This window comes from Bacillota bacterium (assembly GCA_013177945.1).
GTDB lineage: Bacteria > Bacillota > DSM-12270 > Thermacetogeniales > Thermacetogeniaceae > Ch130.
In genome coordinates, this window is sequence record JABLXW010000011.1 from 57,380 (window position 1) to 115,050 (window position 57,671).

Genomic DNA, 57,671 nt, shown 5'->3' on the forward strand with positions numbered 1-57,671 from the left:
GCAAAGAATTTTCCTCAACCGTAACTTCCGCGACTGCGAAGGTGTCCGTTGGAGCGGCAAAAAGAGAGGCCCGCTCCAGCGCGTAAAGCAAAGCCTTGCGCTCAACCTCCACTCTCAATTCATCCCGCCCGGGGATCACCCGTTCATAGGCGGGAAACTGGCTTTCAAGGAGCCGGGCGGTAAGGCAGAAACGCGCCGTCTGGAAGCTGACCAGATTCTGCTCCCAGGCGACCCTCAGCTGGTCCTGGTCCTCAAGGAGCCTGTTCAATTCACCGAGCGCCCGCACGGGGATGAACAGCCCCGCACTCAATCCCTGAGTGCAGGGGAGCCGGTAAAGGGCAAGCCGGTAGGTGTCTGTTGCCGCGACGACTAGACTGTCCTCTTTAAACTCAAAGTAAACCCCTGCAAACTGCGGCCTCACGTCCTGGGATGCAGCTGCAAAGAGAACTTTTCTGACAATGTCCTTCCACCTTGCACCTTCAATCACTAATTCTTGCTGGCCGGTGTCCAGCCCTCTGGGCGCCGGCTGGAGAGGGGGGTAGTCGGAAGCGGGCCAGGTCTCCAGAGATGCGCGGCCCTGGGCAAAAGACACCTCCACCTGGCGCGTGATCTCGTTCCATGTTAGAACCAGTTCCCCCTCCGGCAGGCGGCGGATCAGGGTATCAAAGGGGCGCGCAAGAATCACGGTCTGGCCCGGCTCTTCGACCTTCGCCGGCACCGTGATCGTCAGGCTCAATTCCAGATCGGTCCCCTGGAGGACGAGGCGGTCTGCTTCACCGGTGATCAGGAGGCCGTTGAGAACGGGCAGCGCGGGCCGGGAGGGAACAATCCGGCTTAAGCTGGCTGCAGCTGTCATGAGCTGGTTTCGAGAGCAGCAGACCTTCACTAGAGAAAATTCCTCCCTGCTCAGTATATTTATTGATCATCTTGAGTATAATAGCAGGAGGTAGAGTAATAGGGCGCGGGATTTTGTGTATAACCAGTTTTCGGATTTTCAGAATACTGCCTCCTGCTGTTTTCTCTGTGTGGACAACCAGAGGAATACGCTGTGGACAGGATGTTGATTTTTACGGCGTCTGAAGGGCTTTGATCAACTCGTTGATCACAAGTTCCAGGTTGGTGTCCTTTTTTATTTCTTCTTTGATCTTTTCGTGGGCGTGCAGCACCGTTGTGTGGTCGCGCCCCCCGAACTCCTCTCCTATCTTCGGGAGGGAAATGTCGGTCAACTCTCTTGCCAGGTACATTGCGATCTGGCGCGGGAAGGCGACGCTGCGGGTCCTCCGGCGCGCCTTGAAGTCTTCGACACGCAGGTTGAAGTACTGGGCGACGACCTTCTGGATCATCGGCACCGTGACGTGAGGGGGCCGGTTCCCCAGGAGAATATCCTTCAGTGCCTCCGAAGCCAGATCCAGGTTGATCTCCCGCTGATGGAGAGAGGCGTAGGCAATGATCCGGGCCAGGGCCCCTTCCAGCTCCCGGATGTTGGATTTGATGTTCGTTGCGATGAAGAGCAGGACATCGTCAGGAAGAGAGAATTTTTCAAGCTGCGCCTTTTTCCTTAAGATCGCGATTCTCGTTTCCAGATCAGGCGGCTGAATGTCGGCCAGAAGCCCCCACTCAAAGCGGGAGCGAAGGCGATCCTCCAGGGTGGGTATCTCTTTAGGTGCGCGGTCGCTGGAGATGACGATCTGCTTGTTTGCTTCATAAAGGGCATTAAAGGTGTGGAAGAACTCCTCTTGGGTCCGCTCCTTCCCCGCCAGAAACTGGATGTCGTCTATCAGAAGAACGTCGATCGTCCGGTATTTGTTCCGGAATTCCACGGTTTTATCATCGCGTATCGCGTTGATCAATTCGTTTGTAAAGGTTTCTGAGGATACATAAACGACCCGAAAGCTGCTGTTGTTTTTCAGGACGTAGTGGCCGATGGCGTGCATCAGGTGGGTTTTGCCGAGCCCGACTCCGCCGTAAATGAAAAGAGGGTTGTATGCCTTGCTCGGGGCCTCAGCTACGGCAAGGGAGGCCGCATGGGCAAGCCTGTTGCTGTTTCCAACGACAAAGGTGTCGAAGGTGTATTTCGGGTTCAGGTTTGGAGTGGCCTCGCCGTTGCGCCCTGCACCCAGGCCGATGAGGTCTTCTTCCGTCCCTGCGGTCACGAAGCGGAGGGCAACCGGATGGTGCAGCTGCGCTTCCAGCCTGGAGCGAATGAGGGCGCTGTACCGGGTTTCCAGCCAGTTCCGCGTAAATTCGTCCATGGTTGTGATTACTAGGGTTCCGTCGTGGTAGGCGAGAGGCCGGGCCGCTTTTGACCAGGTCGCCAGGGAATGTTCGTCAAGCGCCTCCTCCAGGATCTTTAACACCTGCTGCCAGATGTCCGAGAGTTTCTTCATCGACCACGCCACCTTAATTTATCCACAAAAATTATCCACAGCCTGTTAATAATATGTGGATTCTTTTAAAAAATTTTTTTTGTTAAATATACCAGATCGCGAAAGGCAAAAGCAAGGATAATATTTTGCCGGATTATTTACTTGACAGGGCCCTGGAGTCGTCTATAATGGAAAAAGAAGTGCAGGGAGGTGCTTTCTGTGAAGCGAACATACCAGCCAAAAAGGCGAAGAATGAAAAGGGTGCATGGCTTCTTGAGGCGGATGAGGACTCCCGGCGGCCGCAATGTCCTCAGGCGCCGCCGTTTGAAGGGAAGAAAGCGCCTTACTGCGTAGAACCTTCTTTAACTCCTGGCAAAAGAAGTGGGTATAAAATGCTGCCTGCCGAACGGCGCCTGCGCACTCCCGGGGAGTTTCAGCTGGTCTACCAGACGGGCAAAATCGTGAGGGGAAAGTACCTGACAATCCGTTACCTGAGGCGGAAGGAGGACGGGAAGACAAGGTTCGGATTTGCTCCGGCGCGCGTCGGGAGTGCGGTGCTGAGAAACAGGCTGAAGAGAAGGCTGAGAGAACTCTGCCGGAAGTACCGGGACTGCTTCCGGGATCAGTATGATGTTGTGGTGAACATTCACCGCGCCGCTGCCAGTGCCCCTTATGAGGAGCTGGAGGCGGATTTTTTAAAGATCTTCAGCCGGGCGCGGTTGATCCGGAACGAGCCGTCCTTGTTTTAGCCCCGGGTGCCCCGGCGGCGGGGTAGAGCCTGGATGGATGAGGAGGTCCAGAGGTGAAGCATCTGGTGATTTTTTTCCTCCGGTTGTATCAGGTTTTATGGTCCTCCTGGAATCTCCCCCGGTGCCGCTATGAGCCCACGTGTTCGCATTATGCAATTCAGGCGGTCCGGCGGTACGGAGCAGGACGCGGGCTTGCCCTGGCGCTGAGCCGGGTTCTCAGGTGCCACCCGTGGGGGGGAGGGGGGTATGACCCCGTTCCGTAGCCGCTCCCTGCAGCCCGGCGGAAGCGGCCCGGGGCTGCGCTGCAGCGGTTTGCTATAAAAACCCTTCTGGTGGGGGGCTGGCGACAGGTCGCGGGATCGCAAGCAAGGAGGTGAAAACCTACCCCGGCAGGAATTCTGGCGTGGTGGGGGTGTTTTGTGGGAAAGCTTTGTTAACGGCTTCAGTACACTTCTCGAGTTTTTCTACCAGGTGACCGGGTGGCTAAAGATCCCCAATTATGGTCTTGCAATTATTTTTTTTACGGTTGCGGTGAAAGCGGTACTTTTCCCTTTGACTGCAAAACAGATGCGTTCCATGCGCGTGATTCAGGAACTCCAGCCGAAGATCAGGGCAATTCAGGAAAAGTACCGGGATAAGCCGGAAAAGGCCCAGCGCGCCGTGCTGGAGCTCTACAAGGAGGCGGGGGCCAATCCCCTTTCGGGGTGTCTGCCTCTGCTGGTTCAGATGCCGATTCTTTTTGCTCTGTATCAGGCCCTGCTCCATTTCCCCTTCAGCGTGGTGGAACACGCCCGCTTTTTGTGGGTTCCCAACCTGGCCCGCCCGGATCTCATCGGGCTGCCGATACTGGCGGTTGTTGCGACCTTTTTGCAGCAGTACATCACGAGCCTTGCAACAACCGGCAGGATCGATCCCAACCAGCGGGTGATGATGTACTTCATGCCTCTTTTTATCGGGTGGCTGGCGCGTTCCTTTCCGGCGGGTTTGACTCTGTACTGGGTGACTTTCAGCGTGGTCGGGGTTGGGGAGCAGTTGGTGATCAGGCGTTTTATCCGGACTGGAAGGGAGCAGAGTGGCAGCAATGAGGTGGGTCGAAGCAGAGGGTAACACCGTTGAAGAGGCTGTGGAGGCGGCGCTTCAAGAGCTCGGTGCAAAGAGAGACCAGGTTGAGGTTGACGTTCTGGACGCGGGGGCGCGTGGTTTTTTGGGTATCTTCAAGGGGCGCCCGGCCCGGGTGAGGGTTCGTCTGCCTGCAAACCCTGGTGTGCTGCTCGAGGATTTTTTGCGGGATGTGGTCAGGGCGATGGGGCTGGACGTTTCCTTTCACATTGAGAGGTCAGGCGAGTACTGGCGTGCGGAGTTTGCAGGGCCGGATGTGAGGATCCTGATCGGGCGCCGGGGAGATACTCTGGACGCCCTGCAGTTGCTGGTAAATCTCGCGGTCAGCAGGCGCTGTGAGGAAAGGGTGCGTGTGATTCTGGATGCCGAGGGCTACCGGGAGCGCCGGGAAGAAACCCTGCGGCGCCTCGCCCGCAGGGTTTCGGAGCGGGTGCGGCGATCGAAGAAGGACATCGCCCTGGAGCCGATGACCCCCCAGGAGCGGCGCGTCATTCACATGGAGCTGCAGGAGAATCCCTGGGTTTACACCATCAGCCAGGGGGAGGAGCCGTACCGTAAGGTGGTTGTCTGCCTGCGCCGTTAACAGCTGCTTTGACCGGGCTGCCGCAGGGCGGACCTGTCTGGAAACCAGGGGGCCTTAAAGGCTCCCCTTTTTCTTTTTTAATTTGAGTTTCAGGATGGTAGAATATATAGGGAATATATTGGGGAAGCAGCAGTTGGGGAGGTCTGACGTGAGGCTCGATCAGGGCGAGGCAGCACCGAGGGATGAACATCTACAAAAACCGGGGGAGTGTTCCGTAGGCCCCGCTGCAGGCGACGACCTTATTGCAGCCCTGGGCACGCCGGTGGGAGAGGCGGCGATCGGCATCATCCGCCTGAGCGGGCGCGGCGCCGTGGAGCTTGTAGAGCGGATCTTCCGCCCCCGGCGTTCCGCCCTGCGCCTGAGCGAGGCGCCGTCCCACACAATGCACCTTGGTGCAATCTGTACGCCGGAGGGGGAGGTTCTCGACGAGGTCCTGGTTGCTGTGATGCGGGCGCCCCGCACGTACACCTGCGAGGACGTGGTGGAGATCTACTGCCACGGGGGGGTGATCCCTGTCAGGTCTGTTTTGGATCTGGTGCTGAAGGAGGGGGCGCGCCTCGCAGAGCCGGGAGAATTCACGAAAAGGGCTTTTCTGAACGGGAGGATCGACCTCGCCCAGGCGGAGGCGGTGCTGGATCTGATCAGGGCGCGCAGCGAAGCCGGGAGGGAAATTGCCTTGAGGCAGCTTGGAGGGGAGGTTTCCCGCGCCGTCGCGGAACTCAGGGCCCAGATCAGAGGAATCCTTGCCGGGGTGGAGGCTGAACTGGACTTCCCGGAGGATGTGGAACCGCTGGCAAAAGAGGAACGCGGGAAAAAGATTAAGGATCTTGTGGAGAGAATAGACCATCTTCTCAAAGGGGGAGAGGTTGGCCGCTTTTACCGCGAGGGGCTTGCAACAACCCTTCTGGGGAAGCCGAACGTCGGGAAGTCCACCCTCTTGAACCTGCTCGTGGAAGAGGAGAGGGCGCTGGTTACCGAGGTCCCGGGGACGACGCGCGATCTGATCGAGGAGGTTGTGGTGATCAGGGGGATTCCCCTGCGCCTGATCGACACCGCGGGGATCAGGGAGCATGCGGATCTGGTTGAGCGCCTCGGGATCGCCCGCGCCCGTGAGGCTGTCGCTCGCGCCGACCTGGTGCTTGCGGTTTTTGACGCGGGAGCGGGGCTTTCAGAGGAGGACCGGCTCGTGCTCGACCTGCTCCGGGGGAAGCGGGGGCTGGCGGTCCTGAACAAGGTTGATCTCCCGGAGAAGCGCCTGACAAAAGAGGATCTTGTGTCTCTCGCGGAGGGGAAGCCTGTTGTTGAGGTTTCCGCCCGCTATGGCTGGGGCCGGGAGCAGCTGGAGGAGAAGATCTGGGAGGTCGTCGGGGCGGGGGCGGTTGCTGCCGAGCCTGTGCTGATCACCAGGGCGCGCCACCAGGCTGTCTTGAGGCGTGTCGCGGCAGATCTCCGGGCAGCCCTCCAGGCCCTCGAGGAGGGCTGGCCCCTGGACTGCGTTGCCGTCGATTTGTGGAACGCATGGTTCGCCCTGGGTGAAATCACCGGGGAAGCCGTGGGCGAGGACATAATTGACGAAATTTTCAGTGAATTCTGCATCGGCAAGTAGGCCGGGTGAGAGCGAAGGTGGATCAGGAGCTTGAGGTCCTGGCGGCGGGAGCCCGCGAACTCGGAATAGTTCTGGGGCCGGAGCAGCAGGACCAGTTCCGCCGGTACGCGGAACTCCTGCTGGAGTGGAACAAAAAGACAAACCTGGTCAGGATTAAGTCTCTTGCTGAGTTGTTCCGGAACCACTTTCTTGATTCTCTCTGGTGCGCGGCAGGCTGCGCTTTCCGGGACGGCCACCGCCTCCTTGATCTGGGGAGCGGCGCCGGTTTCCCCGGGATTCCCCTGAAGATCTCTTTTCCCGGTGTGCGGGTTTTCCTGCTTGAGGCGCAGCGGAAGCGCTGCGCCTTTCTGCAGGAGGTGTGCCGCGCCCTGGAGCTGGATGCCTGCACCGTTCTTGCCGGGCGGGCGGAGGATCTGGGGCGTCTTCCCGGTCTGCGCGCTGCCTTCGACCGCGTTGTCGTCAGGGCGCTTGCCCGGCTTCCCGTGATCCTTGAACTCGGCCTCCCTTTTTTGCTGCCCGGCGGTTTGCTCGTGGCCCTGAAGGGCCGGGACGTTGAACGGGAGCTGGAGGAGGCGCGGGCTGCCCTGGAGGTGCTGGGGGGTGAGGTCGCACGGGTGATTCCCTACCGTTTTCCCGGCGAAGTCGGGAGGCACGTGGTGACGGTCAGGAAGGTTGCCCCAACTCCGGACGGCTACCCCAGGCGCGCCGGGATTCCGGCGCGCCGTCCCCTGTGCGGTGGGGGCAAGAAGCGGGGAGGGTTTGGGAGAGGAGGTTTGAACCGGGGTGATGCAGGATAATGTCCGGGTGTGTCGAAGGAAAAGATTGAGAAGGAAGAGATAAAGTCTAGCATGTTGGGGGGTTTTCTGGTTGTGGAGGATTGCTCGGGGGAGTGAGCAGCAGGGCGAGGTTTTTCAGGTAGCCCTGGACAAGATCAGATTCGGCCGCTTCCAGCCGCGCTTTCAGATCGAGGAGGCGGATCTGGCGGATCTCGTTGCCTCGATCCGCGAGGTAGGCGTCCTGCAGCCCGTCCTGGTCCGGCCGTGCGGCGCCGGCTATGAATTGATCGCCGGAGAGAGGCGCGTGCGGGCGAGCATGCTGGCCGGCCTGAAGCAGATCCCCGCGGTCGTCAGGGAGTTGAGCGATGCCCAGGCAACGGAGGTTGCCCTGATCGAGAACATCCAGCGGCGGAGCCTGCATTTTTTTGAAGAGGCGGAGGGCTATGCAAAGCTGATCAGAGAGTTCCGGCTGACTCAGGCCGAGGTTGCCAGGCGGATGGGCCTGAGCCAGAGCACGGTGGCAAACAAACTGCGCCTGCTCCGGCTTGACCCTGAGATCCGGCTCCAGATTTATCAGCAGAAACTCTCGGAGCGCCACGCCCGCGCCCTGCTTGAACTGCCGGACAAGGAGTTGCAGCAGAAGGTTCTCAGCCTGGCTGCAGCCCGGGAGTTCAGCGTCTCCGAATGGGAGAAGCTGATCCGGCTCGAAAAGGATCGGATTATTTCCCGGGAAATAAAAAAAAGGAAGAAGTGCCGCGTAAAGCCCCTGATCAGGGACCTGCGCCTCTTTCTCAACTCCCTGGAGCGTGGCGTGGAAACACTGAGGGCTGCAGGCCTGGAGGTTCACCTCCATCACCACAAGGAAGAGCACATTCTGCGGATCATGATCGAGGTTGTGGCAAGTGGTTCCCAGGGTTGAGGTGAAGTGGGATGAGGAGTTCAGGTGCTATGATGTCGTGGTCCGGGACCCGGGCGCGACCGTTGCCGATTACGAGGAGGGGTTTGGCAGGCTTGCTGCAGGTGAGGTGCGGAGGGCCTATGCCCCCTCCTGCCTGGGGTGCAGCCTCTGCTGCCGGGGGCGGCTTCCGCTGACCAGCCTCGACGTCGCGAGGTTTCAGGCCGGGGGTGTGGGCGCAGGGCTGAGCTGGAGAGAGTGGGTAAGGAGATATGCGACGGTCCGGCGCGCGGGAAAGTGCTTCGACATTACCCTGCGCTTGAGTTCAAAAGGGGTCTGCCTGTTTTGGGACGAGTTCCGCGGCCTCTGCGGTGTTTACTCCCTGAGGCCCCTGATCTGCCGGACGTATTTCTGCTGGCCGGTCTCCTGGCGGGCAGAGCAGCTGCGCTCCCGGATTGTGAATACAGGGGAGGACGAACTGGTGCGCCTCTCCCTTTTTACGGCAGCCGGTTCTGCCAGGCAGAGAAACCCCTTTGCCGGAAAGCGCGATTACCGGCAGGTCCTGCTGAGAGACCTCTGCTCCCGGAGGCTGTGGCGGATCCTCACCTCTGACACCTGATTTTCCGGGAGCTGCTTTTTTTGGAGGACCGGCAAAAGGCTCCCTCCCCTGTTCCCTTTTCCATTAGAGCCTGTTAAACAGCTTCAGGTAATTCAGGATGTTCGTGGTAATCAGAAAGTTTTTACGCACTTTTTCCCTCCCGGCCCTCCCCATTTCACCGGCCAGCGTGGGGTTCCGCAGCAGGGTGAGGACCCTCTCGGCGCACTCTTCTACTGTATTCACCAGATACCCGTTGACGCCGTCATCGATCTGGTACCTGATTCCTCCCACGTTTCCGCCGACAACGGGCGTTTCCTTCCAGAGTCCTTCGGCGACAGTCAGGCCAAAACCCTCCCTGATGGATTTCTGCAGAAGCACATCCGAGAAGGTCTGAAAGGCGTTGACCTCGAGGCTGGAGACGCCGTTCATATCCGTGATGATTTTAATGTCGTAGTCCTCCCCGGCCTTGCGCAGGGTGCGGTAGAGGTAATCCCACCCTTCGGGGTCGTCGGCTGCCATCGATCCCACCAGAGCCAGCTGGGCTTCGGGAAAATCCTTTTTAACAATTCTGTAGGCATCGATTACTCCCAGGGGATCTTTCCAGGGATCGAAGCGGGAGACCTGGGAGACCAGGGGCCTGTTGATGTCCACCCCGAACCTGCTGACGATCCTCCTCACCTCTTCTTCCTCCAGGGGAACGTTCTTGGGGCTGAGGGGGTCGATCGCCGGTGTGAAGAAGGTAAGGCCGGGCAGGCTCTCGTGCTCCTTTACGAAATCGCGCGCCGTAAAAATGCAGGCATCGTACTGCTTGATGAACTGGTGCAGAAAGCTCCAGGATTCCGGGTCGGGTGTGGAGGTATCGATATGGCAGCGCCAGATCCATTTTGCCCTGCTCTCTTTTCGGAAGTTGATGAGTGCCGCCGGCTGGGGATCGTGGACCACGATAAAGTCGTAGCGCCAGTCCTGCATGGAGGCCGCGTTTATCTCATTGTACCTCAGGTAAATTTCCTTTGCTTCGGGGCTCAACCCTCCTTCCTGGCCCTGCAGGCAGTTGTGAAAGGCTTTGGTTGCGGTGTAAAACTCTCTGGCGCCTTCCATTTTCCACCAGTCTATCTGAATGCCCATGTCTCTTGAGAGCGGCACCAGAGAATGGAGAATCTCCGCGACGCCGCCGCCGAAAGATGTGGCGTTGATCATCGCGATTTTTTTGTGGGCGAGCTTTTTGACGTAGTACTCCAGCTGGAGTTTCGTGTCGATGTCGATGATCTCCTGATAGTCCCTGTATCTTTTGTCTTGAGTTTTCACAAGCTCCATTTTGCTATGAACCCCCTGCCTGATATAGATTTTTTTAAACATGGCAATACTTTATTCTGGGAGCCCACCTGCGGAAAGGACTATTTATACTATGTTCAATATGGGTGCAAATATTATCGACCGCGCAAAAAGCAGGGTCTCATTCAGAGTTTTTGCCTACAATAAGCGAAAAGTGAGCCTGATCGTCAAGACCGGTGAGCGCCAAACGGTGTTTCCGATGACCGAGGAAGCACCCCACATCTACAGCACGGTTGTTGAGGGGCTGGGGCTGGACCTGCTCTACAAGTTCAGGCTGGACGAAGAAGGGGAATTCCCGGATCCCTACTCCAACTTTCAGCCCTTCGGCGTGCACGGTTTTTCCCGGCTGATCGACCACGAAGCCTACCGGTGGCAGGACCTGCAGTGGAAAGGGAAATGCCTGGAGGAACTGGTCATTATGGAAATCCACGTAGGAACGTTTACGGAGGCCGGCACCTTCCGGGCGGTGGTTGAAAAGCTCGACTACCTCCTGGAACTGGGAGTTAACGCCATCGAACTGATGCCTGTAGTCCAGACTCCGGGAAGATGGAATTGGGGCTACGACGGGGTCAACCTGTTCAGCGTAAATCACAACTACGGGACGCCTGATGATTTGAAGTACCTGGTGGACTGCTGCCACCAGAAGCAGATCGCCGTGGTCCTGGATGTTGTTTACAACCACTTCGGCCCGGAGGGGAACTACCTGCCCCGCTACGGGCCCTACCTCACCGACAGGTATAGAACGCCCTGGGGGCCTGCTGTTAATTTCGACGGCCGGTACAGCGAGTACACCAGGAGAATGGTTCTCGACAGTGTGCGCTACTGGCTCGAGGTTTACCGTTTTGACGGCCTGAGGCTGGATGCCGTCCACGCCATTAAGGACAGCAGCCCCACCCATATTCTCAAGGAGATAAGCGCGGCCGTGAAGGCCGCAGCCGCCAGGCAGAACCGCAAAAAGTTTGTTGTTGCCGAAAGTGATGAGAACAACGTCCGCCTGATTAACCCTCCGGAAAAAGGAGGTTGCGGCATTGACGCCCAGTGGATGGACGATTTTCACCACTGCATCCACACGGTGCTGACCGGAGAAAGAAAGGGGTATTACGTGGACTACGGCCGCCTCGAGGACCTGAAAAAGGTCTATAAAAACTTCCTGTACACCGGCCAGTATTCGAAGTACTGGAGAGGGAGGCGGGGGACCGATGCCTCCGAAAATCCCGGGAAGCAGTTCGTGGTCGCCCTCCAGAACCACGATCAGGTGGGCAACAGGGCCTGGGGCGACCGCCTCTCCACCCTCGTGGATTTCCCCTATTTGAAGGCCGCCGCCGGGCTGCTCTTTTTCTCCCCTTATGTACCCCTGATCTTCATGGGGGAGGAATACGGGGAGCGGAATCCGTTCTTGTTTTTTACGGACTACCAGGACCCGGGGCTGCAGGAGGCGGTTTCCCGCGGGAGAAAGGAAGAGTTTAAAGCCTTCGGCTGGGAAGAGGTTCCCGACCCCCAGGACCCGGAGTGCTTCTACCGTTCCAGGCTGACGCCCCGGCGCCTCTGGAGCAGGCAAAACCACCAGCTCTTCAACTTTTACCGCGACCTGATCAGGCTGCGCATGACCCACCCCGTTCTGAAAAACCTGGACAAAGAAAACCTGGAGGTAAAAGTGGATGAACTGCGAAGGATCGTCGAGATAACCCGTTGGAACCGGCAGGTGAAGCTGACAGGTGTGTTTAACCTGGGCGGCACCGAAATCGCGCTCGGCAGCTATCCGGGCAGGCAGATTTTCAACTCCTCCTGGAAGCCTTACGGCGGGAGCCAGGAAGGAGAGAGCAGGAGGCTGGAGAGGGGGCAGATGGTTGTTTTTGAAGCACCTCTTCCCGCGTGAAGCCGGCCCGCCGCTTTTTCAGCCTCCGGGCCGGCGCCCCGGATTTTCAGGACGGAGTTCCCTCCAGGAGGGCAACAGGGAAATCCCGGAAGAGATCGGCAACCGGGAGGAGCGCGGGAGATGCTCCCCGGGCCTGCACCTGGGCCCCGGTGAAAATGCTGCGCCAGCGCTCTGGTGCGCCTGCGGCCAGAACCAGGGCGCTTCCCTCCGGCGCATCTGCGCCGGGAGGGAACCTTGCCGCAAGCGGCCCGGCGGGGGGTTGTCCGGCCAGGAATTTTGCCAGCAGCCGGGGGACCGCGACCAGCGCCCAGCTGTTTTCCAGGCGCCTGAGGAAGGCGCAGACGTGCGCGCCCAGGGGTCCCGTAGCGTCGAGGGGGATGTAGGCTCCTCTCGCAAACAGCTCCCTGTGGGCCCTGCGAAAGTGCAGCGCCTTGTAGGTGAGGAAGAGCTTTACCCTGCCGTCTTCCCAGCAGGCAAGAAGCTCCTGAACCAGGCCCGCAAGCCCTCCGGCCTCCTGCTTTTGAAGCGCTGCCAGGAGCGCGGCGCGCTTTTCAAAGTCCACCGGGCGCCGGTTGTCGGGATCGACAAGGCTGAAGTTCCAGAGCTCCGTTCCCTGGTAGAAGTCAGGCACCCCGGGCGCGGTGATCTTGAGCAGGGTTTGCGCCAGGGAGTTTAAAGCTCCGCAGTAGGAGACGGTCTTTTGGAACTCCAGGAAATCCCGGAGGAAGCGGTTTTCCCCTCCGGGCTCGAGGATGGATGCTGCAAAGCCGGCGAGGGCGTTTTCGTAGCCGGGAGCGGGGTCGAGCCAGCTTGTGTGGATTTTGGCCTCCCGGGCCGCCTTCACCAGGTAGGCCTGAAGCCGCTTTTTGAAGGCGGGCACCTCTTCTTCCCGGAGCGGCCAGGCCCCGGCCAGGGTCTGGTAAATAAGGAGCTCCATATTTCCGTCAGGCACAGGCCTGCCGTTGACCTCCTGCTTCTTATCCCGGTTCCAGCGCTGCCACCGCTTCAGCCTCTCCGCCCATAAAGCGGGAATCTCCGAGAGCACGTTGATGCGCGCCCGGACGTCTTCGCTCCGCTTGGTGTCGTGCGTGGACGTGGCGTTGAGGGTGTGGGGCCAGCGCTCCTGCCTGGCCCGGCTGCGCCGGTGGAATTCCGCCACAGACACCCCCAGCGTTTCGGGGTCGCCTCCCACCTCATTGAGGGAGACCAGGCGGTTGTAGACGTAAAGGGCGGTGTCTTCGAGTCCTTTCGCCGTGACGGGGCCGGTGAACTGCTGCCAGCGCATCACGAAGTCCAGCCACTCCTGTCGCTGCGCCGGAGAGAGGCAGCCGGGGAGCTCCAGCAGCAGCACCCGGCGCAGGAAATTGCAGGCCCGGGCGGCGGCGGGGTTGCGCGCGATGGCTGCGGCTGCGGCGCGGGCGAGGTACGGATAGTCGCGTGCCGAAACCGCAAAGCCGGAGGTGTAGGTCCTGTAGATGGGGAGGCAGGCGGTGACCTCGACCAGGGCCTGCTCCAGTTCGGCGAGGGTGAGGTCGCAGCCGTGGCGGTCCTGTTCCGCCAGGCGGCCCAGCTGCCGGGCCAGGGCGCGCACCTCGCCTGCGAACAGCTCTTGCATCACCCGCCGCTTCTGGGTGTAGAGCACCGCAGAGAAGTCTGCTTCGGTTCCGCCAAAGCCGGCGTAGATCTCGTTCAGGGCTGCCGCGCTGCTTTCGGCGACGAAAAGCCCGTTGACCGTATTCAGGAAGTCGTAGCCCGTTGTGCCGGAGACTGGCCACTCTGCCGGCAGTTCTTCGCCGCCGGCAAGGATTTTTTCCGCCACAATGTAAAAGCCGGACCCCGCAGGGGAGAGCCGGTTCTGGAGCCTCTGGAGGTAGGCCAGAGGATCCCGCAGCCCGTCGATGTGGTCGATGCGCAGGCCGGTAACCTGCCCTGCCTCCGCCAGCTGCAGGATCAGGGCGTGCGTGGCCGCAAAGACCTGCTCGTCTTCGGTGCGCAGGGAGACAAGGTCGCTGACATCAAAGAACCGCCGGTAGTTGATCTCCTGGTTTGCCGTCCGCCAGAATGCGAGCCGGTAGGCCTGCTCTGAGAGGATGCGTTCCAGGTGGTGAAAGCTGCCAGGATCCCCCTTTCTGCCGTTGAAGATCTGCAAGTTTCTGTTGATGAACTCCTTGACTCCCTGGCAGGTGCTGTACAGGTGCCAGAGCCTCTCCCTGACCTGCCGGAGCGCAGCATTGAACGCCTCGTCTTTCATCCGGTGGGATGCCAGTTCCTTGAGTCTTTTGAGCAAACCCTGCAGCTCCAGCACCGCAGGGTGCGCGCTCCCCAGGGCTGCAGCCAGATCCTCCAGGCGGTATGCCAGGAGTTTGCTGCATGACGCCGGGCTGAGCGGCAGGCGCAGATCGCGGTAGCGGACCCAAAAGCCGTCCTCCGCCAATACCAGGGTCAGCTCCTGCGCCTCAAGCACCTCGCCGTATGGTGCGTGCAGGATCGGGAGCAGAACCCTGTGGTTCAGCCCTGGCCTGGCGGGCTGCCAGTTGATGTCGAAGTACCGGGCATAGGGTGAGCGCGGGCCGTGCTGGAGGACATCCAGCCACCAGGGATTCTCGGTGGTGGCGGCCATGTGATTGGGTACAATGTCCAGCAGCAGCCCCATTCCGTACTGATGGAGCGTTCTGACCAGCGCAGAGAAGCCCTCTTCGCCCCCCAGTTCCGGGTTCAGTCGTGTCGGGTCAACAACGTCGTATCCATGGGTGCTCCCGCGCCTTGCTTTGAGCAGGGGGGAGGCGTAGATGTCGGAGATTCCCAGGGCGTGCAGGTACGGCACCAGCGCCCGGGCGTGGGCGAAGCGGAACCCCCGGTTGAACTGGAGCCGGTAGGTGGCGGTGGGAATCCGCAAGGCTGCCATCAGGTGCCCCTCCGCATCTTCAGCTTTTCACCGAGGACGCCAAAGCGGCTGATCCAGGCCCTCGCGCTCTCGTCTCCTGCCTCCGCCTTTTTCCTGAACTCCGGGTAAACCGTCTGCAGCAGCCCGTAGTAGATGTTCTGCGCTTTCCAGAGGTCCACCTCGAAGGGCAGGGAGGCGGCAAGATCGATTGCGGCCTCAAGATTCTCGAGCAGGGAAAGGTCCGCAGGGGCCGCGCGCAGGTTCTCTGCCATCCGCTCTATGGTTTGCTTGAGGGCGTAGCCCAGGCCGGAGCCGTCGAGCGGAACATCCAGCGTCCTCGCTTCGTGCAGGAGCGCGGTGATCTGCTCGCGGTCCAGAACTTCTTCAGCAAAGGCCCGGCGCAGACTGGAGTTCACAACGAACTCGGCGGCGGTATGGAGAACCTTTGGCAGCGGAATCCCAAGGTCCTTGAGGAAGCGCATCAGCGAAACGTGGCCGTCGTAGATGCGCCGGTAGTCTGCCTCCACCTCTGCCAGCGTGGAGTCGAGGATCATGTCCAGAATTTTGCGCTGCTGGTCCCGGAAAAGCTGCCGGAGGGAGTAGATCCTCCCTTCAAAGTGCTGGTCCAGGAGCCGGATCACCTCGGGGAGTTCGGCCCGGTCGAAGGCGCTGGTTACATCCTGCACCATTTTCTGGTAGGCTTCTTCACCCTGGTAGACCCGGACCCCCCCGCTCACGTTGTGGTTGCCGAAATAAACCACTCCATAGCTCAGGGTTGCCGCCTCGCGCGTGATTTCTGAGGCGACCTGCGCCCTCCCGAGCGCCAGCCTGGCCTTCCCTGCCTCCAGCCTCCGGCAGTCCTGCCGTTCGACGGTGTAGCAGTAGATGCGCGACCGGTCATCGTATGTTTCAAACAGCGAACTGATGGCGTAGTGGGCGCCGACCTTGGGAAGGTCGATCATTGCCGGCCTGACGAACTTTTCGTAAATGCGGGCGCCGTCCCGGTGCTCGGGGATGTTGCTTTTTGCCTGTTCAAGCAGCTCCAGGAAGCGGGGCTCCAGAGAGAGGCCGGAGACATCCTGCGCCAGCTGGACGACGCGTCCGGCGTACTGGAGCACCTGGACGTTCTCGATCCCCGAGATGTCGTCGAAAAACCAGCCGCAGCTTGTATACATCAGCATGGCGTGGCGCTGCATTTCCAGGAGCTTGAGGACTGTGACCTGCTCTGCCGGATCGAGCGCCCGCGCCGCATGCTTCTCCAGAAACCGCTGGATGCTTTCTGGCGAGCGGTCGAGGATCACGGAAATGTAGTCGTTGCGCGCCGCCCAGGGATCTTTCAGGTAGCGGCGCGCCTGCTCCTCGTAATGAGGAGCCAGGGTGTTCCGGAGCCAGTTCAGGGCGTTCCGCAGAGGGGCGCGCCAGGCCTGGCTCCACCCGGGGTGCATGCCGGAGTTGCAGCCGCAGTCGTTTCTCCACCGCTCCACCCCGTGGGCGCAGCTCCAGGACGTGTTTTCTACGATCTCCACCTCGTGGCTGGGCGGGTACATTTCCAGGTACTCGGCATAGTTGGTGATCCGCGCCAGCCTGTTGGATTCGATGTAGTCCAGGGCGTAGGCAAGGGCCATGTCGCCGTGCCGGTGGTGGTGGCCGTAGGTTTCGCCGTCGGTGGCGATGTTGACGATCTGCGCCCAGGCGCGGGATTCGACGAAGCCACTGAGCAGCCGGTGGGCGAAGTACTCCCCGTTGGAGAGCAGGTCTTCAAAGGCTACGGCGCGGGAGATGGGGCCGTCGTAGAAGAAGATGTTGATCGTCCGGCCCGAGTTCTTCAGGCGGAGCTGATAGGGCATCGAGGGGTCGATGCCGCCGGGCCCTGCCTCCTGCCAGGAGCGGCTGCCGATTTTCCGGACGCGCCGGGCCTGGTGCGGAGCCAGGATGGTGAAGCGAATCCCCTGCCCTGCCATGATCTCCAGAGTCTCCAGGTCCACCGCGGTCTCCGGCAGCCACATCCCCTCCGGCTCCCGGCCGAAGCGGTGCACAAAGTCCCTGATTCCCCAGACCACCTGAGTGTACTTGTCCCGCTGGTTTGCGAGCGGCATGATCATGTGGTTGTATGCCTGGGCAAGGGCAGTCCCGTGACCCGAAAAGTTTTTCCGGCTTTCCCGGTCGGCCTCGATTATTGCCCGGTAGACCTCCGGTTCCTTGTTTTCCAGCCAGTGGAGCAGGGTGGGGCCGAAATTGAAGCTGATCCTTGTGTAGTTGTTGACGATTTTTTTAATCTGCCCCTTGCCGTTGAGGATGCGTGAAGCGGTGTTGGGTGCGTAGCATTCTGCGGTAATCCGCTCGTTCCAGTCGTGGTAAGGGTAGGCCGAGTCCTGAAGCTCGATGTCTTCAAGCCACGGGTTTTCCCGCGGCGGCTGGTAAAAGTGGCCGTGAATGCAGATGTAGCGCTCCATACCATTATTACCCCCTCTTTGTTTCCAGGCTGAACGGCGTTTGACCGTGCCCGCTCCCCTGTTTCAGGGGTGATGGCCGGGCAGGTTCTTTGATGTGTTGCGCTCTGCTCATGTCTCCAGTGATTAGTTTTAAGCAAGAAACGGTTCTTCATACCGCCGGATCCCTGGAGCAGCGCAAATTCCTGCACGCACAGGCCGGGTTCGCCATGGCAGGCCGGCCGGCTGGGGAGCTGTTTTTCCGGGTTCCTGTCGAGTTTCGTTAGCGGCGTGCAGTTTTCTGGACCGACTGGAAGAAAATTTCGCGTGAGAATCTGATTTTGATGCTTTCGTGAGATTTTTCATGTTATAATTAGTATGACCAGGGCGCGGGCCGGAGCAGGAGGCTTGAGGATTGCTGTGGAATAAGAAAAGACAGGAAAAGGTGCGGGCAGTGTTCCACGTGGAACATGCTTCCCGAAACAGCGAAGGCAGGGCAGACCAGCCGGAACAAGCCATGCGAGCACGGATTATTGCCATTGCGAACCAGAAGGGCGGGGTCGCCAAAACGACCACGGCCGTGAACCTCAGCGCGTGCCTTGCGGCAGCAGGAAAAAGGGTGCTGCTGGTTGATGCCGACCCGCAGGGCAACGCCACAAGCGGGATCGGGGTGGAGCGGGAAAGCCTTTCCCGGTGCATTTACGATCTCCTGCTGGAGGAGGCGACCGCAGAGGAGGTCGTTGTGCCCACCCAGGTGCCCGGCCTGGATCTGATTCCCGCAACCATCAACCTTGCCGGAGCGGAGATAGAACTGGTGAACCTCCCGCACCGCGAAGCCAGATTGCGCCGCGCCCTTCATCCGCTGCGGGACCGCTACAATTTTATTTTTGTCGACTGCCCACCCTCCCTCGGCCTTCTCACCATCAATGCCCTGACCGCTGCCGACCGGGTGCTGATCCCCATTCAGTGCGAGTACTATGCGCTGGAGGGGTTGGGGCAGCTGCTGCGGACGATCCAGCTGGTCCAGCAGCGCCTCAACCCTCAGCTTGAACTGGAGGGGGTTCTTCTGACAATGTTTGACGCCAGGACTAATCTCTCGATTCAGGTGGTTGAAGAGGTGAAGGACTATTTCGGGGACAAGGTCTTCCGGACGATTATTCCCAGAAACGTCCGGCTGAGCGAGGCGCCCAGCCACGGGAAGCCTGTCATCTCCTATGATGCCCGCTCCCGGGGTGCCCTCCTTTATCAGGAGCTGGCCCAGGAAGTGATCCAGAATGAAAAATAAGGGTCTGGGGAGGGGCCTGCGCGCCCTGATTCCTGCGGTGCCGGAGGGTGCCGCCCCGGGAGAGGAAATCCTGGAGCTCGCAGTCGAAAAGATCAGGCCCGGTCCTTTTCAGGCGCGCCAGGAATTCGATGCCGCTGCCCTTTCCGAACTTGCCGCCTCCATCAAGGCCCACGGAGTGATGCAGCCTGTTGTGGTCCGGCCGCTGGGCGACGACCAGTACGAATTGATCATCGGGGAGCGGCGCTGGCGTGCCTGCCAGCAGGCAGGGATAAAAACCATCCCTGCAGTTATCCGCAGGGTGGATGATCTCACCTCCAGCGAGATGATGCTGGTGGAAAACCTCCAGCGGGAGGATTTAAATCCCCTGGAAGAGGCGCTGGCGTACAGGCGCCTGGTGGATGAGTTCCACCTCACCCAGGAGGAGATTGCTGCCCGGGTCGGCAAGAGCAGGCCTCGCGTCGCCAACACCATGCGCCTGCTCCAGCTTCCCCAGGAGGTCCAGGATCTCCTTGCAAAGGGAGTTTTAAGTGCGGGGCACGGCAAGGCCCTGCTGGGGCTTGAAAGCCCCGAGCAGCAGCGCGCCCTCGCCCGGGAAATTGCAGACCGGGGCCTCTCGGTCCGGGAGACGGAAAAGGCGGTGCGGCGCCTGCTCCGGGCGGGAACCGGCTCCGCCCGGGCAAGGAAAGAAACGTCCTCCGGGCCGGAGCTTGCCGAAGCAGAGTCCCGGCTCCGGCAGCTGCTGGGGACGAAGGTGAAAATCAAAGCGGGCCCGCGGGGCGGGAAAATTGAAATCGAATTTTACAGCAAGGATGAACTGGATCGTTTACTGGAGTGGTTTCTAGGTGATCTATCTCGATAATGCGGCAACTACCTGGCCGAAGCCGCCAGGTGTCGAAAAGGCGATCGTCGAGACCCTGCGTGAAAAGGGCGCGAATCCCGGCCGGGGAGGGCACCGGATGTCCCTCGCGGCGGGGCGGGTCGTCTACCAGGCGCGGGAGCTGCTTGCCCGCCTCTTTGGAGTCCGGGACCCCTCCCGGATCTGCTTCACCCTGAACTGCACCGAGGCCCTGAATCTCGCCCTCAAGGGATTGTTGAAGCCCGGGGACCACGTTCTCACCAGCAGCATGGAGCACAATTCCATGATCCGGCCGCTCAAAGCGCTCGCCAAAAGCGGGGTGGAGTATACGGTGGTTCCCTGCAGCGCGCGGGGAGAGCTGGATCCGGATGACCTGGAGAAGGGAATTCTGCCCAACACCCGCCTGATCGCCCTCACCCATGCTTCGAACGTCACCGGCACCCTGCTTCCCATCGCCGAAGCCGGAAAAATCGCGCGGGAGCACGGCCTGGTCTTTCTGGTGGATGCCGCCCAGACCGCCGGGATTTTCCCTATTGATGTGGAGGAGCTGAACATCGATCTCCTGGCTTTTCCGGGCCACAAGGGGCTCTACGGCCCTCCCGGCACCGGCGGGCTCTACATCAGGGAGGGGCTTTCCCTGGCGCCGCTCAAGCACGGGGGAACGGGGAGCTACTCCGAGTCCGAGGAGCAGCCCGAAATCATGCCCGATATGTACGAGAGCGGGACGGTGAACACCATCGGGATTGCAGGGCTGGGAGCAGGAGTCTCCTTTGTGCTTCAGGAGGGGCTGGAGCAGATCCGGAGCCGGGAGGAGCAGCTGCTGGAGAGGCTCCGGGAGGGGCTGGCGGGGGTGCCCGGGATTAAAATTTACGGCCCCGCCGGGGGCCCCCAGGCGCCTACCCTTGCCGTAAATCTGGGCAGCGCCGACTCCGGAGAGGTCGCCTTCCTCCTTGACCGCATCTACCAGATCGCGGTCCGGGCGGGGCTCCACTGCGCGGCCCTCGCCCACCGAACGCTGGGCACGACCAGGCAGGGGGTTGTCAGGTTCAGCCTTTCGTATTTTAATACAGAGGAAGAAATCGAGGCAGCAGTTCGAGCAATGGAAGAGCTGGCAAAAGACCTTTCTTAAAGTGTCCGTTGCATTTCCGGAAGAGCTTTTGCCCGCCGACGGGGCGGGTTTTTAGTTTAGACGAAGGCGGGAGTGGGTCGGCAGGTGCCGGTTGTGACGGTAAAAATGGCGAAAAGGAAAGATATTGAGACCAAAAGAAAGCTGGCAGATGAGATCACCAGGGTTATGGTTTCTGTTCTGAGTGTCAGGCCCGAGTGGGTGACTGTCCTGATAGAAGAATTCGCGCGAGAGAACCGGGCAACCGGCGGGAACCTGCATATTGACAGGTTTGGCACCGGCTACGGCAGGAATGGCTTTGACGAAGGGTCTTGAATGGCCTCCCGAGCCGCACCGGCTGCTGCCTGGTAAACCTCTTTGAGGCTCGCCCCGGTTTCCTGCGCCCGGCGGGCGCATGCTTCGTATTCAGGGGCGAGGTTCAGGTATTCCGGAGTTCCGTCAGGGCGCCTGGCAAAGCCGAGCTTGACCGGGATTCTCCCGTAGGGTGTTGCCACCTCGAGGGTGGTCCGGAACAGCTTGATCCTTGAGGCCAGGCGCCAGCGCACGCCCAGGGCGGTGCTCTCCCGGAACAGGACCCGGGCGAGGGGTTCGAGCCGGTCCGGGGGGGCGAGCACGGTGACCAGGTTTCCGGGCCTCCCCTTTTTCATGAGCGCCGGGGTGAAGGTGACGTCCAGCGCCCCCTCCCCTTCCAGCCGCTCCCGCAGGTAGGGGAGAAGCTCGGGGTTCAGGTCGTCAAGCTGGGTCTCCACAACGGCCACGGCGTCTTCGTCAAAGGTTAAAGGGGAGGGGGCCGCGTCCCCTTCCCGGTTTTCTGCTTCCCGGAGGAGATTCAGGCATTCACCCAGCCAGGCGCGCAGCACATTGGGCTGGGGGAGGTCCCTTGCCCCGGCGCCGTAGCCGATTTTTTCCCAGCGGGCGAAGGGGGGAGGGCCGAAGCCCTCCGCCAGCGCGGCGACCAGGGCGGCGCCCGTGGGGGTTACCAGTTCCGCCTCCAGGGGAACGCCGTAGGTGGGAATGCCCTGGAGCAGGTTCAGGGTTGCCGGAGCAGGGAGGGGGAGGGCGCCGTGGGCGGTCTGGATTTTTCCCACACCCAGGGGGAGAGGGGAGGCAATCACCTTCTGCACCCCCAGGCACTCGAGCCCTGCCAGCGTTCCGGCCAGGTCCACCAGGGTGTCGAGCCCGCCCAGTTCGTGAAAATGCACCTCGTGCGCCTCCTCCCCGTGCACCGCCGCCTCGGCGCGCGCCAGGCGGAGCAGGAGGTCTTCAACCCTCTCGGCGAGCGGGCGCGGGAGGCTGCTTTGCTTCAGAATCTCCTCCAGTTCCCTCAGGCTCCGGGTGGGAGGCTGAGGAGCGGAGGTGCGGACCAGGACCCGGGTTGCCCTGATTCCCCTTTTGCTCACCCTTTTCTTTTCCACGGTGACGGGGATCCCCAGCCGGGCAATGACATCCTCCACCGCTGCCAGGGGAACGCCGAGGTCCAGCAGGGCGGCGAGGCACATGTCTCCGCTGATTCCGGAAAAACAGTCGAGGTAGAGGGTCTTCATCGGCCTTCTCACCTGCTTCGCGTGATCAGATGGGCGAGCACTGCCGCCCCAAACCCGTTGTCGATGTTGACCACCCCCACGCCGGGGGCGCAGCTGTTCAGCATGGTCAGGAGCGGGGCAAGCCCCCTGAAATTTGCCCCGTAGCCGGTGCTGGTGGGGACGGCGATCACCGGCCTGTCCACAAGCCCCGCAACCACGCTCGGCAAGACCCCATCCATCCCTGCGATCACGATCAGGACTTTTGCCCCGGCAAGGTCGGAAAGGCGGGGAAAGAGGCGGTGAAGCCCTGCCGCGCCCACGTCGTAGACCCGCTCCACCTCGTTTTCGAGAAGCTCTGCGGTAAGCGCGGCCTCCTCCGCAACCGGGAGGTCGGCGGTGCCCGCCGTGATCACGCCGATTTTTCCCCAGCGGGGGGAGGGTTCGGTTCGGGAGACGACCAGCAGGCGCGCCTCGGGGTAGTAGCGCGCTTCAGGGATTTGGGCCTGAATCAGGCGGGCGGTTTTCGGTTTGACCCGGGTGGCGAGGATGCGCGGGTGATGTGCCGCCAGCTCCTGAACGGCGGCTGCGGCCTGGGCGGGGGTCTTCCCCTGGCAGTAGACAACCTCCGGGAAACCCCGCCGCAGAGCGCGGTGGTGATCGATTTTGGCAAAACCCAGGTCGCGGTAGGGGAGGTTTTTTAATTCGTCGAGGGCCTCGCTACAGAGACCTGGCCCGTCCGGACCTTTTCCAGCAGCGCGGTTAAATATTCCTGGTCCATTTTGATGCCTCCGGCAAGAATTCCTGTTCGTCCAGCATTTAACACTAACAGTTTACCTGGGGTCCGCTTTCACTGTCAAGGAAAAGCATAGCCTGCCAGTTTTTACCGGCGCCTCGCAGGTAATGCGAATTGGCAAAACCTCCTGCTGCAATGAGCGGGAGGTTTTCTATTCCGGGCAGGATTGCCAGGCATAGAGTACAAGGGTGCCGTACTATTCGAGTTCCCGGAAGCAATACGGAACATTATTCCACTAAGGCGGGAATTGACCCCGCAACCCCGTGATTAGAAGCCTGAGATATGGAGGGAGCCTGATTTTTGTAGTATTTTTTTTATGGCAGTGTTATGTATAGGTGGTGGTGCAAAGCTAACGTGCAGAAGCCTTTATTAAAATTTTTTTGACACTCAGGGATGGTAAGGTACAGAAAGCGGCCGGGGCGGAGAGTTCTCTTGCGTTTGGGATCTGCTTTTACGAAGCACTACATCACAAATGCTCGGGCGAAAAACCCGGTTTACAGGTAAGTGAGTAATTTTGCAAGGAGGGTCCGAATAGGCGCCGATCAAGGACTACCCCTTAGCGGTTGCCGGCACCAAGTAGTCGGTATACGTGGCAAGATGATCTTCAAGTCAATCCCAATACGGGTACTCTAGATGGCTATTTTTATCCCTGCTATTTCAATCTGACTAGTCAGCAGGGCGTTTTGCATTATGGAGAATCATATGGTTGCGGGGCCAGCAAAGTAAGTCTTGGTGTTAACATGTTAACGTTAGTTGACCAACGGGGGATTTGGCCCCGAGACCAGACTTCTTTAGTATTCTTATGGAAGCATAATCGTGGGGGGAGGGGTTATGCCCTATGTCGACATGGAGAACGTCTTTAATTCTGCTAACCCTTGTTTGTATCCTTGCCGTTGCTGGTTTTTGCTTTTCGGTTGAGCCTTTGCAAGCAGCGATATCGGAGAGCCCGAGTGTTACTTACCCATCCAATGGTGCTTATGTAGAACCGGGCAGTGTTACCATCAGGTGGAATCCTGTGGCTGGCGCCTCCAGCTACGGGATTGGAGTGGTTGACGATACGATTGGCGTAAAGATTGTCAATGTTGATTTTGGGATTGCCGGTACAAGCTACACAATCTCGTCATCATTGATTAAAGCAGGTCACAGCTACCGTTACTCGGTGGGGGCCATTGCGGCCGATGGGACTCAGAAGTGGGTTGAGAATCTTACTTTCCGGGTGAAAAATCCGACACTTACGGCTCCGATAATAACTTATCCATCCAATGGTGCTTATGTAGAACCGGGCAGTGTCACGATTAGATGGACCGGTGTTAGCGGCGCAACAACATATTTGCTTGCCTTTAAGGATTTAACTTCCGGGATGAAGTACCTTGATGACCAGGATGTTGGGAACAGAACGAGCTATACTATTTCAACGGGTCTAATCATGCCAGGCCACAGCTATAAGATCGCACTTTGCGCCAAAAACGATGCTGAAGAAAAATGGACCGAATCCACGTTCAGCATCAAAGAAATAGCGGTAAAAAGCTTAACGCCTCCGGTGATTTACAGCCCGCGCAATGGTGAGACCCTGGAGGACCCGGGAAGCGTAACGGTAAGGTGGAGTAGCGTAGACGGTGCCACGAAGTACCTGATCGCGGTTATGGACATTACGGATGGAGATAAGTTTGTGAATGACCAGGATATCGGCACCAGCACCAGCTACACCATACCTTCCTACCGCATTAAACCCGGACACAAGTACAAGATCGCCGTATGTGCCCGGAATGAGCGTGAGGAAAAGTGGACGGAGGCAACGTTCAGTATAAAGGCCAGTGAAGATACTACTCCGCCCAGAATAAGCGGGTTTTCCGGACGGTTGGAGGTCGAGCAGGGCCAGAGCGTGAGCCTGCCGGGCACCATCACTTCCAGTACCAACATCACCAAGGTAACCATTGGAGTTTGGGGTTACCAGGACAACTACGCTTCCAAGTACCCGAACAGCAAGACGTTTAGCATGAGCAGCTTCGTGATCAACACATCGTCCGGACTCTTTTCGCAGCCGGGCGAGTACGTGCTCACCGTCTGGGCTAGCTCAGTGGGCTGTCCAAATCCGGAGAGGGAACTGGGTCGGATGACGCTGGTTGTGAGGGAAACACGGCCGTCGGGGCCGCAAGCCCCACCGGTAATAATCAGCCCGACAAACGGGGGCACCTACGAAAAGGGCGACATCAGTATAAGGTGGAGCGCCGTCTCCGGTGCCACACACTACGTTGTAGCCGTCCTCGACGTGACCAGTGGTCAGAAGATCGTTAACGACGAGAACGTCGGCAGCCGGACTAGTTATACGTTGAGGGAATCACTGCTTACTGCAGGGCACCGGTACAAGATAGGTGTGGGCGCCGTCGGCAACGGAGTTGAAAAGTGGAACACTGATACTTACATCACCGTTCGAGATGTACCTGCCGTTGATACTACTCCGCCCAGAATAAGCGGGTTTTCCGGACGGTTGGAGGTCGAGCAGGGCCAGAGCGTGAGCCTGCCGGGCACCATCACTTCCAGTACCAACATCACCAAGGTAACCATTGGAGTTTGGGGTTACCAGGACAACTACGCTTCCAAGTACCCGAACAGCAAGACGTTTAGCATGAGCAGCTTCGTGATCAACACATCGTCCGGACTCTTTTCGCAGCCGGGCGAGTACGTGCTCACCGTCTGGGCTAGCTCAGTGGGCTGTCCAAATCCGGAGAGGGAACTGGGTCGGATGACGCTGGTCGTTCGTGAGCCCAAAGTTCTTCTGGCGAAGCCTGTGATCAAATACCCGGGGAACGGCGAAACGCTTAAGAAGGATAGCCTTACAGTACGCTGGGACAGCGTACCAGGGGCAGCCAGCTATGGGATCGGTGTATGGGATATCACCACGGATGAGAAGATTGTGGATATCGGAAACGGCTGGAAGCAGACCAGCTATACAATTCCTTCGGCAAAGCTGGAAGAGGGTCATTCCTACAAGATAGCGGTAGGGGCAATTTCCGCTGACGGCAAAACGGAAAACTGGAATGATGAAGGGATCAGGGTAACCATAGCGAAGCCGGAGGTGCCTGTGCTAACCGGTTTCCCCGCTGCTGATCAGGTAATTGCGGGCGACAAATACACATTCAAGGGTAGAATAACCTGTAAGAGCAAGCTGACTAAAGTGACAATAAATCTCCGCGGTCAGTCCGGTGATTTATGGTCGAGGCAGATCTCCACCGATACTTTTGACCTCAGCAGCGTCACTGTGGATACGTCACAGGGAATCCTGGCTTATCCGGGAACTTACATCATCAACGTTTGGGCCGCGACCGCGGACTGGCAGCCGACAGAGCCTTTGAAATCCATGACCTTAACCGTCAAGGCGCCTTCTCCACCGGCCCTGAAAGGCTTTCCAGCCAACCAGACACGCACCATTACATTAGGCGACACCTACAGCCTCGAAGGGTATCTGACCGCGGATTGTCCCATAACAAGAGTAAACGCTGTCGTTATTGGAGCAAACACCCTTTCTGGAATTAAGGAGATAGCGGAAGAGCTTCAGGGCAGCATCAAGACCTATAACCTTAACAGACTTAAGATCGATACAAAACTACCCGAATTCTCTGCAGCTAAAAGATACGAAATACGCCTATGGGCGAAAACTGAGCGCTTCCAAAACCCCGAAGTTCCGTTAGCTATCATGTGGCTGGAAGTCAAGCTTGGGGATGCTCCGCAGATAGAAAATCTCCCAAACAGTGTGGATGTACTCAAGGGAGAAACATATAGGATTCGGGGAAGAGTTGTTTCTCAATCCGATCTCACAAAAGTAACAGCTATTATGAAACCGAAGGATCATGCTGGCGCTCTCGGAACCTTTGCTCCCAAAATCTTCACGGAGGAAATAAAGGATAGCCAAAAGACATTTGACTTAAGCAAATTTGAAATTGATACCGGGTCATTGCTAAGCGGCGCCTATACGATAGACATCTATGCCAAGTCAATTGCCAACAATGTGGCTGAAGCGCCGCTCGGCACTATGGTGCTTAACGTAAAGAGTGTGCTTCCGCCGACGATAAAGGATTTTGAACAGTACAGAAGGATCACTGTTGGTGAAGAATATACCTTAAAGGGGATAATAACCTCTACATCCACTTTGACAAAAGTCACCGCCCAAATAGCGGGCGATGCTAGCAGCGTACAATCTCGTGACAACCTGAATACCAAGAACTATTCCTTAAACACCTTTACTTTTAAGCCTGATAAACCTGGTATTTACCTGGTAGAGGTCTGGGCTGCAACAAAATATCTTGGCAAACCTACGGAGCCTATCGGACAGATGATTCTTGATGTCAGGCCTAAAAACGAACTCCTAGGTCCTAATAACAACGTGAACGGTTACAAGGTTTTTGGTTTCCCGTTAAACAAGAGAATAGAGTTGTTCACGGGAGAAACTTACTGTTTCCAGGGAATGCTTTATTCCGATACGCCGTTGTATTTAGTCAACCTGAAGATTAGTGGTCCTCAAGGTAACGGCATTGACAATGATGCCTTCAGGCAGGATGTCAAAGGTAACGTTTTTGACTTCAGGAAGTACCAGTTCGCGGCCCTTGACAGGTTTGCCGTGCCGGGAGATTACAAAATCGATCTCTGGGCGAGTGCTGAAGGCAAGCAGCCGGAGATGCTTGGTAGCTGTACTATAACCGTTAAGTCCCCGACAAAATGGATCGACGGCCCCAGGTATCTTGATGAGCGAGACGAAGTCTATGTGTCGCTAGAGGTTGATGAAGGCATAAAGAAGAACGGTACGTACCCGATCATAGCCGTAAGGATATTCGAATTCAACGGGGATGAAGAGATCGGCTATTACACTTTGAATCAGGTGAAGGATAACCATTTTGAAAGGTATATACCGGCAACAGAATTGAGGCGGTCTTCGAGCCAGGCCAGGACTCTCAGGTTTAACATCATGGTTGATGGGTACGATCCCTGGTATGCGAAGGTCAACCCGAATCCCAAACATGTGAAGACTCTGACAGTGCCTGAAGCAAAGTGGCGCATCCCCGTAGGGGGCCAGCAATTTAAGGCCTCAGCAACCTCGGACTACCTGGTTGTAAATGTTCCGACTAACCACAAACTGCCCTCCAGTTACAAAGTATGCATGGGAGTAAGTGCGGACAACAAAACGTGGAAAGAGTACCCGATTCCGGCAAAAGGCAATACGTATTTCTCACATTCCTATCGTTTAGGCGATCTGGGTCTTCAAAGGGGAAGCAGCTATTATTTCCGTGCGACTATCTACGGCCCGAATAACGTCGTCATCGATCAAACGAAGCCTCAATCCGTACTGATTCCCACAAAACCCGTTGTTCAATCTCCGCAGCCAATGAACACAACGCCTCAAGGGCAGAAGTTGGATCCATCCCGAGTTGAAAGCTGGGTTAAGAAGGTAACCAAGGATATAGAAACCTTCAGGAGTTGGGGCATTCGCACCGAGTATCCCTCTATCAACAGGCTTTTGTCTAAGGGTAGTAACATCACACCAGAAGAATTTGATGTCTTGATGAGAGCAAGCTCTGCATACAGCTCGATTAAGACCATGTGGTACGAAAATGCGATGAGCTTTTCGGAAGAAGTTGGACAGAGTAGTGAAGAACTGATTAAATCGCTGGTCTTCGATCTAGTGGTCGTTAAGATGCTAAAGAAGATGAATACCGCTTTACCTAAGAGCGCTCAAGAAAGGATCAATGCTGTTGAGCGGGAGCTTGAGAACACCCTAAAGGAAATAGTTGGTAAGTTAGATGGATGGGGCGTGGTTATTGAGGGTGAGCGCGTATCTAAGGCTGTAGATAAGTTTATCTTGTTTATAGAAAAGAAAGTTGCATCAGGTCTATATAATCAGGCTGAAGAGGCAATAGAGAATTATCTCGCAGATGGGCATAGCATTATTGGTCGAGCAGTTTTTAATGCAAATGCAAGACCAACGTTTGAGGCAGTTCTTAAGGAAATTGACCAATATGTTGGCAAGTACAGCAATCCATCCTCGCATAAGGCACTGATTGACAGAGTTTCCGCTGAACAATCGCTGGATCGCTGGACCATTAAGGAAGCGAACGACTACTATGCTGCTAAGAAGGATGTCATATGGACTAGAGGCATTAAGGATATCTTTAAGACGACGAAGGATACGTTGGACCTTGGTGTTGTAGCTTCTCTTGCTGTAACCCCGGCTACGGCTGGTGCCTCTGGTGGCTTAGCAGGTATTCTTGAAGCTCTAAGTCTTGGCTGTAAAGCTGGATCATACTTCAGTAATGCTATCTCAGGAGGAAAAGGATTTGTTGCTCTGCGCGAAACCCTAAAAAGCCTTCGTGAGGTTCCCGGTATTGTTTTCGCTGATGAGAAAGGTATGCAGCACTAAAGAAGAAAGTTCAAGATATAAACACGGCTATCCCTGTTTGGATAAACGAGGGAAGATTACCTTAAGAATGGGACTGAAAACGGAGTAAGGAGTCCGCAAGACCCAGAGTGAGGATTCGGGAGTGTTTCCTGATTGTAATTTGGGAGATTCCACGGTTTCCTACAGTGGAATCTCCCGCTTACTGCCGTTTAGCCAATTTGTCCAGAATCGTGAAAGGCCACTTATAAGGTGGGTCTTCTATGTTCCTACACTAACCCTTAGAATCACAGGTTGACAAGACTGGAGGTTGTCATTATGAGGAAACTATTGGTAAAGATATTGCTATATTGGTTATTATTGGTTATTGCACTTGTCGGTTGTTCATCGAATTCAACTCAAAGCAACCTTTTGCCAAAAAGTACACTCGACTCGGCAGAGCTAAATAGACTGCAAGACTCTCAAGATCAGCCAAGTAATAGACTCTATAACAGCGATGAGGTTGTTCGCCAGTATTACGTATGCTTGAAAAACTATGACTACCAAAAACTAACGGAGCTGGTATGGGACGAATCAGTGAGTGTCGTTTTTGGCGAATCACCTAATGACTTTGTCGGGAGGTTACAGGCCGAACATAAGGACCATGGTTACGAACTAATTTCGTTCGAAATAACGAAGTCACAGGACTTTAAATCTAAGACCTGCGACATTACGTCAAAACTCTATACTGTTTACTGCGAGTACTATATGGATGGGGAGCTAAAGAAAGAAACCAAAAATCAACTCGTCATCCTAACTGACCAAGGCTGGAAAATAAGTATTAATGGGTACTTAGGGTTTACTAATCTCGATTTTCGCGAGAATAGAGTCAAACCTGATCAGTTCGGTATAAAGGTTTGCCCAGAGTGTTTATTACATTTTGTTAATAAAACTGAAATGCTGCTTTCTATAAAAAAGGATAGGAAACGTTATCCGTATCTTGAGGTTACGACTTCAATTGTAGAGGCCAAACCTACGGTTTTAATTGTGGAATCTGATGGAAATGTTTACAAAGCGACTTTACCGAAATCTATAGTGGCTTCACATTCTGGACCCAAGAACCCAAGATTTAATGTGAAATTAAGCGACAGCGAAGAGGTTGGGATACCAGCAACAATTAAACTGCAAGGCCTTACAATAGGAGCTGCAACTGAATATGAATGGGGGGAGTCATGGGATTACGTTATCTGCGAAAATGGACAGTTCCTCAACGAGCAAAAACCGATGATGACAGGAAAGTTCTATTACGACTACGAGAAAGGGGTAATTCCTCTCTAAGGCACTCTCTCTTCAATATAAGAAATAACCCAAATCCTGAGTTCGAAATTCCTGGTATTGATTATTGCTTTTCGATCTCAGTAGGCAGAAGACAGTCGATAATTTTGGAGTTTAGGAGGTTAATCTGTTCTGATTGGTTCAGTTTTCAACTACGGTTTAAGGAGGGGTTAGCTTGAAAAAAAACGTTGTTAAGTTACTTACTTTAGTTGTGTTATTCGGAGTGTTGACCATGATCACGGGTTGCGATGGAGGAAACAGCAAGTTCATGGGTAATTGGGTTCAAGTGGACGACCCATCAGCATGGATGAAAATTTATAAGAACGGGGAAGCGATTATAGTGGATTGCGGTGATGGTAAGTTCCCGGCGACATTCAAGGATGGTTTGTTGCATATTAGTATGGGCTTTGGAGAGGTAACTGCATTTTATGATGAAAAGTCTGACGAAATGGTTCTTACTGGTTTTGGCAAGTCCTACCGGTTTAAACGCAAATAAAATTAACAATCAACGGATGTTCCTTTCAATTTGATTCGATGGAAAATGTTGAAGTGCCTCCCACATTGTATGTTGTGGGAGGTTTTTTGTTATGGTTAGCCATCGGGCCACCCAACAGCATAAATATTTATCTGATGATTTATCTGATGGCAGCAGAAAATGCCGTTAACCTTCAGGTTAGCGGATGTTCTTAACAGCCATATTTGACGCCCGTAATTACGGGATTTTGGTGTCAATACCCGGTTTTCTTGAAACAAGAAGGATTTTTTTCGGCTGTGCAGAATACTTCCGGTATGCAAATTGTCAGGAAATTAGCACCATTACAAAAGAGCACCCCTCTCCTGCTCGCAGCCATCCAGTTTGTCTTGCTGTTGGCGGCGTTCCTGGTTTTTGTTTCTAACACTCCTGCAGTCAGCGAAAGCATCTTGAAGCAGAAGATCGTTTTTGGCTGCCTTGCGCTAAGCATAGTACTGAGCTTATTGGTGGGCCGGAGGCTGATAGCTGTTTCTCGTCGAGAAGCGGATCTGGCCCTCAAGGAGGCCATGGCGGAACACAAACAGAAGATTGTCCAGACGATGGACTTTCAAAACAGGGACTTCCTTGAACACGTAGAGCGGATCTCAGACTTATTGGATAGCGGGCAGATCAGCGAACTGAGAGATTACCTGGAATGTGTTTCCAATAAAGTCACCCGTCTTAACGACATCATCCAGGTCGACAACCCCATCATCGGCGCTCTTCTTAAAAGCAAGCTGGCCGAAGCTGATATTCGCGGAATCCGACTGGATATCGAAATCGATGTTTCCCTGGCCAGGCTGGGCCAGGATTCACCTGCCCTGGCCAGGATCATGGGCAACCTCATCGACAACGCTTTTGACGCCGTTCTTTCCGGGGAGGAGTACCAGAAAACTGTTTCTGCCAGGCTCTTCCGGACCGGACCCTTGCTGCAGTTGGAGGTCTGCAACAGGGGGCCTGTTATCCCCGAAGAAGAATTAGGACTGATTTTTGAGGCGGGGTATACCCGAAAGGGAGAAGGGCACAGCGGTTTGGGGCTCCACATAGTTAAGACTTTGACTGAAGAATTGTCAGGCGTAGTCAGGGTCTCATCAGATGAGACGAATGGAACCAGATTCACGGTAATGATCCCTGTAAAGCATTAAGGCGGCCAATCATAAAATGGGTTTCCGGGAAGTTTGGAGGGCACAACGGGATGTCCACCACCTGTTTCAGAGTTGTCGTTGCCGATGACGATGAACCCGTCTGCAATCTGGTCAAAAGCTACCTGAGTTCGTTTGAGGAAGTAGAAGTAGTAGGAATTGCCTTAAATGGTGAAGAGCTTCTGACGCTCGCCAGGGAAAAGAAACCTGATGCCCTGTTCGTAGATATACAAATGCCCGGCCTGGATGGGCTGTCGGTGGTTTATGCTTTGCAGCAGGAATTTCCAAACCTGTTCGTAGTTTTTATAAGTGCCTACCCCAGGTATGCCGTTGAGGCCTTTAATCTCGATGCCACCGACTTTATCATGAAACCTGTCACCCGCGACAGGCTGGCTAAAGCGTTAGCAAAGCTGAAGCGGTTCAGCCATTTCGCCGCTGCACACCGCGGAATCAACAACTCCGTCACAAGAGATGGCAGTCAAGAACGGCTGCTGCTTAAGCTGGGTCACGGGGCAATCCTGATAAACAAAAGCACCATCTTTTTCATTGAAAAGCAGGGCAAGAAGTCCATCATTCACACCACGCGGGGCCGGTACGAAACACCTCATTCCCTGGCCGACCTGGAGAAATCCCTGTCGGAACCTGAATTTTTCCGCTGCCACAAAAGCTTTATCATTAACACCCGGATGGTCGAGCGAATAACACCATACGCGGACAGGAGCTACGAGGTTAGTTTTTACAGCTACTCCGAGAAGGTCACAATGCGCCGGGAGAAGTTTGAGGAGTTCTGCAGCCTGCTGAACAAACTTGGCAAGTAATAATGGAGAGGGCCGTCCCTAATCTGGTTCTAAGCTGCGGCGCTCAAGCGATTGCTCCTGCAAAGAGGAGTCAGATCAGATGCCAATCTCTATATAGATGCACCATAGATGCACCGTTACAGTTGGCCTTGAGTAATAGAGAATCACGTAAATGCGAGAAGCGCGCAGGTGGTATTTGATTTGGCGGATCCAGGTTTCATCGATGTATTGGTAAGGTTCTTTACTGTGTTATTGAGCACTGCGGTTTTGTTGCCCTTTACCCTGATGCTGGTGGGGTACGATATTTGGGGGAACAGAAGAATAACTTTTTTGCTGGTTATGCTGGAATCCGCCCTCTGGACTTTTACCTTCTATTTGCCTCAGGCGCTACGCGCCGTCTTAAACGAGTTGATTTTGTTCGCCGGTTTTAAGTGGGGGTTAGGATTCCGTACCGCCCGTTCCTTTGCGGCTCTTATCGTTTTTCACATCGTAGTGACACTTCCGGCAGACTTAATAGCCTGGATTGTCTTTCTATATGCCTTTCACATTTCGCCGGCGGAATTCTATACCTCGCATACCTTACAACTCCTTTATCCCTGGACCTTTGTTCCGGTTTATGTCCTGCTGATTTATATTGGGTACCGGAGGGGCTGGTGTATTTTTCGGGAAGTCAGTCATTTTAAACTAAAAGCCGGCTTACTGGCCATCCCCTTTGTTCAGTTATTGCTTCTTTACATAGTTGTTGCGGAAGATATGGGAAACCCGCATTTTCGGATGGATGCTGCAAGTCCGGTAGCCATTGCCTACATCCTTGTTGCTTTAGCTGTAGCGGTAAGCCTGTATTCTCTTTGGAGAACATTTCAATATGCTGGCCGGGAAGCATTCATTCAGGCCCAAGAAAAGGCAGCCCTTGAGATGGAGGACCGCGTTAATGCGATCCGGGCGCAGCGCCACGACTTCATCAACCATATCCAGATCCTCTTGGCCCTTCTCCAGGAAAACCGCATCCCGGAGATGAGAGATTATCTAAAAAGCTTCCGGTTCGAAACAGAGGCACCGCCCAACTGAGGTGGCCGATCACAGCTGCTCTTTAAATATCCATGCAATTCTTTTGTCAAACCAGGAGAGTTTCTATGTCGTTAAATAAGGGGAACAATAAAGGGGACAAAAATCTTCGGGCAAGGCACACAGCAAGTGCGCAAGAAGGCTTTGGCCGCCTGGACGGCAGGACGTGGCTCCGTTATTCCATCAGCATTTGGGACGATCTGGCAAAAACCCCTCAGGAGCGGCGGCTCGGCCACCCCGCGAGCTTCCCCCTCGCCTTGACGGACCGCCTGATCCAGATCTTCTATCAAAAAGGCCGGGGCTATGTGCTGGACCCCTTTTTGGGGAGCGGGAGCACGGTCTGCTCCGCCTACCGCTTCGGAATTCCCTCAGTAGGATTTGAGCTTGCCCCCGAATTTTTGGCGATAGCACGCCGGAGGCTGGCGGAAATCCCGGGGCCGGCGTCTGCCTACCCCAGGCTGATTCAGGCCGATGCCCGGCGCCTCCTGCAGTATCTGGAGCCTGCCAGCGCCGGCCTCTGCCTCACCTCCCCCCCTTACTGGAATATTCTGGAGCAGCGCCGCTCGGCGGACGGAAAGGCGCCCAGGAACTACGGCAGCCATCCCGGGGATTTGGGCAGGATCGCGGACTATGGGGAATTTCTTGAGGCCCTGGGGGAGGTGTTCGGCCAGGTCCTGGAGTGCCTCCTGCCGGGGGCCTACTGCCTTGTTGTGGTCATGGACCTGAGAAAGGGAGCAAAATTTTATCCCTTCCACATGGATTTCGCCCTCCTGATGAACAGGATCGGCTTTGTGCTGGACGACCTTGTGATCTGGGACAGGCGGCGGGAGTACAACAACCTGCGCCCTCTGGGCTACCCCCGCGTTTTTCGCATCAACAAGATCCACGAGTTCATCCTGATCTTTCAGAAGCCGGCTCCGCCGCAAGACCGGCAGCGCCCTTGAAAGATGTCCGGCTGGAGGTGGAAATGGAGCAGATTTTTGGAGACGAAAGAGGAAAATGGGAAGCTTTGTTGAAAAATAAATCCACGGTTTGTTTCAACTTGGGGATCACGCCAGGTTCTGCTGCGAGAATTTTTCAAGCAAAGAGGTTGCTCCTATGGCACTGGTCGGAAGCTGGCTGTTTCAAGAGAAATGGTTCCTGGCAGCTGTTTTTGCCCTCCTTGGGATTCTGCCTCTGGTTTTGCTCGGGGCAAGCCTGCACCTCCTCCTGGCGGGGCGGCAGTACCGGCGCCTGATGCGGGGCGTCCGGGGCGACAACCTGGAGGAGCTTCTGCGGGAGGTATTGAAAAGGCATCAGGCTGCGGAGAAACGCCTTGCAGAGATCGAGGCTGTCTGCCGCCGCCTTGAGGGGGTTGCCGCCTCTGCCCTCCAGAGGGTGGGTTTTGTTCGGTTCAATGCCTTTGCGGAGGCCGGAAATGAGTTAAGCTTTGCGCTGGCGCTGCTCAACCAGCCGGGGGACGGAGTGGTTTTGTGCTGCCTGGTTGGCCGCGAGGAGTGCCGCCTTTATGCAAAGCCTGTCGTTGGGGGCGCCTCTCCGTACCCCCTCAGTCAGGAGGAGCGGGAGGCGATCCGGAGGGCGCTGGGCGCGGTCCCACCTTCGACACCGTAGGATAGGGGAGGGGCAGTCATGCCCGGAAACCGGTTTTTGCGCGGGAAGCTCGATTTTACCCGCCCCTTTACCCTGCTGATCGTTCCGCCGCGGGGAGCAGAAGTAAGAAGCGCCCGGATTCCTCTCTGGCTGGTGGTCCTGGGCGGCTTTGTGCTGTCCTTTCTGGCAGCATCCCTTGTTTTTGCCTGCTTCTGGTATTGCCGGGCGCAGGCCGACCGCGCCGAACTGGCCAGGCTGCGCAGGGTTAACGTTGTGCAGAGGGAAAAGCTGACCTCCCTCCAGCAGGAGGCCGTGCAGGTGCGCGCCCGGCTCCAGGAGGTGAAGGAGCTTGAGCAAAGGGTGCGGGCGAAGATGGGCCTCCAGGGCGCAAGCAGCCTCCCGGCCCGGAGCGGCTCCGGCCGGGGCGGGGCCGGCCGCGCGGCGCACCTTTCCCTTCTTGACTCCCTTTTCGGGCCGCCCGAACCCGTTCCGGACCAGATTGCGCAGGATTTCGCGGAGGCCGCCCAAGAGGCGGAGGAAGCTCTGCGCGTCCTGGAGCGCCTGGAGCGGGATCTGGACGCCCACTTTAAATACCTTGCCGCCCTCCCGGACCACTGGCCGGTGCGGGGGGAGATTACCTCGACCTTCGGGCCGCGCCGCTCTCCCTTTGGGGGGAGGCGCTCTGAATTCCACGACGGCATAGATCTGGCCGCCCCCTGGGGCGCTCCTGTTGCGGCGGCGGGGGATGGGGTGGTCGTTTTCACCGGTTACCGCCCTGGCTACGGAAGGACCGTTGTCATTTCCCACGGGTATGGGTACCGCACTTCCTATTCCCATGTGAGCAGGTATCTGGTGGAGACCGGGGCGCGGGTTAAAAAAGGGGAGGCAATTGCCCTGGTCGGGAGTTCGGGGCGGAGCACGGGCCCCCATCTCCATTTTATGGTGGAGAAGGACGGGGCCCTGATCGACCCCCTGCGCCTGCTCCGGAAATAGTCTGCAGGAGGCCGGAGGAAGGCAGGGCGCGGGAAAAATGAATTAAGCAGAAGAAGGGGGTCCGGGGTTGTGTTCTGGCGCAGGAGGGAAAACCTCAGCGTAAATGAAAAGGTGGATACCCTTTTGGGAAAAAACACCTCTTTTGAGGGAACTGTTGAGGCCGAAGGCACCCTCCGGGTAGACGGCCTGTTTAAGGGTACCCTGAAGGCGAGCGGAGACATTATCGTGGGAGAAGGGGCAAAGGTGGAGGCAGAGCTCAAGGCCCGCCATGTTCTGATTGCCGGGGAGGTGCGCGGCCGGGTGGAAGCCGCGGGAAAGCTGGAGCTCACAGCGACCGGGAGGCTTTACGGGGAGCTGCAGGCAGCCAGGCTGGCGGTGGAGGAGGGGGCGGTTTTTCAGGGAACCTGTGAAACCGTTGAGGATGCCCTGGCCTCCCAGGCAGGCCCGGTTTTGAAGCAGCCAGAACTCCAGCCTCCTTCGGGAACGTGATTCGGGGGCGTGGGATGCATGGTCCGGCAGGATTTTTTATGTGTGGTCAATCCTGCGGCAGGACGCGGCCGGACGGCGCGCCTGTGGCCCGAAATCGCCCGCCTCATGCGGCGCGCCGGGTTGCGCTACAGGGTGGCTTTCACCGAGGCCCCCGGGCACGGAACGGAGCTGGCGCGGGAGGCGGTCCGGCGCGCAACGAAGATGGTTGTCGCCGTCGGCGGGGACGGCACGGTTAACGAAGTCGTGAACGGGCTTGCGGCCTCGGGGGCCACACTCGCCCTGATCCCTACCGGAAGCGGAAACGATCTCTGCCGCGCCCTGGGGATCGGCGAGGATCCTTTGACCGCCGCCCTGACCCTCTGCTCCGGACGGCACCGCCTCCTGGATCTGGGGATGGTGGGGAACCGCTACTTTTTAAACATCTGCGGCATCGGCTTTGACGCCGAGGTTGCCCACGCCGTAAACAACGGGCTGCGCTGGCTGGGCGGCGCCCCGGCTTATCTCGCCGGGATTGTCCGGGCCCTCCTCCGCTTCAAGCCGGTTCCGCTCCACCTCACCCTGGATGGAGTCGAGCTCCAGGCGAAGGGGCTGCTGGTAGCCGTGGCCAACGGGCCCTACTACGGCGCGGGGATCAAAATTGCCCCGAAGGCCTCCCTTGATGACGGATTTTTCGAAGTCTGCCTCATCGGGGAGTTGGGGAAGATCGAGCTGCTGCGAACCCTTCCCCTTGCTTTCCGGGGGGAGCACGAAAATCACCCCTGCGTGCAGTTCTTCCGCGCCCGCGAGGTGACCGTTTCCTGCCCGACGCGCAGCCTTTACATCCAGGGCGACGGGGAGCTGCTCGGCGAAACTCCTGCCTCTTTCCGCCTTTTCGAGCGGGCGCTCAAGGTGCTGGTGCCCGGCGAAAGCCGTCCGCTTGAGAATCCGCGCCGGAGCAGGAGGAGAAATAGGGCGGGCCGCCCGGGGCAATAATATACTTTAACTGGAAACCGGGGTGCAAAGGCCGACTTTGGGGTGGTGTTAAATTGATTTTTTCCGACCGCAAGGACGCAGGGAGAAGGCTTGCCGAAAAGCTCCTCAAATTCAGGGGCGAGAACCTGCTGGTGCTGGGGATACCCCGGGGGGGCGTGATCGTCGCGGCTGAGGTGGCGGAGGCCCTGGACGCTCCGCTGGATGTGATTATTCCCCGCAAAATCGGGGCCCCCTTCAACCAGGAGCTTGCTGTGGGGGCCGTCGCGCCTGATGGCACGGTGCTCTATGATGAGACGATGATGCGCTACCTGGGCCTTGACGAGAGCCTGTTGAAGAGGCAGATTTCCCGGGAGCTGGAGGAAATCAGGCGGCGCCTCAAGCTTTACCGGGGGGAGCAGGAGCCTCTGGATCTGGAGGGGCGGACGGCGATCTTGGTTGATGACGGGATTGCAACCGGTTTCACCGTCCAGGCAGCCCTGCGCTCCCTCCGCCGGCAGAAGCCGGCCCGGCTCGTCCTGGCCGTGCCCGTCGCCCCCTGGGAGGCGGTTGTTCGCCTCAAGCCCGAAGTGGATGAACTCATTTTTCTTTTGAACCCGGAGGTTTTCTACGCAGTGGGCCAGTTTTACAAAGATTTCCGCCAGACGACAGATGAGGAGGTAATTGCCGCCCTTGCGCATAATCGCGCCCGGCACGAGAAAAAATAAGAAAGTCATTCATTCCGGTTGAGCGAGGAGGAAAAATTGATGCCTGTGGTTGCAGTTGAGGACGGGCTGACCAACGTACGGCAGGCCCTGGCAGAGGCCGGTTTCGAGGTCACGGGAATGGGGCCCGAGGAGATCAGGCGCGCCCAGGCCGTCGTGATCAGCGGGCTGGACACCGATGTGCTGCAGCGCCAGGATCTCCAAACCGGGGCGCCGGTGATCGATGCCGGGGGGCGGAGCGCCGAAGAGATCGTGGAGGACGTCAGGCAGCGCTTATCTTTCACCTTTTCGCCGCGTTCCCAAGAATCAGGGCGCGGGTGATGCAGTCTGCCATCTTCATGACGAGGCCAAGGCGGGTGTTCTGAAGGACCAGGTATTCGAGAAAACCTCCGATGTTGACCACCCCCGAGATGAAGATCTCTCCCACCGGGGGGAGCTCCTTGTGGACTCCGGTTCCGGGCTGCAAGGAGCCCTTGCCGAGGGTGATCGTTCCGACGTTCTGCAGCTGGCCGAGGCAGGCGTCGACGGCGATGATCAGGGGGTGGGTAAACGTTCTTTCGATGAGCGCCAGCTTTTCGTTCAGGTTGACGGCGTGGACGGGCTCCTCAAGGGTTCCGAAGACGGGAAGGAGGCCGGGCGCCAGTTCTGTCAGCTTCGTCCCTACAAGGGGCCCCAGGCTGTCCCCCGTCGAGCGGTCGGTCCCGATGGCGAGCACAACCGGGTGGCGGGTGCGGGCCGGGTTCAGCTCCCGGAGCAGCTTTTCCAGAAAGGCGGCCAGATTTTGGGCTGCGCCCCGCTCGTGGACGTTTACCCGGATCTCCTGGCGCGGCCGGAGATTGGGCAGAGTTCTGATAGTCTCTCTGGAAAACATCTTTCTGCCTCCTCAAAACCTCGTCCTTTAAAGTAATATGGGAAAAAGCAAATTTTTATGCGCAAAAAAGCTCCCCCCTCCGCATATTTTTTTGGGGAGGAACAGGAGGGGGAGCGGGTGGCGCGGGGAGAGAGGCGGGTCGTCTGGGAAATTGCAGCCACCTTTATCGGAGCGGTGGTGGGAGCGGGCTTTGCCTCAGGGCAGGAGTTGAGCCAGTTTTTTCTGGGTTACGGAGCGGCAGGGCAGAAGGGGATTATGCTGGCGGGGCTTCTGTTCGCCTGCTGGGCGGCGGGGATCCTGGAATTGAGCGCCCGCAGGGCGCTTGCCTCTTATCCTGAGTATCTCGCCTTTCTGCTGGGGCGCGCCGGAGCCCTTTGTTTTGACGGCGTGGTCACCCTTTTTCTCTTCAGTGCCGGTTCCATCATGCTTGCAGCAGGAAATGCCCTTTTTACAGAGCATCTGGGGGCGCCTGCGGGGGCGGGGGGCCTGCTGACGGGGCTGGCCGTCCTGGCCGTGCTCTGGGGAGGGCTGGAATCCCTGATCGCCTTCAATCTTTTTCTCGTCCCCCTGAAATTCCTGATCTGTGCAGCCCTCTACCTCTTCACTTTGAAGGCGGGGTTCTGCCCGGCGGAACAGGGGAGGATTGCCCCTCTTGTTCCGCACTGGATGGGGGCGGGGTTTCTTTATGTCGGCTTCAACATGCTGGGGGCAACGGTGGTCCTCGTTCCCCTCGGCCGGCGGGGAAAGGGAAGGCTGCGCCTGGCTGGGGCCGCCCTGGGCGGGTTCGGGCTCGCCCTTTTTGCCCTCATACTCTTCCGCATCCTCCTCACCTTCCGGGAACTGGCCCTCAGGGAAGTCCCCCTCCTCTTTGTCGCCGCCATGGTCCACCCGGGCCTGAAGTACGCCTATTTTCTGGTGCTCTGGGCCTCCCTGCTCAGCACCGCTGTCGTCAACTTTTACGGGGTGGCGACGCGCCTGGCGCGCCTCGTCCCCTGCCGGCCCTACCGGGCCTCCCTGCTCGTGGTGCTTGCCGCAGGCCTGCTTTTCGCCCGCTGCCGTTTCTCGTTTCTTGTCCGGACTGTTTACCCCCTTTTCGGGGGCCTTGGGCTGGTTCTCCTCGCCCCGCTGATTTTCCGTTTGCTCTCCAGATCCCGGTGAAGGGCAGCTTCGGGTTAGGCTCGAATAATGACGAAAAAAGGATTTTCTGCCGGGTTGGTTGAATAAAATATTCTGGTGAGGGATCACGGTTTGGAGTGTTCGGGATGGGAAATTTTCCGGCAAAAAAGCTCCTCTGGCCTCTTCTTTTTTGGGGCTTCGTCCTGGGAGGGCTCTGGCTTGCGGGCTGCCGGCCGGGAACGCCGGGCAGGGTGCGCCAGGCTTCCCTCCGGGAGCAGGAATATCTGCTCCCCTCCCCTGTCGAGCAGGTGAGCATTTATTACCTGACGCGCGATGAGCGCTATTTCGTTCCGGTTACCTTGAAGATTGGCCCGACCCGGGGGGCGCCGCGGGTGGCGGTGGAAAAGCTCCTTGCCGGAGCTCCGCAGGAGTCTCTGGCCTCGCCCTTTCCGCCTGACGTCAAACTGCTCTCCCTGAAGGTGGAGAAGGGGGCGGCAACCCTCGACCTGACAGGGGAAGTAATGAAAATTAAGAGCCGGGAGGCGGCCCGCCGCGCCTTTGAGGCCCTGGTTTTGACCCTGACCGAGTTCCGGGAAGTGAAAGCTGTAAAAGTTCTGGTCAACGGAAACCGGCTCCCGGAGCTGGCAGGGTACCGCCTGGGCGGACCCCTCACCCGCCCCGCCCTGTTGAACCCCCTCGCACCCCGGGAGGCGGGACGCCCGGCAACCATTTATTATGCAGACAGCTGGGGGCTCCACCTGATTCCCGTCACCCTGTTTCTGCCGGATTTCCTGCCGGACCGGAGCGCCTTCCTTGCCCGGGTGGTGAGGAGGCTGGTGGCGGGGCCTCCGGCCGGCTCCGGCCTCACGCCCCCCATTGCGCCGGGGACGCGGGTGCTCCGGGTGGAAGAGGAAAACGGGATCGTCACGGTGGATCTCAGCAGCGAGGCGCTTGCCTACGGAGGCGGAAGCACGGCAGAGCTGGCCTTCGTCAACGCCCTTGTCTTCACCCTGACAGAATTCCCGGGGGTGGAGGGGGTCCAGCTTCTGTTTGAGGGGGAGAAGCGGCTCTTTCTCCCAGAAGGCACGGAGGTGGCCCGCCCCCTGCGCAGGCCGCCTCAACTCAATCCGGTTGTCCTTTAGCGGCAGGCTGGTTGGAAAGGGGATTTGCCGTGGAAAAGGAAAGGCTGCTGCGCCGGCTCCCGCCTGTCCACGAACTGGTGAGGGCATGCTCCGGGAAGGACCTCCCCCCTCGCCTTCTCGCCGGGGCGGCGCGGGAGGTGCTGGCGTCCTGGCGCCAGATCGTTCTCGAAAAAGGGGAAGCCCCGCCCGGCTTCGCGGATCTGGTGGAAGCCGTGAGGGCGCGGGCGCGGGAGAAATTCCGTCCAAGCTTGCGCCCGGTGATCAACGCCACAGGCGTCGTCCTCCACACAAACCTGGGCCGGGCGCCCCTGAGCGCGGCGGCTCTCGCCGCGGTGATGCGGGTTGCGCGGGGCTACTGCAACCTGGAGCTGGACCTGGATACGGGGCGCCGGGGTTCGCGCTATACCCACGCGGAGAAGCTTTTGACCGCCTTGACCGGGGCGGAGGCCGCTCTTGTTGTGAACAACAACGCCGCCGCCGTCCTCCTTGCCCTCCACACCCTGGCGCGGGGGAGGGAGGTCGTTGTGGCGCGGGGGGAACTGATCGAAATCGGCGGCTCCTTCCGGATCCCCGAGGTCCTGGCCCAGAGCGGGGCGCGCCTGAGGGAGGTTGGGACAACCAACAGGACCTACCCCCGGGATTACGAGAAGGCAATCGGGCCGGAAACCGCCCTCCTCCTCAAGGTTCACCCCAGCAATTACAGGGTTTTGGGGTTCACCCGCGAGGTGACGCGCGCCGAACTGGTGGACCTCGGCCGGAAATACCAGATCCCCGTTCTGGAGGACCTGGGGAGCGGTGTTCTGATTGACCTCCAGCAGTACGGGGTGGCGCCCGAGCCCCCCGTTCAGGCAAGCCTGGCGGCCGGCGTGGATGTTGTTACCTTCAGCGGGGACAAGCTGCTGGGCGGCCCCCAGGCGGGAATTATCGTGGGGCGCGCCCGGCTGCTCCGGGAGATGAAGGAAAATCCCCTCCTGCGCGCCCTGCGCGTTGACAAGCTCACCCTGGCGGCCCTCGAAGCCACCCTGCAGGCATACCTGAAGGGGGAGGCGGAGCGCACTCTTCCCGTGCTCCAGAGGCTCCTGATTTCCCCGGACCGGCTCGCGGCGCGGGCGGCCTCTTTGAAGGAAAGGCTGACGGCGCGCCTGGGTGAGGCGTGCGAGGTGGAGCTCCGGCCCGGCTTCTCCCGGGTGGGAGGGGGAGCCCTCCCCCTGACGGAGCTGCCCACAACCCTGGTGGTCCTGCGCCCGAAACCGGTGAGCGCCACAACCCTGGCAGCCAGGCTCCGCCGCGGCGACCCGCCGGTTCTGGCCCGCCTCCAGGAGGCGGGGGTGCTGCTGGATCCCCGCACCCTGGCCGAAGAAGAGGAGGGGCTGCTTGTGGAGGCGGTCCTGGCCGCTCTGCAGGAGCCAGCCGGCCCCGGAGCTGCAGGGGAGACCTGATTACCAGTTCGCCTGGAAGAAGGGGAGAAAGGTGAAAGCCTCAATCATCGTGGGTACGGCCGGCCACGTGGATCACGGCAAAACCCAGCTGGTGAAGGCCCTGACGGGGGTGGATACAGACCGCCTGAAGGAGGAGAAGGAGCGGGGGATCTCCATCGAGCTGGGGTTTGCCCCTCTTTTCCTTCCCAGCGGGATTACCGCCGGCATCGTTGACGTGCCGGGGCACGAGCGGTTTGTGAAGAACATGCTGGCAGGAGCAGGGGGAATCGATCTTGTCCTCCTGGTGGTGGCAGCAGACGAGGGGGTGATGCCCCAGACGCGGGAGCACCTGGATATTTTAGAGCTCCTGCAGGTCCAGAAGGGGGTTGTGGTCCTCACCAAGGTCGATCTGGTGGAAGATGACTGGCTCCTGCTCGTAGAGGAAGAGGTGCGGGAGCTGCTGCGCGGCACCCGCCTGGAAGACGCCCCCATCGTTCCTGTTTCTGTAGTTACGGGGGAAGGCCTGGAGGAGCTGGTCCGGGTCCTGGACAGGATGGCCCAGGAAGCTACGCCCAAGCCCGCCGCGGGCCCCGCCCGGCTCCCCATCGACCGTGTATTTTCGGTTACCGGCTTCGGGACGGTGGTTACAGGGACCCTGTTCAGCGGGAGGATCCGCACGGGGGACGTGCTGCAGGTTTTGCCTTCGGGCCGCGAGGGGCGCGTGCGCTCCCTCCAGGTGCACGGCGCCAGGGTGGAGGAGGCCTGCGCCGGGCAGCGCACTGCCGTCAATCTCGTGGGCGTGGAAACCGGCGAGATCGCGCGGGGGGATGTGCTGGCAACCCCGGGCTCCTTTCCCGTCGTCAGGCGCTTGGCGGCCTCCCTGCACCTTCTCAAGCACGCGGCGCGCCCCTTGCAGCACTGGCAGCGCGTCCACTTTCACCTGGCCACCCGGGAGGTCCTGGGGCGGGTCAGGCTCCTGGACCGGGAGGAGCTCCGGCCCGGGGAGAGCGCCCTCGTGCAGCTGGAGCTGGAGGCGCCTGTGGTTGCCGCCGCCCACGACCGCTTCGTGATCAGGTCCTACTCTCCCGTGACCACCATCGGCGGGGGAGAGGTAATCGAGGTCGGGGGGAACCGCTGCCGGCGCTTCCGGCCCGAGGTGTTGGCGCGTCTTGAGCGCAAGCTTTCGGGAAGCCCTGCCGCCCGTGTTGCCGAGGAGCTGCGGGCGGGAAGGGGGGCGCTGACCCCGAAGGAGCTGGCGGCCCGGGCGGGCCTGAGCGAGGCCGAGGCGCGGGAGATCGCCGCGGCCCTGGCGGAGGCCGGGGAGGCGCAGGTCTTCGACTTCGGGAACGAGGTCTTCGTTGTTTCCAGCTCTCAAATGGAGAGGTGGCAGGAGGAGGTGACCGCGGCCCTCCGGGAGTACCACAGGCAGTTTCCCCTCCGCCCGGGCTTCCCAAAAGAAGAGCTCCGCTCCCGCCTTTTCAGCTCCCTTTCACCCCGCCTTTACCAGGCCCTGCTGGAGCGCTGGGTGGAGGGCGGGGCGCTCACCCTTGCAGGGCAGGCGCTTGCCCTGCCTGACTTCGCGGTCAGGCTGACCCCGGAGCAGGAAAGGCGGGTCAGGGCCGTTCTGGAAAAGGTCGGCTCCCAGCCCTTCTCCCCTCCTACCGGGGAGGAAATCCGGGCGCAGCTGGGAGCGGACGGAGATCTTCTCCAGTACTGCGTCCAGCAGGGCCACCTCGTGAAGGTTGGGGAAGATTTTTACTTTGCGCGGGAGGCGGTGAGGCGCGCCTGGGAGATCCTGGAGGAGCACCTGCGTTGCCACCGCGAGATTACCGTGGCGGAGGCGCGCGACCTTTTAGGGACCTCGCGGCGCTACTGCCTGCCGCTCCTGGAGCACTTCGACCGCGAAAAGAAGACCCGCCGCGTCGGGGATAAGAGGGTGCTGTTCGGTGCCGAAAAATAAGAGGGATTTTTGCCTTCCTGCCGAATAAAAGGTTGGAAAACAACGCGGGGGGGAGGTGGTCGGAAAAAGGGTGCAGGGTTAACAGGTGACGAAAGATCCGGAATTTAATTTTTGATGGGGAGGTTGTCTGAAATGATGGTTTTGGGGAGGAGAGCCAGGATTGCCGCCCTGGTTACCGCAGTGGTTTTTCTTTTCGGTGTTTTTGTTGCAGGATGCGCCAAACCTGCGAGCGGGCCGGCGGCGGAGAAGATCAAGATCGGGATCAACTACGAGCTCTCCGGGAATGTGGCGACTTACGGAACAAGCTGCAAAAACGGGGTAATGCTCGCCCTGGAAGAGATCAACAAAGCGGGAGGCGTGCTCGGGAAGCAGATTGAACCTGTCGTCCGGGACAACAAATCAGATGTCACGGAGTCCATGAATGTTGCCACCCAGCTTGCTTCGATGGGAGTCGTGGCCTTCATCGGCCCCGCCACCACCGGAGATGTGATGGCAGCAGAGCCGGTGGCGACCGGCAACAAGATCCCTCTTTTAACCACCTCGGCGACGGCGCCCAAGGTTACTTTCGATGAAGAGAAGAACAGGGTGCGGGACTTCATCTTCCGGATCTGCATCATCGACCCGGACCAGGCCCTTGTGATGGCCGACTACGCCTGGGATACCCTCAAGCTGAAGAAGGGCGCCATTATGATGGACACCGGGAACGACTACAGCAAGGGGCTTGCCCAGAATTTTAAAGAGTTCTTCACGGCCCGCGGCGGCGCGATCGTGGCCGAGGAAGGCTTTACCGATGCCGATACAGTTTTCAAGCCCCAGCTGACCCGGATCGCGGCGAAAAAGCCCGATTTCATCTATGTCCCTGCCTACTACAACCAGGTCGGTTTGATTGTGAAGCAGGCGCGGGAGCTCGGGATTACCGTTCCGTTCCTGGGGGCCGACGGCTGGGACTCCCCGGAGCTTGTGAGCCTTGCCGGAGCGCCCGCCCTGAACGGCACCTACTTCACCAACCACTATTCCTCGCAGGACCCCGATCCCAAGGTCCAGGCCTTCGTGAAGGCTTACAAGGAGAAGTACGGGGTGGAGCCTGACTCCTTTGCAGCCCTGGGCTACGACGCCGGGCGCCTGATGGTGGAGGCGATCAGGCAGGCGCAGAGCGCGGATCCGGTCAAGATCCAGCAGGCGCTGGCAGCCATCAGGGACTTTCCCGGCATCACCGGGAAGCTCTCCTTTGATGAAAGGCACAACCCCGTCAAAGAGGTTGCCATCATCAAGATGGTGGACGGGAAGCAGCAGCTTGCCGCCAAGCTGATACCCGAGAAGAAATAAATTGAGGGGGGAAGGGGCGAACTCCTTCCCCTTTTCCTTCAGTGCATCCCGCGGAAAAGACAACGGAGGCGGATTTCATGCAGGAACTGCTGCAGCAGCTCGTTAACGGACTGTCCCTGGGGAGCATTTACGCTTTGATTGCCGTTGGCTACACGATGGTTTACGGGGTTATCCAGCTCATCAACTTCGCCCACGGCGATGTCCTGATGGTCGGAGCATATGTGGGCCTGGCCGCGGCCCTGGCCGGCTTCGGTCTGGTTCCCAGCCTGCTCCTGGCGATGCTGGCATGCGCCCTGCTGGGGGTGGCCATTGAGCGCGTGGCTTACCGCCCCCTGCGCCACGCCAGCAGGCTTGCTGCCCTGACGAGCGCGATCGGGGTCTCTCTTTTCCTCGAGTACGGGATGATGGCTGCCCTCACTCCCCGGACGCGGTCCTATCCCCCCCTTCTGCCCGACCGGATCTACAGCTGGGGCGGGCTCCGCATCACCAGCAAGGACCTGCTGATCCTGGGGACGACCCTCGTCCTCGTGCTCGTTCTCCAGTATATCATCTACCGGACGCAGACGGGAAAGGCGATGCGGGCGGTTTCCTTTGACCGCGAGGCGGCCCAGCTCATGGGGGTAAATGTGAATTCCACGATTGGGGCGACCTTTGCGCTGGGCTCGGCCCTGGCGGCGGCTGCAGGGATGCTGGTGGGGGTTTACTTCAATGCCGTGTACCCTTTGATGGGCCTGATGCCCGGCCTGAAAGCCTTTGTGGCCGCAGTCCTGGGCGGGATCGGGAGCGTGCCCGGGGCAATGCTGGGAGGGCTCCTTTTGGGGATGACCGAGGCCCTGGTGAGCGGCTACGGAGGATCGATGTACCGGGATGCCGTTGCCTTTGGCATCTTGATCTTCATTCTGCTGGTTCGGCCGACGGGCCTGCTGGGAACCGGCCTTCAGGAGAAAGCGTAGGTGAGCGTGATGGAGAGGAAGTGGGTTCGGCTCGCCGCTCCCGCCGTCATTGCCCTGCTGGTTTACGGCTGCGTCGGGTGGGGGATTGCCAGGGGATTGATATCCGAGTATTACCAGGTCAATCTCTTCCTGATCGGGATCAACATCATCCTTGCTGTTACCCTGAACCTGATCAACGGCTTTACGGGGCACCTTTCCCTGGGCCATGCCGGTTTTATGGCGGTGGGCGCCTATACCGGGGTTGTGGTTACCATGAAGCTGGGGCTTCCCCTCGCCTTTGCGGTTGCGGCAGGAATGGCCGCAGCGGCCTGCGCCGGATTCCTGATCGGCCTTCCCACCCTGAGGCTGCGGGGGGACTACCTCGCCATTGCCACCCTTGGCTTTGGGGAGATCATCCGGGTGCTGCTGGAAAATTTCGAGTACCTGGGAGGCGCCCGCGGAATCTCGGGGATCCCCCGCACCGTTAACTGGACCTGGCTTTTCTGGAGCGTCGTCCTTACCCTGGTTCTCGTCCGGAACTTCATCAGCTCAACCCACGGCCGGGCGTGTCTGGCGGTCAGGGAGAACGAACTGGCGGCGGAAATGATGGGGGTCAACACCACCTGCTACAAAGTGCTGGCCTTCGTGCTGGGGGCCGCAGGAGCGGGGCTCGCCGGGGTCCTCTACGCCCACTATTTTTACGTGATTCTGCCCGACAAGTTTTCCTTTCTCCTCTCTTTTGACGTGCTGGTGATGGTAATGGTGGGCGGCCTGGGAAGCCTGACCGGCTCCTGCCTGGGGGCGGTGCTGCTCACCCTTTTATCCACGCTGCTCCAGAGGATTCCAGAGTTCCGGATGGTGCTCTACGCCCTGATGCTGATTCTCGTTGCTATTTACCGCCCGCATGGTTTGGCGGGGAAGCGGGAGCTTTCCCTGGACCTGCTGGGACGCTGGATGCGGAGGGGAGGGGTGGCCCGTGGCGCTGCTCACGGTGGATAAGCTGGGAAAGAGCTTCGGCGGCCTGGTTGCCCTTTATAATTTCAGTCTTACCGTTGAGGCCGGCGAACTGGTGGGGCTGATCGGGCCCAACGGGGCCGGGAAGACGACGGTCTTCAACCTTCTGACCGGGCTCTACCCCCCCTCGGAGGGGACGATGATTTTTGCAGGGAAAAGCCTGCGGGGGAGGCCCCCCCACCAGATCACGCGGCTCGGCATCGCCCGGACGTTTCAGAACATCCGGCTGTTCCCCAACTTAACGGTGCTTGACAATGTAAAGATCGCCTACCACAGCGTGATTCGTTACGGCCTCCTGCCCGCCCTCCTCCGGCTCCCCTCCTTTTACCGGCGGGAGGCGGAAATCGAAAGGGCCGCCCTCGACCTGCTGGACGTCTTTCGTTTAAAGGAGCGGGCGGGGGAGCGGGCGGCCGGTTTGCCCTACGGGGAGCAGCGGAGGCTGGAGATCGCCCGCGCCCTTGCCACCAACCCCCGGCTTTTGCTGCTGGACGAACCCGCGGCGGGGATGAACCCCCAGGAAACCCGGGAGCTGCTGGCTTTGATCAGGTGGATCCGGGACCGGTTTGACCTGACAATTATCCTGATCGAGCACGACATGTCCCTGGTGATGGGGCTCTGCGAGCGGGTGCTGGTGCTGGACTACGGCTCCCTCATCGCGGAGGGAACCCCTGAGGAAATCCGGGAGAACCCCCGCGTCATTGAGGCATACCTGGGAGAGGAGGGGGTGGCGGAATGGGAGGAGTAGCCCCGCTCCTTGTCCTTGAAGACGTGCACGTTTCCTACGGCGCCATCCGGGCGGTTAAGGGGATCAACCTTGTTGTGGGTGAGGGGGAGGTTGTAACCCTGATCGGGGCCAACGGGGCCGGAAAAAGCACCACCCTCCGGGCGATCTCCGGGATTGTCCGGGCGGCCTCGGGAAGGATCCTCTTCCAGAACGAGGACCTGACCAGGGTGCCGCCCCATGAGATCGTCCGGCGGGGCATTGCCCAGGTGCCGGAGGGCCGCCGGGTGTTTGCCAACCTCACGGTGCTCGAAAACCTGGAAATGGGCGCCTTTGCCAGAAAGGATAAAAAGGGGATTAAAAGCGACCTGGAGCGTGTTCTGGCACGCTTCCCCCGCCTGCAGGAGCGCAGGCGCCAGGTGGCGGGGACCCTGAGCGGAGGAGAGCAGCAGATGCTGGCCATCGGCCGCGCTTTAATGGCCCGGCCGCGTCTTTTGCTCCTGGACGAACCCTCGATGGGGCTTGCCCCCCTGCTGGTCAGGGAGATTTTTACGATCATTCAGGAGATCAACAGGGAGGGGACAACCGTTCTTCTTGTGGAACAAAACGCCCGGCTCGCCCTGCAGATTGCCCACAGGGCCTATGTGCTGGAAACGGGAAGGATCGTCCTGGAGGGTCCCGCCGGCGAGCTTGCCGAGCGGGAGGAGGTTAAAAAGGCCTACCTGGGCGCCTGAAGCGGCGAGAGCGCGTTCTTCTGGAAAAAATTTCATAAGGGGGCGGTTATGGTGCTGGTGCGGGATAAAATGACGCCGGATCCCGTGACGATTACACCCCAAACCACGATTGCCGAAGCTCTGGCCCTGATGCGGGAGCACCGCATCAGGCGTCTCCCCGTGCTCGATAAGGGGAAGCTGGTGGGCATCGTCACCGACCGGGACCTGAGCGAGGTCTCTCCTTCTCCGGCGACTTCTCTGAGCATCTTTGAGCTGAACTACCTGCTCGCCCGGACGAAGATCGGGGCGCTGATCAAAAAGCAGAGGGTGATCACCATTTCGCCCGATGCCTACCTTGAGGAGGCCGCCCTGATCATGCGGGACAACGAGATCGGAGCAATCCCCGTTGTCGAGGAGGGAAGGCTGGTCGGGATCATTACGGAGAGCAATATCTTCGATGCCTTTATCGAGCTGATGGGCCTCCGGGAGCCGGGGACGAGGCTTGACCTGGAGCTGGAAGACAGGCCGGGGATGCTGGCGAAGGTGGCCGGGGTGGTCTGGAAGGAGGGAGGAGACATCTCCCACCTCGCCGTTTTCCACAGCGGGCGGGGCCGGGTGACCCTGGCCGTTCAGCTGCGGAATGAAGAGGCGGGAAGAATCATCGATGCTCTTGCGGAGCAGGGGATCAGGGTTAAGTCTGTAGCCTGGAAAGGCCGGGCCGCGCTTTAGAAATGACGGGCAGAAGACCCTCTCTGGCATTTGGGCTGGACGCCGGGGCGAACTTGTGTTAAAATGGGAGCGAAAAACCGGTCGGGAGCGGATTGTGCCTGGTGGTGCGCCTGGACTTCAAATCCAGCGGGAGGCATGACGAGTGTCTCCGGTGGGTTCGATTCCCACACGCTCCCGCCAGCTGCTTTTAGGGCAACAGGAAAAGGCTGAAACGAGGCTTTGCAAGAAACCTGCTGCTCCTCCTGGTGCAGCAGGTTTCGGCTTAAACGGGGAGCGGGGACGCCTTTCGATCTTTAGGTGGATAAGGTGGACTGCCCGCGAAACGCGGCGGGCCGCGCCGGGGGATCATAACCTCTGGAAAGAGCCCGGGCGAGCCCTGGATGAAAGAAGGGGATCACGTGCGCCGGCACACGGAAACGATCATCAAAGGGAAAAACCTCTTCAAGTTCTACCAGATGGGAGAAGTCACCGTGAGGGCGCTCAACGGCGTCGATCTGGAAATTTACGAAGGGGAGCTCATCGTGATCCTGGGCCCGAGCGGCTCCGGCAAGAGCACGCTGCTGCACATTATCGGGGGAATGGATACGCCGAGCGAGGGGGAGCTGTACTACCGCGGCGAGCCGCTGCACACCGCAGATTCCAGAAGGCTGACCCAGTACCGCCGGAGCGCGGTGGGGTTCGTTTTCCAGTTTTACAACCTCATTCCCAGCTTGACCGCTTATGAGAACGTGGACCTTTCCGTCCAGATTTCTGAGCACCCGCTCCCGGTGGACGAGGTCCTGGAAAAGGTCGGGCTGGCCGACCGGGCGCACCACTTTCCCGCGCAGCTTTCGGGGGGCGAGCAGCAGCGGGTCGCCATCGCCAGGGCGCTTGCCAAGAATCCCGACCTCCTCCTCTGTGACGAACCGACGGGGGCGCTGGACGTCGAGACGGGGATCCAGGTCCTCAGGCTCCTGCGGGATTTCTGCAGGTCTTACGGGAAAACCGTCCTCATCATTACCCACAACGCCGCCATTGCCGGGATGGCCGACCGCGTGCTTCGCCTCAGAGACGGGAGGATCAGGGAGATCGTGTGCAACGAGAATCCGCTGCCTCCGGAGGAGGTGGCCTGGTAATGCTCTGGAAGAAGGCGGTCCGGGACCTCAAAGAGGGCAGGGCTTCTTACCTCGCGTGCACAGCCGTGATCTTCATCGGGCTTGTGGTATTCAGCTCTTTTTCCATCGTCATGGACAATCTGGATGTCTCGCAGAGGAATTTTTACAGGGCCCGGAGATTTGCGGACGGCTTTGCGGAAGTGGAGGCCATGCCCTGCGCGGAAGTGGAAAAACTGAGAGACCTTGAAGGGATCGAGGACATTCAGGGCCGCCTGGTCAGGGAAGTGCGGGTGCTGCTGCCGGGGAGGGAGGAGAGCGTGCACCTGCGCCTGATTTCGGTGGACCCGGCCGCTCAAGACCCCATCAACGGGATGGAGCTCATGCAGGGAATCCCCCTGGAAAGCGGCGAAATGAATATCTGGGTGGACAACAAGTTCTTCGAGGCAAACCACCTCGAGCTCAACCAGGAAATTGAGGTCATCGTTGAGGGGAAAAAGAAGAATTTGCGCATCGTGGGATTCGGCAGGAGCCCGGAATTCATCTACGCCCTGCGCAGCTCCACCGACCTCTACCCCGACCCTGCCAGGTTTGGGGTTGCCTTCATTCCCTACGAAACAATGCGGGCGCTGTTCGCGGCCGGAAAGACGGTCAACGACCTCGTTTTTACCCTGCGGCCGGGCGCGGACTACCTCGCCCTGGAGCAGAGGCTGGAGCCGGAACTCAAGCCTTACGGGCTGAAAAGAATCTACCCCCGGAAGGACCAGATCAGCCACTTCATGCTTACCCAGGAGCTGAACAGCTTGAGGTCGACCGCCCGGACGCTGCCCCTCCTGTTCCTGTCGGTTGCAGCCCTGATTTTATACCTCATGCTGAGGCGGATGGTTGAGCAGCAGCGGGAACAAATCGGGATTTTAAAGGCGCTCGGGTACACAGACCGGGAAGTCCTGCTTCATTATCTGTCCTATCCCCTGATCGTCGGGGCGGCCGGGGGCCTGGCCGGAGGGCTCGCCGGGATTGCCCTGTCGTACCCCTTAACCACCATGTACCAGGTGTTTTTCAACATGCCAGGCCTCAAGAGCAGGTTTTCTCCAGAGCATCTCCTCTTAAGCATCCTCCTTTCCCTGGCGTTCAGCGGGTTTGCGGGGTACCAGGGGTGCAAGGGGGTTCTTGCCCTGAGGCCTGCCGAGGCGATGCGGCCCCCGGCGCCCCCCGCGGCGGCGAAAGCGCTTCTCGAAAGGTTCCCCCTCATCTGGAGCATGCTCACCGTGCAGGGCAAGATGGCGGTCCGCAGCATCAGCCGCAACAAAAGGCGCAGCCTCTTCGTGTTCGCGGGGATCACGTTCGCCTTCTCCCTCGGGGGGCTCACCTGGGCGCTGAAGGATATAAGCGAGAAGATGCTGCTGGTGCAGTACGAAAAAATCCAGGCCTACAACGTCAAGGTCGACCTTGCCCACCCCCTGGATCGGGAAAAGGCAACGCGGGAGCTTGCCCGTTTCCCCGGCGTGAAAAGGGCGGAGCCGGTGGCGGAGCTTCCCGTTACGCTGAAAAATGCCTGGCGCGAAAAGGATGTGGTGCTGCTGGGTCTCCCGCAGGACGGCAGGCTTTACAACATCCTGGACAAAAGGGATCGCAGGGTCGCGCCTCCCCGGAACGGGGTCCTGATTTCGGAGCGCCTGGCGCGCCTGCTCGGAGCCGGCCCCGGCACTCAATTAACCGTAAAAAGCCCGATGATGAGGGGCCCGGAAGAGGAGAAAAAAGTGGAGGTGGTGGGCGTCATCCCCCAGTACCTGGGGCTCAATGCGTACATGGAGATCGGGGCCGCAGGCCGCCTGTTGGGGCAGGAGAACCTGGCAACAGGGGTGATGCTGCTGGTGGAGGAGCAGCGCATTCCGCTGCTGCAGAGGAAGTACAACAGCAGCCCCGCAATCGCCGGGTTCGTGAACCGGGCGGAAATGTTCGCCCAGATCAAGGAGCTGATGGCTTCCTATTCCGGCACGATCCTTATCTTTGCGTTGATGGCCGTCATCACCGGCTTCGCCGTCATCTACAACTCTTCCACCATCACACTGTCGGAGCGGAGCCGCGAGCTGGCCTCCATGATGGTCCTGGGGATGACGCCAGGGGAGGCGCTCTCTGTAATTACCTTCGAGCAGTGGGTGCTCAGCATCTTTGCCATGCTCGCGGGGATACCCCTGACGAAGCTGTTCCTGGCAGGGATGGCCCGGGCGTTCAGCACCGACATCTACACCATTCCTGCCGAGATGTCCGGTCTCTCCGTGGTGGCGGCGTTTTTCATAACGGCCGCCTCGATCTGGATCGCCCAGCGGGCGGCGGCCAGAAAGGTCGCCGGGTTGAGCCTGGTAGAGGTTCTCAAGTCTCGGGAATAAGAGCGGGAGGGGAGGAGGCGTTTTGTGAAATTTAATCTTGTGAAATACAGGCGGAAAATCCTTTTCGGGGCGGCCGCCGTGGCCCTTGCTGCGGTTGTTTTCCTGGGCGAAGCCCTCAAGCCGCTGGAGGCAGAGCTGTTGAGAGTCGAGAAGCGCTCCATCGCCAGGACGCTTCAGGAAGAAGGGTTTGTTGTCCCTGCAGCGGAGTACCCCGTTTTTTCCGTTTATGGCGGCAGGATTGTTGACCTGCGCGTGGAGGAGGGGGATGTGGTAGAGAAGGGGGAGGTGCTCGCGGTCTTCGATGCCCGGGATCTCCATTTCCAGCTGGCGCAGCTGCAGGCGCAACTCGAAAGCGTCAAAGGGGATGAGGCCAGGATGCATCAGGAGCCCTACCGGTCGCAGCTGAGGCAGCAGGAGCTCCTGGTGGAAAAGGCAAGGCTCGATCTCGAGGCGGCCAGAACCAGTTTCGCCAGGATCGAGGCGTTGTACAAATCCGGGGCAATCAGCACAAAGGAATATGAAGAGGCGCTGAAAGCGGTAAAAGCGGCGGAGAACGCCCTGGAGCAGCAGGAGGAAGCCCTTTCCCTGCTGGTCGAATCCCACAAGCCCGGCAGCGGGACAGGCCGGTACTATGCGGGAATGAAGGAATCCCTCCAGGCGCAGATTGAGGCGGTGAAACACAAAATAGAGGAATCCAGGATCACCGCGCCTGCCGCCGGGGTTGTTGCAGACCTGGCGGTCAGGGAAGGCATGGTCGTGCCCCCCGGTTCCCCCCTGATGACCATTTTTCAGAAGGACTCCTACCTGGTTGAGGTGTTCGTGCTCGCCGGAGATGCCGGAAGCCTGAAAGAAGGGATGAAGGTGGAGCTGGTTCAAGAGGGCGCCGGAGGGGATCTTGTTTTCGGTGGGGTTGTTGAAAGAATCGCTCCTGCAGCGGTGGAAAAGATATCACCGCTCGGATTGAAAGAGCAGCGCGTCAAGGTCACGGTGAAGCCGGAAACCCCCAAGACCCCCGGGCTGCGCCCCGGCTGCGCCCTCGATGTCCGGTTCACGCTCGAGAAACAGGAGGGCCGGCTGGTTGTGCCCAAGACGGCCCTGTTCCCCTATCGCGGCGGAGAGGCGGTTTGGGTGGTGCGGCGCGGAAGGGCAAAGATCCAGCCCGTCAAAAAAGGGTTTGAAAACGACCGGGAGGTCGTGATCGAAAAGGGGTTGCAGGAAGGGGACCGGGTCGTTCTCGACCTCCAGCTGGCCGGGCTTAAGGAGGACAAAAGGGTGGCGGATCGGTCTTGAGGGGGCTAAACCCGGTAGCCTCGATGGTGACCTGCAGCATCCTGGTGGCAGCAGCTTCATAGAAATTCCTCCCGGAGGCCGGCATCAAAATCCCGGTAGAGATTCTTCAGGTCAGGCTCAAAATCACAATAGCGGCGAATGACCCACTCCTTGAAATCGGCTAAACGTATTTCGTCCCTGACGTAGAGGGGTCGCCCGGTTTCCAGGACCCGCATCTGCAGGGTTACCGGAACCTGCTGCAGATTTATCAGGTTAATATCTTCACTTTGTCCGATGTGGCACAGCTCATCCAGTAAATCTAGCTCGCGCCTGTAGCTCCAGGAAGTTTGCGGCATCGGCAAGACCGCAAAATCGACATCCGGGATTGGGGGAGGTATCGGCAGAGACCACCGGCAAGACTGGAAGCCCGGAAGGAAGGGAAAAGCAAAAGGCGGGAAGGAGAGGATGTTCCCGCCAGAGAGAGCTAAACCTGATTCAGGAGAGAGCGGCACTGCTTCACGCAGTTGTCGATCTGGGTTGCGGCCTGCTGGGCCGTATTTTTTGCCTGCGGGTTCTGGATCTGGCCGGCAACCGCGCGCAGGTCGTTCGCGCTGCTTTCACATTTGGAGATGCACTGCTGGATGGTCTGGCGGATGTCCACTTTTATCACCTCCCGTAGTCAGTTTGCTGCACTCTTAGTATCAAAGATCTGGCAGCCTCTTATACCTGTTAATTCCTCCCAAAAGTTTTGAAAAAGCGGTTCAGGTCTAGAACAAAAAGCGGAGCAATAAAATGATAAAAAAGGGCTTCCGGCGCGGGAAATTTTCAGAAAGACAGGTGAAAAGATGCTCTTTTTCCTGTCCCGCCGGCGCATGAACCTTTATGGGTTGATTCTGGGCCTGGGGATCCTTTTCGGAGGCGCAGGTATCTGGATGCGAGGTGGGGCGGCTTGGGTTGCGACCCGGAGCCTGCAGGTGCTCGCCACCGCCCCTGCAGACGGGGCGCAGGATGTTCCTCTTTATACAGAGATCCGGGTGCGCGCCGATGCACCCATCAAGAAAGCCCGTTTCGAGGTGGCCCCCCTCACCGGAAAGGGCTTGCCGGGGAGGGTGATTGTGGAGGGAGAGGCCGCGGTTTTTATTCCACATGAGCATTTTCTGCCCGGCACCGGCTACCAGGTCCGCTGCTGGCTCCAGTCTCGAGGCGGCGGAGAAAGGGAGGAGTGCTTCTGGTTTGCAACCCGGAGGGTGACGGGAAAGTGGATCGCGGTCAGGCTCGGGAAGATTCACACCGTGACCGTATACGAAGGCCGGATGCCGGTTCGCCTGATGCTGGCATCGGGCGGAAGACCTGGGCGGGAAACGCCGCGGGGGATATTTGCGATCCAGGACCGCGGCCAGTCCTTCTGGTCCTCCCGCTTTCAGGAAGGAGCCCTCTGGTGGGTGCGCTTCCACCGGGAGTTTTTATTCCACTCCGTTCCCCGGGATGAGGCGTGGCTGGTCAAAGAGGAAGAACACGCAAAGCTGGGGCTGCCCGCAAGCCACGGCTGCATCAGGTTGAGCGATCAGGACGCACGGTGGCTGTACGAAAATGTGCCCGACGGGGCGCTGGTGGTGATTTACCCCTAGAAGCTGACACTCCGGCGCCGGGGCGGTCCGGGGAGGAGGCCGGGAAGCGGTGAATCTCGTTTTTTTATTTTTGCTCTGCAGCGGGATTGTTGCGGCTGCGCTGCAGGGCCGCCCCGAGCTTGTGACGAAAGCGGCCCTGAACGGGGCTGCCGCCGGGGTGGAAAGGATCTGGGAGATTACAGGTGCCCTCTGTTTCTGGTTGGGGATCGCGCGGGTCGCCGAGAGGGCCGGGATCATCCGGGGCTTCAGCCGCCTCCTCGCTCCCTTCATCCGCCTCCTCTTCCCGGGCGTGCCGGGGAATCACCCCGCCCTGGGGTCGATTCTCCTCAACATGACGGCCAACTTTTTAGGGCTGGGAAGCGCCGCGACCCCCTTCGGGCTCCGGGCGATGCAGCAGCTTCAGGAGCTCAACCCCAGGAAAGATACCGCCAGCGAGGCGATGTGCACCTTCCTCGTGATCAACACCTCGGCCCTCGCCCTCCCCTTTACGATGGTGGCGATCCGGGCTGCCGCCGGAGCGGAAAACCCCGCCGATATCGTCGTTCCCAGCCTCCTGGCAAACTGCGCGGCGCTCCTGGTGGCGGTGTGCGGAGACT

General features: G+C 58.9%; 51 protein-coding genes, 1 tRNA gene and 1 pseudogene (2 of these 53 running past the window's edge). 43 read left to right on the forward strand and 10 right to left on the reverse strand.

Going from position 1 to position 57,671, the window contains the following annotated elements:
* On the reverse strand, window positions 1-886 hold the 5' portion of the coding sequence (dnaN, locus tag HPY58_06970; protein ID NPV29385.1) for a DNA polymerase III subunit beta. 260 nt of this gene lie to the left of the window's left edge; 886 of the gene's 1,146 nt are visible here — the first part of the coding sequence; it begins with the start codon at window positions 884-886; its stop codon lies beyond the left edge, outside the window.
* Window positions 887-1,067: 181 nt separating this feature from the next.
* The gene (gene dnaA, locus HPY58_06975; protein ID NPV29386.1) at window positions 1,068-2,387 is read right to left on the reverse strand and encodes a chromosomal replication initiator protein DnaA; all 1,320 of its coding nucleotides are present in this window, start codon (window positions 2,385-2,387) and stop codon (window positions 1,068-1,070) included.
* Between the two features lie 198 nt (window positions 2,388-2,585).
* On the opposite strand from dnaA, the gene rpmH reads away from it, so the two are divergent.
* From rpmH to HPY58_07020, 9 genes are all read left to right on the forward strand, one after another.
* Complete coding sequence (gene rpmH, locus HPY58_06980) at window positions 2,586-2,720, forward strand: 50S ribosomal protein L34 (GenBank protein NPV29387.1); 135 nt, start codon at window positions 2,586-2,588, stop codon at window positions 2,718-2,720.
* 38 nt (window positions 2,721-2,758) lie between these two features.
* A complete protein-coding gene (rnpA, locus tag HPY58_06985; protein ID NPV29388.1) occupies window positions 2,759-3,115 on the forward strand; it encodes a ribonuclease P protein component in 357 nt (118 codons plus the stop codon).
* 53 nt (window positions 3,116-3,168) lie between these two features.
* Window positions 3,169-3,378: a membrane protein insertion efficiency factor YidD gene (yidD, locus tag HPY58_06990; protein ID NPV29389.1), complete on the forward strand. Its 210-nt coding sequence runs from the start codon at window positions 3,169-3,171 to the stop codon at window positions 3,376-3,378.
* 154 nt (window positions 3,379-3,532) lie between these two features.
* On the forward strand, window positions 3,533-4,222 hold the full coding sequence (locus tag HPY58_06995; GenBank protein NPV29390.1) for a membrane protein insertase YidC: 690 nt from the start codon (window positions 3,533-3,535) through the stop codon (window positions 4,220-4,222).
* A complete protein-coding gene (locus HPY58_07000; GenBank protein ID NPV29391.1) occupies window positions 4,197-4,817 on the forward strand; it encodes a protein jag in 621 nt (206 codons plus the stop codon). Before HPY58_06995 ends, HPY58_07000 begins: the two co-directional genes overlap by 26 nt.
* Window positions 4,818-4,911: 94 nt before the next feature.
* Window positions 4,912-6,423 carry a tRNA uridine-5-carboxymethylaminomethyl(34) synthesis GTPase MnmE gene (gene mnmE / locus HPY58_07005; protein ID NPV29392.1) on the forward strand — a complete coding sequence of 504 codons (1,512 nt, stop codon included), beginning with the start codon at window positions 4,912-4,914 and terminating at the stop codon, window positions 6,421-6,423.
* A gap of 5 nt (window positions 6,424-6,428) precedes the next feature.
* Window positions 6,429-7,220: a 16S rRNA (guanine(527)-N(7))-methyltransferase RsmG gene (gene rsmG, locus HPY58_07010; protein NPV29393.1), complete on the forward strand. Its 792-nt coding sequence runs from the start codon at window positions 6,429-6,431 to the stop codon at window positions 7,218-7,220.
* A gap of 70 nt (window positions 7,221-7,290) precedes the next feature.
* Window positions 7,291-8,118 (forward strand): ParB/RepB/Spo0J family partition protein, encoded by an 828-nt coding sequence (locus tag HPY58_07015; protein ID NPV29394.1) that lies wholly within the window; start codon window positions 7,291-7,293, stop codon window positions 8,116-8,118.
* Complete coding sequence (locus HPY58_07020) at window positions 8,093-8,713, forward strand: YkgJ family cysteine cluster protein (GenBank protein NPV29395.1); 621 nt, start codon at window positions 8,093-8,095, stop codon at window positions 8,711-8,713. Before HPY58_07015 ends, HPY58_07020 begins: the two co-directional genes overlap by 26 nt.
* 63 nt (window positions 8,714-8,776) lie before the next feature.
* Here the strand turns inward: HPY58_07020 and HPY58_07025 are convergent, their stop codons facing one another.
* Window positions 8,777-10,006, reverse strand: a complete 1,230-nt coding sequence (locus HPY58_07025) for a glycosyltransferase (GenBank protein ID NPV29396.1) — start codon at window positions 10,004-10,006, stop codon at window positions 8,777-8,779.
* A 91-nt stretch (window positions 10,007-10,097) separates the two neighbouring features.
* On the opposite strand from HPY58_07025, the gene treZ reads away from it, so the two are divergent.
* A complete protein-coding gene (gene treZ, locus HPY58_07030; protein ID NPV29397.1) occupies window positions 10,098-11,900 on the forward strand; it encodes a malto-oligosyltrehalose trehalohydrolase in 1,803 nt (600 codons plus the stop codon).
* A gap of 46 nt (window positions 11,901-11,946) precedes the next feature.
* On the opposite strand, the gene treY is transcribed toward treZ, so the two are convergent.
* Window positions 11,947-14,805, reverse strand: coding sequence for a malto-oligosyltrehalose synthase (treY, locus tag HPY58_07035; protein ID NPV29398.1), 2,859 nt, complete (start codon window positions 14,803-14,805; stop codon window positions 11,947-11,949).
* The gene (locus HPY58_07040) at window positions 14,805-17,237 is read right to left on the reverse strand and encodes a DUF3536 domain-containing protein (protein ID NPV29399.1); all 2,433 of its coding nucleotides are present in this window, start codon (window positions 17,235-17,237) and stop codon (window positions 14,805-14,807) included. Before HPY58_07040 ends, treY begins: the two co-directional genes overlap by 1 nt.
* A 493-nt stretch (window positions 17,238-17,730) precedes the next feature.
* Here HPY58_07040 and HPY58_07045 point away from each other — a divergent pair, with 493 nt between their 5' ends.
* The 4 genes from HPY58_07045 to HPY58_07060 all read left to right on the forward strand — a co-directional run bounded on the left by HPY58_07045 (window position 17,731) and on the right by HPY58_07060 (window position 20,795).
* The gene (locus HPY58_07045) at window positions 17,731-18,498 is read left to right on the forward strand and encodes a ParA family protein (GenBank protein NPV29400.1); all 768 of its coding nucleotides are present in this window, start codon (window positions 17,731-17,733) and stop codon (window positions 18,496-18,498) included.
* Window positions 18,488-19,357: a ParB/RepB/Spo0J family partition protein gene (locus HPY58_07050; GenBank protein NPV29401.1), complete on the forward strand. Its 870-nt coding sequence runs from the start codon at window positions 18,488-18,490 to the stop codon at window positions 19,355-19,357. Before HPY58_07045 ends, HPY58_07050 begins: the two co-directional genes overlap by 11 nt.
* Window positions 19,341-20,483, forward strand: coding sequence for an aminotransferase class V-fold PLP-dependent enzyme (locus HPY58_07055; GenBank protein NPV29402.1), 1,143 nt, complete (start codon window positions 19,341-19,343; stop codon window positions 20,481-20,483). The genes HPY58_07050 and HPY58_07055 overlap by 17 nt, the downstream gene beginning before the upstream one ends.
* 84 nt (window positions 20,484-20,567) lie before the next feature.
* Window positions 20,568-20,795 carry a 4-oxalocrotonate tautomerase family protein gene (locus tag HPY58_07060; GenBank protein NPV29403.1) on the forward strand — a complete coding sequence of 76 codons (228 nt, stop codon included), beginning with the start codon at window positions 20,568-20,570 and terminating at the stop codon, window positions 20,793-20,795.
* Here the strand turns inward: HPY58_07060 and larC are convergent.
* Complete coding sequence (gene larC, locus HPY58_07065) at window positions 20,762-22,024, reverse strand: nickel pincer cofactor biosynthesis protein LarC (protein ID NPV29404.1); 1,263 nt, start codon at window positions 22,022-22,024, stop codon at window positions 20,762-20,764. The two genes, HPY58_07060 and larC, sit on opposite strands and share 34 nt — an antisense overlap.
* An 8-nt stretch (window positions 22,025-22,032) precedes the next feature.
* A pseudogene (larB, locus tag HPY58_07070) lies at window positions 22,033-22,781 on the reverse strand (nickel pincer cofactor biosynthesis protein LarB).
* A 1,030-nt stretch (window positions 22,782-23,811) separates the two neighbouring features.
* Between larB and HPY58_07075 the strand changes: the two are divergent.
* From HPY58_07075 to HPY58_07135, 13 genes are all read left to right on the forward strand, one after another.
* Window positions 23,812-29,205 carry a fibronectin type III domain-containing protein gene (locus HPY58_07075; protein ID NPV29405.1) on the forward strand — a complete coding sequence of 1,798 codons (5,394 nt, stop codon included), beginning with the start codon at window positions 23,812-23,814 and terminating at the stop codon, window positions 29,203-29,205.
* Between the two features lie 336 nt (window positions 29,206-29,541).
* Entirely contained in the window at window positions 29,542-30,498 is a 957-nt protein-coding gene (locus HPY58_07080; protein ID NPV29406.1) for a hypothetical protein, read from the forward strand.
* A gap of 172 nt (window positions 30,499-30,670) precedes the next feature.
* A complete protein-coding gene (locus HPY58_07085) occupies window positions 30,671-30,991 on the forward strand; it encodes a hypothetical protein (GenBank protein ID NPV29407.1) in 321 nt (106 codons plus the stop codon).
* Between the two features lie 293 nt (window positions 30,992-31,284).
* Window positions 31,285-32,151 (forward strand): GHKL domain-containing protein, encoded by an 867-nt coding sequence (locus HPY58_07090; protein NPV29408.1) that lies wholly within the window; start codon window positions 31,285-31,287, stop codon window positions 32,149-32,151.
* Between the two features lie 50 nt (window positions 32,152-32,201).
* A complete protein-coding gene (locus tag HPY58_07095; GenBank protein ID NPV29409.1) occupies window positions 32,202-32,966 on the forward strand; it encodes a response regulator transcription factor in 765 nt (254 codons plus the stop codon).
* Window positions 32,967-33,146: 180 nt separating this feature from the next.
* Window positions 33,147-34,013, forward strand: coding sequence for a hypothetical protein (locus HPY58_07100; GenBank protein NPV29410.1), 867 nt, complete (start codon window positions 33,147-33,149; stop codon window positions 34,011-34,013).
* A gap of 65 nt (window positions 34,014-34,078) precedes the next feature.
* Entirely contained in the window at window positions 34,079-34,954 is an 876-nt protein-coding gene (locus tag HPY58_07105; GenBank protein NPV29411.1) for a DNA methyltransferase, read from the forward strand.
* A 154-nt stretch (window positions 34,955-35,108) separates the two neighbouring features.
* Window positions 35,109-35,621, forward strand: coding sequence for a DUF4446 family protein (locus HPY58_07110; GenBank protein NPV29412.1), 513 nt, complete (start codon window positions 35,109-35,111; stop codon window positions 35,619-35,621).
* A 351-nt stretch (window positions 35,622-35,972) separates the two neighbouring features.
* Window positions 35,973-36,593 (forward strand): M23 family metallopeptidase, encoded by a 621-nt coding sequence (locus tag HPY58_07115; GenBank protein ID NPV29413.1) that lies wholly within the window; start codon window positions 35,973-35,975, stop codon window positions 36,591-36,593.
* Window positions 36,594-36,662: 69 nt separating this feature from the next.
* Window positions 36,663-37,082, forward strand: a complete 420-nt coding sequence (locus tag HPY58_07120; protein NPV29414.1) for a polymer-forming cytoskeletal protein — start codon at window positions 36,663-36,665, stop codon at window positions 37,080-37,082.
* An 18-nt stretch (window positions 37,083-37,100) separates the two neighbouring features.
* Window positions 37,101-38,054 (forward strand): diacylglycerol kinase family lipid kinase, encoded by a 954-nt coding sequence (locus HPY58_07125; protein NPV29415.1) that lies wholly within the window; start codon window positions 37,101-37,103, stop codon window positions 38,052-38,054.
* Between the two features lie 53 nt (window positions 38,055-38,107).
* Window positions 38,108-38,758 carry a phosphoribosyltransferase gene (locus HPY58_07130; GenBank protein ID NPV29416.1) on the forward strand — a complete coding sequence of 217 codons (651 nt, stop codon included), beginning with the start codon at window positions 38,108-38,110 and terminating at the stop codon, window positions 38,756-38,758.
* A gap of 39 nt (window positions 38,759-38,797) precedes the next feature.
* A complete protein-coding gene (locus HPY58_07135) occupies window positions 38,798-39,076 on the forward strand; it encodes a YkuS family protein (protein ID NPV29417.1) in 279 nt (92 codons plus the stop codon).
* Here the strand turns inward: HPY58_07135 and yyaC are convergent.
* Window positions 39,036-39,626 (reverse strand): spore protease YyaC, encoded by a 591-nt coding sequence (gene yyaC / locus HPY58_07140; protein ID NPV29418.1) that lies wholly within the window; start codon window positions 39,624-39,626, stop codon window positions 39,036-39,038. The two genes, HPY58_07135 and yyaC, sit on opposite strands and share 41 nt — an antisense overlap.
* A gap of 117 nt (window positions 39,627-39,743) precedes the next feature.
* Between yyaC and HPY58_07145 the strand changes: the two genes are divergently transcribed.
* The 14 genes from HPY58_07145 (at window position 39,744) to HPY58_07210 (ending at window position 55,468) form a co-directional block, all read left to right on the forward strand.
* On the forward strand, window positions 39,744-40,784 hold the full coding sequence (locus HPY58_07145) for a hypothetical protein (GenBank protein NPV29419.1): 1,041 nt from the start codon (window positions 39,744-39,746) through the stop codon (window positions 40,782-40,784).
* Window positions 40,785-40,888: 104 nt separating this feature from the next.
* Entirely contained in the window at window positions 40,889-41,884 is a 996-nt protein-coding gene (locus tag HPY58_07150) for a GerMN domain-containing protein (protein ID NPV29420.1), read from the forward strand.
* Window positions 41,885-41,913: 29 nt separating this feature from the next.
* Window positions 41,914-43,323, forward strand: coding sequence for an L-seryl-tRNA(Sec) selenium transferase (locus tag HPY58_07155; protein ID NPV29421.1), 1,410 nt, complete (start codon window positions 41,914-41,916; stop codon window positions 43,321-43,323).
* Between the two features lie 31 nt (window positions 43,324-43,354).
* A complete protein-coding gene (gene selB / locus HPY58_07160; protein ID NPV29422.1) occupies window positions 43,355-45,262 on the forward strand; it encodes a selenocysteine-specific translation elongation factor in 1,908 nt (635 codons plus the stop codon).
* A gap of 132 nt (window positions 45,263-45,394) precedes the next feature.
* Window positions 45,395-46,588 (forward strand): ABC transporter substrate-binding protein, encoded by a 1,194-nt coding sequence (locus HPY58_07165; protein ID NPV29423.1) that lies wholly within the window; start codon window positions 45,395-45,397, stop codon window positions 46,586-46,588.
* 77 nt (window positions 46,589-46,665) lie between these two features.
* Window positions 46,666-47,541: a branched-chain amino acid ABC transporter permease gene (locus HPY58_07170; GenBank protein NPV29424.1), complete on the forward strand. Its 876-nt coding sequence runs from the start codon at window positions 46,666-46,668 to the stop codon at window positions 47,539-47,541.
* 9 nt (window positions 47,542-47,550) lie between these two features.
* Window positions 47,551-48,519 carry a branched-chain amino acid ABC transporter permease gene (locus HPY58_07175; protein ID NPV29425.1) on the forward strand — a complete coding sequence of 323 codons (969 nt, stop codon included), beginning with the start codon at window positions 47,551-47,553 and terminating at the stop codon, window positions 48,517-48,519.
* Window positions 48,497-49,279: an ABC transporter ATP-binding protein gene (locus tag HPY58_07180; protein NPV29426.1), complete on the forward strand. Its 783-nt coding sequence runs from the start codon at window positions 48,497-48,499 to the stop codon at window positions 49,277-49,279. The genes HPY58_07175 and HPY58_07180 overlap by 23 nt, the downstream gene beginning before the upstream one ends.
* Window positions 49,267-49,989, forward strand: a complete 723-nt coding sequence (locus tag HPY58_07185) for an ABC transporter ATP-binding protein (GenBank protein NPV29427.1) — start codon at window positions 49,267-49,269, stop codon at window positions 49,987-49,989. The genes HPY58_07180 and HPY58_07185 overlap by 13 nt, the downstream gene beginning before the upstream one ends.
* Window positions 49,990-50,040: 51 nt before the next feature.
* The gene (locus tag HPY58_07190; protein ID NPV29428.1) at window positions 50,041-50,697 is read left to right on the forward strand and encodes a CBS domain-containing protein; all 657 of its coding nucleotides are present in this window, start codon (window positions 50,041-50,043) and stop codon (window positions 50,695-50,697) included.
* A gap of 83 nt (window positions 50,698-50,780) precedes the next feature.
* Window positions 50,781-50,877: transfer RNA gene (locus HPY58_07195), tRNA-Sec, on the forward strand.
* A gap of 200 nt (window positions 50,878-51,077) precedes the next feature.
* On the forward strand, window positions 51,078-51,812 hold the full coding sequence (locus tag HPY58_07200) for an ABC transporter ATP-binding protein (GenBank protein NPV29429.1): 735 nt from the start codon (window positions 51,078-51,080) through the stop codon (window positions 51,810-51,812).
* Window positions 51,812-54,178 carry an FtsX-like permease family protein gene (locus tag HPY58_07205; protein ID NPV29430.1) on the forward strand — a complete coding sequence of 789 codons (2,367 nt, stop codon included), beginning with the start codon at window positions 51,812-51,814 and terminating at the stop codon, window positions 54,176-54,178. Before HPY58_07200 ends, HPY58_07205 begins: the two co-directional genes overlap by 1 nt.
* 24 nt (window positions 54,179-54,202) lie before the next feature.
* Window positions 54,203-55,468, forward strand: a complete 1,266-nt coding sequence (locus HPY58_07210; protein NPV29431.1) for an efflux RND transporter periplasmic adaptor subunit — start codon at window positions 54,203-54,205, stop codon at window positions 55,466-55,468.
* Window positions 55,469-55,524: 56 nt separating this feature from the next.
* Here the strand turns inward: HPY58_07210 and HPY58_07215 are convergent, their stop codons facing one another.
* Both HPY58_07215 and HPY58_07220 read right to left on the reverse strand, forming a co-directional pair.
* Window positions 55,525-55,803: a nucleotidyltransferase domain-containing protein gene (locus tag HPY58_07215; GenBank protein NPV29432.1), complete on the reverse strand. Its 279-nt coding sequence runs from the start codon at window positions 55,801-55,803 to the stop codon at window positions 55,525-55,527.
* Between the two features lie 128 nt (window positions 55,804-55,931).
* Window positions 55,932-56,108, reverse strand: coding sequence for a hypothetical protein (locus HPY58_07220; protein NPV29433.1), 177 nt, complete (start codon window positions 56,106-56,108; stop codon window positions 55,932-55,934).
* A 211-nt stretch (window positions 56,109-56,319) separates the two neighbouring features.
* Between HPY58_07220 and HPY58_07225 the strand changes: the two genes are divergently transcribed.
* On the forward strand, window positions 56,320-57,075 hold the full coding sequence (locus tag HPY58_07225; protein ID NPV29434.1) for a L,D-transpeptidase family protein: 756 nt from the start codon (window positions 56,320-56,322) through the stop codon (window positions 57,073-57,075).
* A gap of 49 nt (window positions 57,076-57,124) precedes the next feature.
* Window positions 57,125-57,671: the 5' portion of a spore maturation protein gene (locus HPY58_07230; GenBank protein NPV29435.1), read on the forward strand. Its footprint extends 41 nt past the window's final position; the window shows 547 of its 588 coding nt (coding positions 1-547); it begins with the start codon at window positions 57,125-57,127; its stop codon lies beyond the right edge, outside the window.

Bases quoted from the DNA above. Each gene is read 5' to 3' on its own strand.
- rnpA (NPV29388.1), top strand. From the start codon at position 2,759: ATGCTGCCTGCCGAACGGCGCCTGCGCACTCCCGGGGAGTTTCAGCTG.
- HPY58_07175 (NPV29425.1), top strand. From the start codon at position 47,551: ATGGAGAGGAAGTGGGTTCGGCTCGCCGCTCCCGCCGTCATTGCCCTG.
- HPY58_07050 (NPV29401.1), top strand. From the start codon at position 18,488: ATGAAAAATAAGGGTCTGGGGAGGGGCCTGCGCGCCCTGATTCCTGCG.
- HPY58_07095 (NPV29409.1), top strand. From the start codon at position 32,202: ATGTCCACCACCTGTTTCAGAGTTGTCGTTGCCGATGACGATGAACCC.
- HPY58_07215 (NPV29432.1), bottom strand. From the start codon at position 55,803: ATGCCGCAAACTTCCTGGAGCTACAGGCGCGAGCTAGATTTACTGGAT.
- yyaC (NPV29418.1), bottom strand. From the start codon at position 39,626: ATGTTTTCCAGAGAGACTATCAGAACTCTGCCCAATCTCCGGCCGCGC.
- HPY58_07110 (NPV29412.1), top strand. From the start codon at position 35,109: ATGGCACTGGTCGGAAGCTGGCTGTTTCAAGAGAAATGGTTCCTGGCA.
- HPY58_07105 (NPV29411.1), top strand. From the start codon at position 34,079: ATGTCGTTAAATAAGGGGAACAATAAAGGGGACAAAAATCTTCGGGCA.
- dnaA (NPV29386.1), bottom strand. From the start codon at position 2,387: ATGAAGAAACTCTCGGACATCTGGCAGCAGGTGTTAAAGATCCTGGAG.
- HPY58_07115 (NPV29413.1), top strand. From the start codon at position 35,973: ATGGGCCTCCAGGGCGCAAGCAGCCTCCCGGCCCGGAGCGGCTCCGGC.
- HPY58_07185 (NPV29427.1), top strand. From the start codon at position 49,267: ATGGGAGGAGTAGCCCCGCTCCTTGTCCTTGAAGACGTGCACGTTTCC.
- larC (NPV29404.1), bottom strand. From the start codon at position 22,024: ATGAAGACCCTCTACCTCGACTGTTTTTCCGGAATCAGCGGAGACATG.
- HPY58_07000 (NPV29391.1), top strand. From the start codon at position 4,197: ATGAGGTGGGTCGAAGCAGAGGGTAACACCGTTGAAGAGGCTGTGGAG.
- treZ (NPV29397.1), top strand. From the start codon at position 10,098: ATGTTCAATATGGGTGCAAATATTATCGACCGCGCAAAAAGCAGGGTC.
- HPY58_07090 (NPV29408.1), top strand. From the start codon at position 31,285: ATGCAAATTGTCAGGAAATTAGCACCATTACAAAAGAGCACCCCTCTC.
- HPY58_07205 (NPV29430.1), top strand. From the start codon at position 51,812: ATGCTCTGGAAGAAGGCGGTCCGGGACCTCAAAGAGGGCAGGGCTTCT.
- treY (NPV29398.1), bottom strand. From the start codon at position 14,805: ATGGCAGCCTTGCGGATTCCCACCGCCACCTACCGGCTCCAGTTCAAC.
- HPY58_07125 (NPV29415.1), top strand. From the start codon at position 37,101: ATGGTCCGGCAGGATTTTTTATGTGTGGTCAATCCTGCGGCAGGACGC.
- HPY58_07170 (NPV29424.1), top strand. From the start codon at position 46,666: ATGCAGGAACTGCTGCAGCAGCTCGTTAACGGACTGTCCCTGGGGAGC.
- HPY58_07200 (NPV29429.1), top strand. From the start codon at position 51,078: ATGAAAGAAGGGGATCACGTGCGCCGGCACACGGAAACGATCATCAAA.
- HPY58_07165 (NPV29423.1), top strand. From the start codon at position 45,395: ATGATGGTTTTGGGGAGGAGAGCCAGGATTGCCGCCCTGGTTACCGCA.
- mnmE (NPV29392.1), top strand. From the start codon at position 4,912: ATGGTAGAATATATAGGGAATATATTGGGGAAGCAGCAGTTGGGGAGG.
- HPY58_07135 (NPV29417.1), top strand. From the start codon at position 38,798: ATGCCTGTGGTTGCAGTTGAGGACGGGCTGACCAACGTACGGCAGGCC.
- HPY58_07150 (NPV29420.1), top strand. From the start codon at position 40,889: ATGGGAAATTTTCCGGCAAAAAAGCTCCTCTGGCCTCTTCTTTTTTGG.
- HPY58_07040 (NPV29399.1), bottom strand. From the start codon at position 17,237: ATGGAGCGCTACATCTGCATTCACGGCCACTTTTACCAGCCGCCGCGG.
- HPY58_07045 (NPV29400.1), top strand. From the start codon at position 17,731: ATGCGAGCACGGATTATTGCCATTGCGAACCAGAAGGGCGGGGTCGCC.
- HPY58_07225 (NPV29434.1), top strand. From the start codon at position 56,320: ATGAACCTTTATGGGTTGATTCTGGGCCTGGGGATCCTTTTCGGAGGC.
- HPY58_07025 (NPV29396.1), bottom strand. From the start codon at position 10,006: ATGGAGCTTGTGAAAACTCAAGACAAAAGATACAGGGACTATCAGGAG.